Genomic DNA, 57070 nt, shown 5'->3' on the forward strand with positions numbered 1-57070 from the left:
GCCAGCCTGGCCGCGCAGTGGTCGAGGATCGCCACGGCGAGCTCCGGGCCCGGGATCCGGCCCGCGGCCGGTTCGACCACGGCCTTGACCTCCTCGCCCCAGTCGCCGTGCGGGATGCCGAAGGCCGCGGCGTCGGCGACCGCGGGGTGGGTGAGGAGTGCGGCCTCGATCTCGGCGGGGTAGATGTTGACGCCGCCCGAGATGATCATGTCGATCTTGCGGTCGCGGAGGAAGAGGTAGCCGTCGTCGTCGAGCACGCCCAGGTCGCCGACGGTGAAGAAGTCGCCGATGCGGTTCTTCCGCGTCTTGGCCTCGTCCTTGTGGTAACTGAAGCCGCCGGTCGACATCTTCATGTAGACGGTGCCGAGTTCGCCGGGCGGCAGCCGGTTGCCGTCCTCGTCGAAGATCGCGAGTTCGCTGATGGGCCACGCCTTGCCGACCGTGCCGGGCTTCTTGAGCCAGTCCTCGGCGGTGGCGAAGGCACCGCCGCCCTCGCTGGCCGCGTAGTACTCCTCGACGCAGTTGCCCCACCACTCGATCATCGCCCGCTTGACGTGGTCGGGGCAGGGCGCGGCGCCGTGGATGGCGTGCCGCATCGACGAGACGTCGTACCCCGCCCGTACCTCCTCCGGCAGGGCGAGGAGCCGGTGGAACTGGGTGGGGACCATGTGCGTGTGCGTGCAGGCGTACGTGTCGATCAGCCTCAGCATCTCCTGCGGCGACCATTTGTCCATCAGCACCAGCCGGTGGCCGATGTGCAGGGACGCGCCCGCGAACTGCAGCACGGCGGTGTGGTAGAGCGGCGAGCAGACGAGATGGACGTTGTCGTCGAAGGGCCTGATGCCGAAGATGCCGAGGAAGCCGCCGAGGTAGGTCTCCTCGGGGAGCTTGCCGGGCAGCGGGCGGCGGATGCCGCGCGGCCGGCCGGTGGTGCCGGACGTGTAGTTCATGACCCAGCCGAGGGTGCGCTCGCCGGGCACCGAATCGGGCTGCCCGTCGAGGAGTTCGGCGTACGGGCGGAAGCCGTCGATCCCGCCGACGGCGTAGCGGTGGCTCGCGGGCAGCTTCGCCTCGTCGGCGGCGGAGGTGGCAGCGGCGGCGAAGCGTTCGTGCGCGATGAGGACCTCGGCGCCGGAGTCGGCGACGATCCAGGCGATCTCGCGGCCGACGAGGTGGTGGTTGACGGGGACGAGATAGAACCCGGCCTGGGACGCGGCGAGATACGCGGTGAAGAACTCGACGCCGTTGGGGAGGACGACGGCGAAGGCGTCACCCCGCTCGAGGCCCGCCGCGCGCAGCCCGTGGACGAGCCGGTTGACGTCGGCGTGCAGCCGGCCGGCGGTCCACTCCTCGCCGTCGGGGGCGATCAGGACCGTGCGGTCGGGGTCGGCCGTCGCCTGCGCCCAGAAGCCGTTGGGCTGTCCACCGTCGGGCTGTCCACTGGTCGGCTGTCCGCTGCTCGGCCGTCCGCTCACGACTGGTTCCTTCCGGCGATGCGGTTCAGGCGGTCCATGGCACGTTCGAAGCCGCTGGTGAGGTCGTCGAAGACCTGCTGGACGCTGCGTTCGGCGTTCATGCGTCCGACGATCTGGCCGACCGGTGTGCCGAGCAGCGGTTCGATCTCGTGCTTCTGGATCCGGGAGACGGCCTCGGCGACGAGCAGGCCCTGGAGGGGCATCGGCAGGGTGCCGGGGCCGTTCGGGTCGTCCCAGGCGTCGGTCCACTCGGTGCGCAGTTGGCGGGCCGGTTTGCCGGTCAGGGCGCGGGACCGGACGGTGTCGCCGGAGCCGGCGGCGAGCAGCTTCGCGGTGAGGGCGCGCGAGTGGAGGTCGGCCTCGGTCGTGGTGAGCCAGACCGAGCCGAGCCAGACTCCCTGGGCTCCGAGGGCGAGTCCGGCGGCGATCTGCTCGCCGCTGCCGATGCCTCCGGCGGCGAGTACCGGCAGGGGCGCGACGGCGTCGACAGCCTCGGGGGTGAGCACCATGGAGGCGATCTCGCCGGTGTGGCCGCCCGCCTCGTAGCCCTGCGCGACGACGATGTCGATGCCCGCCTCGGCATGGCGGCGTGCGTGCTTGGCGCTGCCGGCGAGGGCGGCGACGAGGATGCCGTGGTCGTGGGCGCGCTGGACGACGTCGCGGGGCGGGGAGCCGAGGGCGTTGGCGAGGAGCTTGATCGGGTAGTCGAAGGCGACGTCGAGCTGGCCGCGGGCGACCTGCTCCATCCAGCCGGTGATCCGCCAGCCCGCCGCCTCGCCGTCGGGGAGTGCCGGTACGCCGTGCTTGGCGAGGGTCTCCTCGACGAACCGGCGGTGTCCTTCGGGGATCATCGCCTCGACATCGGCCTCCGTGACGCCTTCGACCTTCTTGGCGGGCATGACTACGTCCAGGCCGTACGGCTTTCCGTCGGTGTGCTCCTGCATCCAGTCGAGGTCGCGGGCGAGGTCGTCGGGTGCGGTGTAGCGGACCGCGCCGAGGACGCCGAAGCCGCCCGCTCTGGTGATGGCGGCGGCGACCGCGGGGAACGGCGTGAAGCCGAAGATGGCGTGCTCGACTCCCAGTTTCTTGCTCAGCTCCGTCTCCATGGGCGGCAGGATGCCGCAGCGGAACGGCCGAGGGAAGAGATTTTCTGATGCAGTGTCAGATTTCTGTCGGGTCTTGACGCCTCTTCACCTTGGTAAGAAAGTTTCACGTGTTGTGCAATTCCCGAAGGATTCTTTCAGGGAGGGTGAGGTATGACGGATGCCTCGGCGGGCAGAGGGATCAGCCGTCGCCGGCTCGGCGGCGGGGTGCTGGCACTGGGAGGTGCGCTGGTGATCGGACCGCTTCCGGTCGGCGCCGCAGCGGCGGCCCCGGGTCCGGGATCCCGCCATGGACGTACGACGCTGCGGCGCGGCTCTCCCGAGCGGGCGGGGCTCATCGCCGCGCACCTCGACAAGCTGGTCGCGGACGCCGAGAAGTACCTCTCCCCCTCCCCCAAGCACCCCTGGTACGCCGGCGCCGTACTGCTCGCGGGCCGTGGCGGGACGGTGGCCCTGCACCGTCCCATCGGCATGGCGCTGCGGTACGCGGCGTACGACCAGGCGACCGACACGGGCCTCGAGTTCCCGGCCGAGCAGCAGATCCCGATGGCCGAGGACACCGTCTTCGATCTCGCCTCGGTGTCCAAGCTGTTCACGTCGATCCTGGCCGTCCAGCAGATCGAGCGGGGCGCGCTGGAGCTGGAGGAGAGGGTCGCCGCGTATCTGCCGGAGTTCGGGGCGGCGGGCAAGCAGGACATCACCGTACGGCAGCTGCTCACGCACACGTCGGGGTTCCGGGCGTGGATACCGCTGTACAAGGAGCCGACGCGGGAGGGGCAGCTGCGCCTGCTGTGGAACGAGGCGCCGGCGAACCCGCCCGGCACCAAGTACCTGTACTCCGACCTCAATCTGATCTCGCTGCAGCTGATCCTGGAGAAGATCACCGGGCTCGGTCTGGACCGGCTGCTCCACGACGGGATCACGGCCCCGCTCGGGATGGATCGCACGCGCTTCAATCCGCCGCCCTCGTGGAAGCCGAAGATCGCCGCGACCGAGGACGCGCGACTGCCGTGGTCCGGGCTGGAGAGAGGCCTCGTGTGGGGCGAGGTGCACGACGAGAACGCGTACGGGTTCGGCGGGGTCGCGGGACACGCCGGGGTGTTCTCGTGCGCCTGGGACCTGGCCGTGCTGGCACGGACGCTGCTCAACGGCGGGGCGTACGGGCGGGCCAGGATCCTGTCCGACGAGTCGGTGGAACTGATGTTCACCGACTTCAACACCGCGTTCCCCGGTGACGAGCACGGCCTCGGCTTCGAGCTCTACCAGCACTGGTACATGGGCGCGATGGCCACTCCGCGCACGGCGGGGCACACCGGATTCACCGGCACGAGCCTCGTGCTCGACCCGTCGACCGACTCGTTCCTCGTCGTCCTCGGCAACTCCGTGCACCCGGTGCGCAGCTGGCGCTCCGGCAGCGCGCCGAGGGTCGCCGCGGCGACCAACATGGCGCGTGCCGTCGCCGTGCGCCCGGAGCGGGGGCGCACGGCCTGGTTCTCCGGGATGGCGGGCGCCACGACCGCGACGCTCGCTCTGCCCGAGATCACCCCGGAGAGCGACCGCGCGGGTCTGTGCTGCTCGCTGTGGTGGGACACCGAGCCCGGCTCGGACAAGGTGTTCCTGGAGGCCTCGTCGGATGCGGGCGCCACGTGGCAGCCGGTGCCCTTCACGACCGTGCGCAAGGGGCAGCAGTCCGAGCTCCATCCGGCGGGTTCGGCCACCGGCTGGTCCGGGCGCGCGTGGCACCGCCTCGACGCGTCCCTGGTCGCCTGGCGCGGCCGGCCGGTCCGGCTGCGGTGGCGGTACACGACGGACCAGCTCTACGTGGGGCGGGGGGTGTACGTGGACGGCCTGCGCGTCGAGGACGGCACCCGGGTCCTCTTCGACGAGCGGCGCCCTGGCGATGCGGGGCGGATCGAGGCGGTGGGGTGGACGGCCTCCGCGGACTGACGGGGGCCGGACCGGCTTCGCCGGGCCGCGCAGGTGCGTGACGACAGGACGACGCGACAAGCCCCGGACGACACGGCAGACATCGTCCGGGGCGGTGTGGTGTCACGCGACGCGGCGGTTCACGTCTCCGTGGCGACGGATGATGTCGGCGTAGTGCCGTCCGCTGCCCTTGACCGTGCGCTTCTGGGTGCCGTAGTCGACATGGACGAGTCCGAACCGCTTGTCGTAGCCGTACGCCCACTCGAAGTTGTCGAGCAGCGACCATGCGAAGTACCCGGCGAGCGGCGCTCCCCGGCGTACGGCGCGGGCACAGGCGGCCAGGTGCTGGTCCAGATAGGCGGTGCGCTCCGGGTCGTGCACCTGGCCGTCGGCGCCGACGACATCGGGGTGGGCCGAGCCGTTCTCGGTGACGTACAGCTCGCGTGCCCCGTACTCGTCGGTGAGGCGGACCAGCAGGCTCTCCAGGCCGCCGGCGTCGATCTCCCAGTCCATGCCGGTCCGGGGGACGCCGGGGCGGCGCACCTGTCGCACGAACGGCGGCGGGCCGGCGGGATCGGCGGTCACGGTCATCGGGAAGTAGTAGTTGAGGCCGAGCCAGTCCAGCGGCTGGGCGATGGTGCCGGCATCCCCCGGGCGCTCGGGGAGTCCGACTCCGTACACCTCGAGCATGTCGGCGGGGAAACCGCGTCCGTGGACGGGGTCGAGCCACCAGCGGTTGGTGTGACCGTCCATGCGGCGCGCCGCCTCGACGTCGGCATCGGAACCGCCGGCCGGCTCGACGGTGCTGAGGTTGTTGACGATGCCCACGCGCGCGCCGGGGGACGCGGCGCGGATGGCCTCGGTGGCGAGCCCGTGGCCGAGGAGCAGATGGTACGAGGCGGGGACGGCGGCCCGGATGTCGGTCAGGCCGGGGGCCATTCTGCCTTCCAGGTGGCCGATCCAGGCGGAGCAGAGCGGCTCGTTGAGCGTGCACCACTGGGTGATGCGGTCGCCGAGCGCTCCGGCGACGACGGACGCGTAGGCGGCGAAGTGCTCGGCGGTGTCGCGGGCGGGCCAGCCGCCGCGGTCCTGCAGCACCTGGGGCAGGTCCCAGTGGTAGAGGGTGGCGTGCGGGGTGATGCCGGCGTCGAGCAGGCCGTCGGTGAGACGCTCGTAGAAGTCGAGTCCCGCGGGGTTGGCCGGCCCGTCGCCGCCGGGGACGACACGCGGCCAGGCGATCGAGAACCGGTAGTCCGTGACGCCCAGTTCCTTCATGAGGGCGATGTCCTCGGGCCAGCGGTGGTAGTGGTCGCAGGCGACGTCGCCGTGGTCACCGTTGTCGACGGCGCCGGGAGTGTGCGAGAACGTGTCCCAGATGGAGGGGGTGCGGCCGTCCTCCGTGACGGCTCCTTCGATCTGGTACGCCGACGTGGCGACGCCCCAGGCGAAGTCGTCGGGCAGGGATCCGGGTTCGTTCGGGTCGGACACGGAGTTCCTCTCGGGTGTGGTCGTCCGGGGTGGGGTTGGGGTCACTTGACGGCTCCGGCGGTGAAACCGGCCACGAGATAGCGCTGGAGCAGCAGGAATCCGGCGACGACGGGCACGCTGACGACGAGGGACGCGGCCATGACCTGGTTCCAGTAGACGTCGAAGAGCGTCGAGTAGCCCTGCAGCCCGACGGCGAGGGTGCGGGTGGTGTCGTTCGTCATCACGGACGCGAAGAGCACTTCGCCCCAGGCCGTCATGAACGCGTAGATGGCGACGGCGACGATCCCCGGGGTGGCTGCGGGCACGACGACCCGGAACAGCGCGCGCAGCGGTCCGCACCCGTCGACCAGCGCCGCTTCGTCGAGTTCGCGCGGCACGGAGTCGAAGTAGCCGATCAGCATCCAGATGGAGAACGGCAGCGAGAACGTGAGGTAGGTGAGGATCAGGCCGCCGCGCGATCCGTACAGCGCCACTCCCGTCGTGTTGCCGATGTTGACGAAGATCAGGAACAGCGGCAGCAGGAAGAGGATGCCGGGGAACATCTGGGTCGACAGGACGGTCACGGTGAACGCGCGCTTGCCGCGGAAGCGGTAACGGCTGACCGCGTACGCCGCGAAGACGGCGACGACGACCGAGCAGACGGTCGCGGCGCCCGCCACGATGAGCGAGTTCACGAAGTAACGTGCGAGCGGGACCGTCTGCCAGATGTCGATGTAGGGACGGATCGTCAGCGTGCTCGGCAGCCAGCGGAACTCGCCCGAGACGTCCTGGAGCGGCTTGAGCGAGCTGCTCACCATGACGTACACGGGCAACAGCACGAAGACCGTGAGCAGGCCGAGGAAGACCGCCCTGATCCACTGGAAGGAGCGGGGCGGTGCGGTCGGTGAACGACGGGCCGCGGCCCGGGGGTCAGCCATCTGCGGTCCTCCTTCCGCGCGAGGTGGCGAGGAGATAGATCCCGGTGACGAGCAGCAGGAACAGCAGCAGCAGGACGGACATGGCCGAACCGGTGCCGAAGTTCCAGGTGACGAAGGACGACTGGTAGATGTGGATCGAGATCAGGTCCGCCGCTTCGGGTGCCGCGCGGCCGAAGAGCACGTACGGCGTGTTGAAGTCGTTGAACGTCCACAGGAACAGCACGAGGACGAGGACCTGGTTGACGGAGCGCAGCGAGGGCAGGGTGATCCGGCGGATCTGCTGGATCATCCCGGCACCGTCGATCGCCGCCGCCTCGTACAGCTCCCGGGGGACGGCCTGGAGGGCGGCGGTGACGATGAGGAACGCGAACGGCCAGCTCTTCCAGACGGCGACGATCACCAGTGCCGTGAAGCTGTTGTCGCCGATCAGCCAGAAGGGCCGGTCGCCGCTGAGGCCGAGTTGGTCGTGCAGGACGTGGTTCACCATGCCGTTGTCGCGCTGGAACATGAACGCCCAGGTGATCACGGCGGCGTAGACCGGCAGGGCGTACGGGGTGAGGAAGAGCGCGCGCAGCAGGCCCCGGCCCCGGAAGCGGTCCTGCATGCAGATCGCGGCAGCGGTGCCGAGCAGCCAGCACAGCCCGACGGTGAGCACGGTGAACAGGCATGTGACGAGGAAGGAGTGCAGCAGTGCCTGGCCGGCGGGTCCGTCGACGTCGACGGAGAGCCGGTAGTTGTCGAGGCCGGCCCAGGGGGCGGCGCTCCAGTCGCGGATGTGGAACTGGGTCAGTTCGCGGAAGCTCATCACGATGCCGATGACCATCGGCACGAGGTGGATGAGGAGTTCCAGGGCGAGCGCGGGCAGCAGCAGGAGGTACGGGAGGCCGATGCGGCGCAGCCGGCCCGGCGGGCGGGGCGGTCGCCGCGCGGCTGTGCCCGCGCCGGGCCGCGGTGTGCTGCGGCCCGGCGGCGCCTGGCCGCGGACGGGGTCCTTGGCGGCGGTCGTCACGTTCGTCGTCCCCCCGCGCTCACCGCGGCATCTGCTGCTGGGCCTTGGCCAGGGCGGCCTTGACGGACTCGTCCGTCACGGGTCGGCCGGCTGCCGCGTCGGCGAAGAGGGACTTGATGGCCGTACCGACCGCTGTCTCGAACTGCGACTCGGCGGGGACCTGCGGCAGGGGCGTCGCGCTCTTGGCGAGGGTGTCGCGCAGCACGGCGAGGTCGGGTGCGGCGAACGCGGCGTCCTGCTGGGCGGCCTTGACGGGCGGGATGGAGCCGTACGTCTTGTTGAGGAGCGTGTTCTCCTCGTCGCTCGTCATGAACTCCACGAACTTGACCGCGCCGTCGAGGTTCTTGCTGTTCTTGAAGACCGCCATGTTGATGCCGGCGACCATGGAGTTGGTCTGCGCCCCGGTGCCCGGGACGCCGGAGGGCACGGGCACCGGGGCGACGCCCCACTCGTCCGGGTTCATGCCGTGGGCCTTGAAGGAGGTGGCCGCGCTCTGCCACAGCACCATCGCCGTCTTGTCCTTGGCGAAGTCCTGGAGGGACTGGTTCTGGGCGTACTCGGCGTTGCCGGGCGCGACGATCTTGTCCTTGGCCATGAAGTCGACGTACTGCTTCAGGGCGGCGACGTTCTCGGGCGTGTCGAAGGTCGGTTTGCCCGCGTCGTCGAAGAAGGCGCCGCCGTGCTGCTGCGAGAGCACGAACGCCTGGTGGATGTTGTTGGAGAGGTTGCCGCCCTCGGCGCCGAGGGCCCACTTCCCGTCCTTGGAGATCCTCTTCCCGGCGGCGACGAGCTCGTCCCAGGTGGCGGGCGGCTTCTCGATGCCGGCCTCCTGGAACATCTGCTTGTTGTAGTAGAGCGCGTACGCCATCGAGTACAGCGGGACGGCGGCCGGGTCCTGGCCGGGTGCGCCGGCCGAGCCGAGCGCGGAGGCGACGAAGCGGTCCTTGCCCCCGATCTTGTCGAAGTGGGCCTCGTCCCACGGCAGCAGCGCGCCGGTGGCCTGGAGCGAGGCGGACCAGGTGTTGCCGATGTTCAGCACGTCGGGGCCCTGACCGGACGTGGTGGCGGCGAGGATGCGGTTCAGGAGGTCGGACCAGGGGACGACTTCGAGCGTGACCTTGATGCCGGTCCTCTCCTCGAACTTCTTCAGTTCGGGTCCGAGGATCTTCTTGTCCGCCTCGATGTCCGGGCCCTGGTTGGAGGCCCAGTAGGTGAGGGTCTTCGGTGAGCTGTTGCCACCGGCGTCGGGATCGGTCCCGCCCCCGCAGCCCGTGACGGCGGCGAGTGCGGTGACCGTGGCGAGGGCTGCTGCGGCTCGGAATCTGCGCATGGCAGGATCGCCCCTTCCAAGGGGTCCGGATGATGGTTGTGTTCAGTCCCTGAACAACCTCACGGCTTATTTCAGGACGTGAGTTAAGACCTGAGAGAAGGGTGCGTCAAGATGTGCCGCAGGGGTAGGTTCCGCACCGGAAGGGAGACACATGGCTGAGCCCACCAAGCGGACCGTGCGCGACCTGCGGCGCGCCAGCCGCAGCGCCGTATTGCAACGGTTGTATTTCGACGGGCCGTTGAGCCGCCAGGAGCTCGGACGGTCGACCGGACTGAGTTCAGGGTCCGTCAGCAATGTCGTCGGCGAACTCATCGGCGAGGGGCTGCTCGAGGAGGCCGGGATCGTCGAATCCGACGGCGGCCGCCCCCGCACCCTGCTGCGCGTCGCCCCGGACGGCGGCCGGCTGATCGGCGTGGACGTCGGGGAGACCCGGGTCAGGGTCGAACTGTTCGACCTGGCACTGACCGAACTCGCCCGCGCCGACCTGCCGTTGTCGCCACGCCACTACGACGTCGAGCGCGTCGTGAACCACATCCGCGACGGAATGGCCGCCGTCCTCTCGGGCGCCGACGTACCCCCGGACCGGCTGCTCGGCGTCGGCGTCGGCGTCCCCGGCATCGTGGACCGCGCCTCCCCCGCGGGCGCTGTCGTGCACGGCCAGACCATCGGCTGGAAGGCCGTACCGCTGGAGGAGTTGCTCCGCTCGCGCGCCGAACCGCTCGGCGGGGCCCGGTACTTCATCGACAACGGTGCCCGCACCCTCGGGCAGGCCGAGATGTGGTTCGGCGGCGGACGGGGCGCGCGGGACGCCGTGGTCGTGCTGCTCGGATCCGGCGTCGGCGCCTGCATCGTCAGCGACGGCAGGCTGTACGGAGGCGCGCACAGCAGCGCCGCCGAGTGGGGGCACAGCACCATCGCGCTGCGCGGCCGCGGCTGCCGGTGCGGCGCACGGGGCTGCCTCGAGGCATACGTCGGCGCCGAGGCGGTGCTGGAGCGCTGGCGCGAGGCGGGCGGTCCCGTCACCGACGACACCGGCGAGGAGTCCGGGATCGCCGCGCTGATCGCCGCCGCGTACCCGCCGGGCGGTGCGGACCCCGACCCGGTCGCGCATGGACTGCTCGACGAGACGGCCGAGTACCTCGGTGCCGGCCTCTCGGACCTCATCAACCTCTGCGCCCCCGAACGCATCCTGATCGGCGGCTGGGCGGGACTCCAGCTCGGACCCCATCTGCTGCCCGCCGTACGGGAGTACGCCACCTCCTACGCGCTGCGCCACCCGGCCGGACACGCCACGATCGAGCTGGGCCGGCTCGGTCCGGACGCGGTCACGGTCGGCGCGGCGACGCTACCGCTGGCCGCCTTCTTCGCGACCGGCGGAACCCGGCCGGCCACGCCGGAGGAACCGCTCGCGCAGGAGAGCGCGGCGCCCGCCGCGCGCACCGGCAGACGGCTGGCGGCGGCACGCAGGTCCCACGGCGTGGCCGCCGCGGACTGATCTGCGAGCGATGCCGTCGGGCCGGCCTTCCGACAGTCGCCTGCAGGTGTCGGCGGCCCGCCCGGTCCACCGCGGGCGCACGCATGCGGGTTCCTTTCAGCGACCCAGCACCGCCATCGCCGCGTTGTGGCCCGGGATGCCGCTCACGCCGCCGCCGCGCACGGCGCCCGCGCCGCAGAGCAGCACGTTCGGGTGGGCGGTCTCGACGCCCCAGCGGCCCGTCGAGTCGTCCGCGTAGGGGAAGGCCAGGTCGCGGTGGAAGATGTGCCCGCCGGGAAGCCGGAGGTCGCGCTCCAGGTCCAGCGGGGTCTTCGCCTCGATGCAGGGCTGTCCGGCCTCGTCGAGGGCCAGGCAGTCCGCGATCGGCTCGTCCAGGTGGGCGTCGAGTTCGGCGAGGGTGGCCTTGAGGAGGGCGTCGCGGGTCGCGTCGGGGGCGTCGGTGAAGAGACGGGCCGGGGTGTGCAGGCCGAAGAGGGTCAGGGTCTGGTAGCCCTGGGCGGCGAGCTCCGGGGCGAGGATGGACGGATCGGTCAGCGAGTGGCAGTAGATCTCCGACGGCGGCGCCTCGGGGAGACGTCCGGCGGCGGCCTGGGCGTACGCGGTCGCCAGCTGGCCGTATCCCTCGGCGATGTGAAAGGTGCCGGAGAACGCCTGACGCGGGTCGACGGCGCGGTCACGCAGCCGGGGCAGGCGGCGCAGCAGCATGTTGACCTTGAGCTGGGCGCCTTCCGCCGGGGCCGGGGGCTCCTCGCCGAGCAGCGTGGACAGGGCCTGCGGTGAGGCGTTCACGAGAACCTTCCGCGCGGCGACCGTGCCCTCCCCGTCCTCCGTCCGGAACACGACCTCCGCGGCATCGCCGTCCGTGTCGATCCGGATGGCCTCGTGACCGGTCACGATCTCCGCGCCCGCGGCGCGCGCCGCGTCGGCGAGCGCGTCGGTCAGCGCACCCATGCCGCCGACGGGCACGTCCCAGTCGCCGGTGCCGCCGCCGACGACGTGGTAGAGGAAACAGCGGTTCTGCACCAGTGAGGGGTCATGGGCATCGGCGAAGGTCCCGATCAGCGCGTCGGTCAGGACCACTCCGCGGACCAGGTCGTCGTCGAAGTTCTCCTCGACGGCGACCCCGATCGGCTCCTCGAACAGCATCCGCCAGGTCTCCTCGTCACCGACCCCGGCCCGCAGCTCCTCACGCGTCGGCAGCGGCCCCGTCAGCGTCGGGAAGACCCGCTCGGCGGCCTGCCGGGTCCGCTCGTAGAACCGCAGCCAGGACGCGTACTCCCGGTCCGACCCGGTGAGCCGCTCGAACGACTCACGGGTACGGTCCGTCCCGCCGCCCACCAGCAGACCGGTGGGCCGCCCGCCCCGCACGGTCGGCGTGTACGAGGAGACGGTCCGCTTCCGTACGGCGAAACGCAGCCCGAGATCGCGGACGATCGTGTCGGGCAGGAGGGAGACGAGGTACGAGTACCGGGAGAGTCGGGCGTCGACCCCGGCGAACGGGCGGGTGGAGACGGCCGCTCCCCCGGTGTTCCCGAGACGCTCAAGGACGAGGACGGAACGCCCCGCCCTGGCGAGATAGGCGGCGGCGACGAGTCCGTTGTGGCCACCGCCCACGATGACGGCGTCGTACACGGGTCGGGAGAACGCTTCGGCTGCTGGCATGCCTCTTCGTAGCACGCGATCACCGCGCGGGCCAGGGGCGACGGCGAAGACCGCTCGTCAGACGTCCAGCACGGCCGTGACATCGCCGGAGGCGATCGCCGCCCTCAGTGCCGCGTGGTCGGCGACGGTCCGGTCCGCGTAGGCCGCCGCGAAGTCGGCCATGGCCCGGTCGAACGCGCCGGACCCGCCGAGGTACGTGGCGATGGCGATCCGCTCCCCTGTCCGGGCGTGGGCCCGCGCCAGGGCCCAGCCGCACAGTCCGGCGTAGTCGCTCAGCACGATCGGGGACATGTCGGCGACTTCCGCCGAGCCCTTCATGTCGCGCAGCTGCCGCCAGTAGAAGTGACGGCCGCCCGGGCCGCTCACCCAGCCCAGGAAGATGTCGCTCGCCGCCTGCAGCAGCTTCTGTCCCGCGACGACCCGCTGGCCCTGGTGCTTGTACGCCGACGCCGGCAGATGGGGTTCGAGAACGGACCGCTGGGCCTCCTTGATCTGCAGGAACAGCGGGTCCCGGTCGTCCCGGCCGATCAGCAGCGCGATGAAGCAGCGCGTGCCGACGCTGCCGACACCGACGACCTTGCGGGCCGCTTCGACGAACCGGAAGCGGTCCAGCAGCACCCGCCGCTCCTCCGGCAGGGTGGAGCGGTAGTCGCTGAGGATCTTCCGCACAGCCGCGGCGTCGGGCAGGTCGAGCGCTTCCAGCAGCGGCGGGTCGTAGACCATGCGCCGGCGCCCGTCGACCGTCTCGGTCAGCTTCTCCAGGGCGTGCAGACTGGTACGGCGGCGGGCCTTGGCGATCTGGGCCTCGAAGTGCGCACGCCGGAGTCTCCGGACGAGCGGGAGGATGTCCTCGACACCGATCCGTTCGTACCAGACATCGAGCTCGCCGAGACCCGCGAGGCGCCGCATCGTCGTCCTGTACGACGCCGCCGCGGACAGGGCGGCCCGCCAGGCCTTCCCCTCGGAATGGCCGTTGTCGAGGGAGGCGACGGCGACACTGGCGACCAGCCGCTTCACATCCCATTCGAACGGACCCGGCAGGGTCTCGTCGAAGTCGTTGAGGTCGAAGACGAGTTCACGGTCCGGCGCGGCGTGGGCCCCGAAGTTGAGAAGGTGGGCGTCGCCGCAGAGCTGAACCGTGAGACCGGTGTGCGGCAGTGCGGCGAGATCGGCAGCCATCACGGCGGGTGCGCCGCGCAGATACGGGAACGGGGACATCGCCATCCGGCCGTAGCGAATCGGCACGAGCTCCGGGACACGGGTCCTGCCCTGCTCCTCGAGGATCTGCAGCGGATCGGGACGATCCGCGGCAGGGATCCAGCGCCCGTGCGCGGACCGGGGCACCTGCTTGCGTGCGGCACGACCGCGCCGCGCCTGTTCGGCCGGGTCCGTCATGCTGCCCAGTCTGCGGGCGGGAGGGCACCGGGCGCGGCGGAGCGGAGCCGTTCGAGTGACGACGGCACACGCGTGGCAGAGGGCCACTCGATCCCGGTGCGGTCAGTGGCCTCGGCTCCCGCGCTGCTGGCGGAGCGCTGCCACGCGGCGGTACAGCTCGACCGCCTCGGCGCCCCGCCCGAGCTGTTCCAGGCAGTGTGCCTCGTCGTTGCGGCTGGCCAGCGCGTCGGGGTGGTCGGCGCCGAGAACCCGTTCACGGGCCTCGGCGACCGTTCGGTAGACGGCGAGGGCGTCCGCCCAGCGGCCCAGCCAGCCCAGCCCGACGGCCACCTCACGACGGCTGACGAGAGTGTCGGGGTGGTCGGGACCGAGGACACGCTCCCGCATCGCGCAGACCTCCCGGGCCTCGGCCAGTGCCTCCTCCCAGCGGGCGAGCCGCCCGAGGTTGACGCCGAGGCCGTGCCGGGCGCGCAAGGTCTCGGGATCCGCGGGGCCGTGGACCCGGGTGCGGTCGTCGACCAGGGCCCGGTACAGCTCCAGGGCCTCGGCGCTGCGGCCGAGACGGCCCAGGCTGATGCCGACCTCGTAGCGCGCCGAGAGCGTGTCGGGGTGGTCCGGCCCGAGAACCTCCGCCCGGGCGGCCGCGACCTCCCGGTACGTCTGCAGAGCCTCCGCCCAGCGGCCCAGCTGACCCAGCGCGTAGGCGACCTCGTAGCGGGTGACGAGCGTGTCCGGGTGCCCGGCACCGAGGACGCGCTCACGTGCCGCAGCAACCTCGTACGCCATCCGGTACGAGTCCTCGAGGCGGCCGAGCCGGCTCAGGTTGAACGCGAGGTTGTGCCGGCAGCGCAGTGTGTCGGGATGGTCCGGCCCCACCGTGCGCTCGCGGGACGCCAGCACGGCCGCGTACACCTGGTGCGCCTCGAAGTGGCGGCCGAGCTGGCCGAGCACGTACGCCGTCTCCTGGCGGGCGGCCAGCGTCTCCGGATGGTCCGGGCCCAGCGTCCCCTCGCGGCCGTCGGCGACGCGGGTGAACTCGCGCAGCGCGTCCGCCGTGCGCCCCGTCCTGCTGAGGGTGAAGCCGACCTCGTAGCGGCTGGCGAGCGTGTCCGGGTGGTCGGGCCCGAGCGCGTGCTCGCGCTCGGCGGCGACCGACCGGTGCACCTCGCCCGCCTCCTCCCAGCGGCCGAGCCGGCCGAGGCTCAGGCCCGCATTGTGGCGGCTCGCGAGGACGGCGAGCAGCTCGGGCGGCGGAGTGGGACGCTCCGGCCGCGGCAGCTGCACGGGCACGGGTCCGCGCAGAGCCACGCCGGTGGTCCACTCGCCGGTGAGGCCCGCGGTGTAGTCGGGCGGGGTGGGGCGGAGCGCGGAGCCGCCGGTCGCCTTGTGGCCGGTGGTCATGCCGTGGGTCCACGACGGCAGCCGCCGCTCTGGCGCGGACGCCGACTGCTGCTGCTCGGGGCCAGGCGCCACGGGCTGCGCCCGGCCGGGCACGGACCGGGCCGCGGTGATGCGCCGGCGCAGCTCCTTGGCGTCGGACGGGCGGCCCTCGGGCATCTTGGCGAGCAGGTCGAGGACGATCCGGTCGAGGAACGGGGGCAGTTCGCCGCGGTGCTTGCGCGGCGGCACGGGCGGCGTGTCGCGGTGCCCGACGAGCACGGCCCAGGCGTCCTCGAGGTCGAACGGAGGGACGCCGGTGGCGATTTCGTACAGCACACAGCCCAGCGAGTAGAGGTCGCTGCGGTGGTCGACATGACCGCCGCCGATCTGCTCGGGCGACATGTAGTGCGGGGTGCCCATGGCGATGCCCGTGCCGGTGAGCCGCGAGGTGAAGCCGATGTCGTGGCCGAGGCGGGCGATGCCGAAGTCGCAGATCTTCACCGTGCCGTCGGTGAGCCGCATGATGTTGGCCGGCTTCAAGTCCCGGTGGACGATGCCCCGTTCATGGGTGTACGCGAGGGCGTCGGTGACCTGCTCCGCGATGTCGACGATGTCGGGCACCGACAGCGGATGCTGCCGGTTGTCCTCCAGCAGCTGGCTGAGGTTGCGGCCCTCCAGCAGCTCCATCACCAGATACAGGACGCCCTCGTACTCGCCGAAGTCATGCACGACGGTGACCCCGCGGTGCTGCAGCGCGGCGGCGACCCGCGCCTCCCTGCGGAAGCGCTCCCGCAGCACACCGGTGAAGGACCGGTCGTGCTGCTGCCCCAAGGGCTTGAGGCACTTGACCGCGACACGTCGGCCGAGCGACTCGTCGCGAGCCTGCCACACCTCGCCCATGCCCCCGCGCCCGATCACATCGAGCAGCCGGTACCGGCCGTGGATCAGCCTGGTGTCCGCCATCGCGTGCTGTCGCCCCCGTCGCTTCGCCGCGGCCTCCCCGGCCCGTCCAGTGTGACTCCTCCACCCCGCAAACGGGGCGGCTTCTCGCTGTGCCGAATGGCTCCGCGACGGACCAGCCCGGCCCGTGGAACGTTGAGAGCACCCACCGTGTCAGCGTGCGCGGCGTGGCCGCAGTTGACACAGAGGAACTTCTCCTGTGTGGGCCGGTTCTCCTTGGCGGTGTGCCCGCATGCGGGGCAGCGCCGGGAAGTGTTGCGGGGATCCACCGCAATCACCTCCCGTCCGGCGCACTCTGCCTCGGCGTTCAGTATCGCAAGGAACACCCCCCATCCGGCATCGTTGATCGACTTGTTCAGCCCAGCCTTTGCACCCGCCCCGTTCGGTAGGAAGCTGCCCGGCTTGTCGGCGTTCGGTTGAGGCTCAGGAGCCTTGCTCATGGTGCGGATGTCGAGGTCCTCGTGCGCGATGAAGTCGTGTTCGCGTACCAGGTCAAGAGCGGTCTTGTGCACGTGGTCAAGCCGTTGACGACGTTCCCGCAATGCGCCGTTGCAGAGCGAGCAGTGATCGCGCAGCTTCTCGCCGAGCGCAACTGTCTGGCGCACGGTGGGCCGCATCAGGAACTTGTACGCACGAATCATCCAGCCCACCCCCTCGGTTCAGGACAACCCCGGAACATAGCATTGCCCACTTCGCCGCCGACTGCGGTGGATCACCGCTCCAGGTCGTGAAGGTCTGCACCGTCCCATCCTGACCCTGCGGCGCTCGAAGTCGCGGAATCAGGATGGGAATCCCTCCCCGGGCATGGATTCCCCCTGAAGAGGAGGGATAGCCGCCTGTCTGCGGAGTTTGTACGGTGCGGGTCTGCTGCCGGGCCCGAGTCGCGCCATTGCCTTCAAGATGTGACCTGGCGGCAGCTGCCAGCGCACCCGGGAGGGGATGGCGCGCAGTGCGTTCCCGGTGGCGAGGAGCTGGTGGGTGACCCGGTCGGGCGGCGGCGCGGGTCTGCCGTAGAGCTCATGGGCGTAAGGGGGCAGGGCGTGGTACGCGAGTGCCGCAACGCGCCGCCAGAGGAGTTCACGCGCCGGGACGAGGAGGGTGTGGACGGGCGGGCGGCGCAGAAAGTCGTCGACGGTGCGGGCGTCGGCCCCGGCGGCGAGTTCGGGCCGTACGGTCTTGAAGTAGGCGGCGAGTTCGCCGGTGGATGCGGGCACGCCGGCCGGGTCCAGGCCGACGAGGCGGGCGCTGACGCGGTGCTCGTCGAGATAGCGGTCGGCCTGGGCGTCGCTGAGCGGGAAGCCGGAGCGGCGTGCCACGCCCAGATACGAGTCGATCTCGGCGCAGTGGACCCACAGCAGCAGGTCGGGTTCGTCCACGCCCAGGAGCCGGTGGATCTTCCGGACGCGGGCTCCGGCCCGTTCGGCGGCGTCGGTGGTGCCGTAGGTGATGGTGCCGACGAAATTGGCGGTGCGCATGAGGCGACCCCAGGCGTCCCTGCGGAAGTCACTGTTGATCATGACTCCGTGGACGGCGCGCGGGTGGAGGGCCTGGAGGTAGAGCGCGCGGACGCCGGCGACCCACATCATGGGGTCGCCGTGCATCTGCCAGGTGACCGAGTCGGGGCCGAAGAGGCCCGGGTCCGCGTCGCCGCTCATGCTTCGACGGTAGCGCCGTACGCGGTCGACGCCGCGCCCGCGGCATGTAGGTCCGGCCGCGGCGAGGGACGACTCATGCGATCTCGACGAGGAGGTCGCCGCCTTCCACCTGCTGAATCCGGTTGATGGCCAAGCGGGTGACCCGCCCGGCCTGCGGGGCGGTGATCGTGGCCTCCATCTTCATCGCCTCGATGGTCGCCACCGTGGCACCGGCCTCCACCTCGCCACCCTCGGCGACCGCCAGCGTCACGACGCCGGCGAACGGCGCCGCAACGTGGCCGGGGTTGGAGCGGTCGGCCTTCTCGGTCACCGGTACCTCGGAGGCCGCCGCTTTGTCGCGCACCTGGATGGGCCGCAGCTGGCCGTTCAGGGTGGACATCACGGTGCGCATGCCTCGTTCGTCGGCCTCACCGACGGCCTGCAACTCGATGAGGAGACGCACGCCGGGCTCGAGGTCGACGCCGTACTCCTTCGCCTGCCGCAGCCCGTAGAAGAAGTCCTTGCTGTCCAGCACGCTGGTGTCGCCGTACGCCTGGCGGTGGGTGTCGAAGTCGCGCGTCGGGCCGGGGAACAGCAGCCGGTTGAGCGTGGCCCGCCGGTTCTTCTCGAGCCCTGCGCGGTCCTCGGCCGTCAGCTCCTGCACCGGCTTGGCCTCGGCGCGGCCCTCCAGCGCCTTGCTGCGGAACGGCTCCGGCCAGCCGCCGGGCGGGGTGCCGAGCTCGCCGCGCAGGAAGCCGATGACGGAGTCGGGGATGTCGAACCTGTCGGGAGTGGCCTCGAACTCCTCCGGCGCCACCCCGGCACCGACCAGGTGCAGGGCCAGGTCGCCGACCACCTTGGACGACGGAGTGACTTTCACCAGCCGGCCGAGGATCCGGTCGGCGGCGGCGTACATCGCCTCGATCTCCTCGAAGCGGTCCCCCAGGCCGAGGGCGACTGCCTGAGTGCGCAGGTTGGACAGCTGTCCGCCGGGGATCTCGTGGTGGTAGACGCGTCCGGTCGGTGAGGCCAGGCCGGCCTCGAACGGTGCGTAGATCCTGCGGACGCTCTCCCAGTAGGGCTCCAGCTCGCCGACGGCCTGGAGGTCCAGGCCCGTGGGGCGCCGGGAGTGGTCGGTCGCGGCCACGATCGCCGACAGCGACGGCTGCGAGGTCGTACCCGCCATGGACGCGACCGCGCCGTCCACGGCGTCCGCGCCGGCCTGGATCGCGGCGAGGTAAGTGGCGAGCTGGCCGCCCGCGGTGTCGTGGGTGTGCAGGTGCACCGGCAGGTCGAACTCGCGACGCAGTGCCGACACGAGCGTGGCCGCGGCCGGGGCGCGCAGCAGACCGGCCATGTCCTTGACGGCCAGGACATGGGCACCGGCGTCCACGATCTGCTCGGCCAGGCGGAGGTAGTAGTCCAGCGTGTACAGCCGCTCCGAGGGGTCGGACAGGTCGGAGGTGTAGCACAGGGCGACCTCCGCGACGGCCGAACCGGTCTCCCGTACGGCGTCGATGGCGGGCCGCATCTGGCCCACGTCGTTGAGCGCGTCGAAGATCCGGAAGACGTCGATGCCGGTGGCGGCGGCCTCGTGGACGAAGGCGTCGGAAACCTGGGTCGGGTACGGCGTGTAGCCCACGGTGTTACGGCCGCGCAGCAGCATCTGGAGGCAGATATTGGGAACGGCCTCGCGGAGTGCCGCCAGGCGCTCCCAGGGGTCCTCGGCGAGGAAGCGCAGGGCGACGTCGTAGGTGGCGCCGCCCCAGCACTCCAGCGACAGCAGCTGGGGCAGAGTCCGCGCCACCGTCGGGGCGATGGCCAGCAGGTCCTTGGTGCGGACCCGGGTGGCGAGCAGCGACTGGTGGGCGTCGCGGAAGGTGGTGTCGGTGACCGCGATGGTCGGCGATTCGCGCAGCCATCGGGCGAAGCCTTGCGGGCCGAGTTCGACGAGTCGCTGCCGGGAGCCCGCGGGCGGCTCGCCGGCCGGAAGCGGTGGCAGCTTGGTGACCGGGTCGATCAGCTCGGGCCGCTCGCCATGGGGCTTGTTGACCGTGACGTCGGCGAGGTAGGTGAGGAGCTTGGTGCCGCGGTCGGCGGAGTGGCGTGCGGTGAGCAGGTGGGGCCGCTGTTCGATGAACGATGTCGTGACGCGCCCGGACCGGAAGTCCGGGTCGTCCAGGACGGCCTGCAGGAACGGGATGTTCGTGGCCACGCCGCGGATGCGGAACTCGGCCACGGCCCGCCGGGCGCGGCCGATGGCTGCCTTGAAGTCCCGGCCCCGGCACGTGAGCTTGACCAGCATCGAGTCGAAGTGGGCACTGATCTCCGTACCCGCGTGGGTGGTGCCGCCGTCCAGGCGGATGCCGGAGCCTCCCGGCGAGCGGTAGGCGCTGATCCTGCCGGTGTCCGGGCGGAAGCCGTTGGCCGGGTCCTCGGTGGTGATGCGGCACTGCAGCGCGGCGCCGCGCAGAGTGACGGTCTCCTGCGACAGCCCGAGATCGGCCAGTGTCTCGCCGGCCGCGATGCGCAGCTGGGACTGGACCAGGTCGACGTCGGTGACCTCCTCCGTCACCGTGTGCTCGACCTGGATGCGCGGGTTCATCTCGATGAAGACATGGTTGCCCTCGCGGTCGAGCAGGAACTCCACGGTGCCCGCGTTGCGGTAGCCGATCTCGCGGGCGAACCGCACCGCATCGGCACAGATCCGGTCCCGCAGCGCCGGATCGAGGTTCGGGGCGGGTGCCAGCTCGATCACCTTCTGGTGGCGGCGCTGGAGCGAGCAGTCCCGCTCGAACAGGTGGATGACGTTGCCATCCCCGTCGGCGAGGATCTGTACCTCGATGTGGCGCGGATCGACGACGGCCTTCTCCAGGAACACGGTGGGATCGCCGAAAGCGGACGCCGCTTCGCGGGAGGCCGCCTCGATGGACTCGCGCAGGGCGGCCGGGTCCTCGACGCGGCGCATACCGCGTCCTCCTCCACCGGCGACCGCTTTGACGAACACGGGAAAGCCGATGTCCTCGGCGGCACGGACGAGTTCGTCGACGTCGGTGGAGGGGTCGGAGGAGCCGAGCACCGGCACTCCGGCCGTGCGGGCGGCGGCCACCGCGCGGGCCTTGTTCCCGGTCAGCTCGAGGGTTTCGGCGTTCGGCCCCACGAAGGTGATGCCCGCCTCCTCGCAGGCGCGGGCCAGTTCCGGGTTCTCGGACAGGAATCCGTAGCCTGGGTAGACGGCGTCCGCGCCTGCCCGGCGCGCGGCACGAACGATCTCCTCGACGGAGAGGTAGGCCCGGACGGGGTGCCCCGGCTCGCCGATCTCGTAGGCCTCGTCGGCCTTCAGCCGGTGCAGCGAGTTGCGGTCCTCGTACGGGAAGACGGCGACTGTGCGCGCGCCCAGTTCGTAGCCGGCGCGGAACGCGCGAATCGCAATCTCGCCGCGGTTGGCGACCAGCACCTTGCGGAACATTCTGGATCCCTTCGACCTGGCGGCGACGAACCCCATGGTGTCAGCCAGCCCACGCCGTACCCGGCGGTAACGTCAAGAGTCCAGAGGCGATCAGCCGGCCGATGCTGCGTGGCGTCGATCACGTCATACGGCCCGATGTCGGCGCGCTCTGTCTCCGGCACCCTTGGGATCCGGACGAGCGCCACGCCGCCGCCAGGGCAGCGTCCAGATCTGGGTCGTGACGACGTGGAAGACGACGCCCCAGAACACCATCACCGCGGCGACGATGCCGAGGCCGACGAGGTTGGTCTTCGCCGCCGGTTCGTCCGGTGACCGCCGCAGCCACCGCTTGAGCAGCGGGTCCATGTAGTAGGGCATGTGAATCCTGGTGCCCACTATCCACGGTATGTGACAACTGGCGTCGGTGGTCACAGACGGTCATCGCCGTACCCGCGGCATTCCGAGCCCGATCCAGGAGATGATCTCGCGCTGGATCTCGTTGTTGCCGCCGCCGAAGGTGAAGATCACGGCGGAGCGGTAGCCGCGCTCCAGCTCGCCGTGGAGGACGGCGCCGGCCGAGCCCTCCTTGAGCGGGCCGGCGGCGCCGACCACCTCCATCAGCCAGGCATAGGCGTCGCGGCGCGCCTCGGAGCCGTACACCTTGACGGCGGACGCGTCCTGCGGGGTGAGGCTGCCTGCCTGGACGGCGTTCACCATCTGCCAGTTGAGCAGCTTCATCGCGTCGAGCCTCGTGTGGGTGCGGGCGAGGCGGCCGCGGACCCAGCCGAGGTCGATGACGCGGCGGCCGTCGGCGAGCTTGGTCCCGGACGCCCATCGCTGGACGTTGTGGAGGGCGCGGATGGCCATGGTGCCGTGGGCGGCGAGGGTGACGCGCTCGTGGTTGAGCTGGTTGGTGATCAGCCGCCAGCCCTTGTTCTCCTCGCCGACGCGGCGGGAGACGGGGACGCGGATGTTCTCGTAGTAGCTGGCGGTGGTGTCGTGGGATGCGAGGGTGTTGATCAGGGTGCAGGAGTAGCCGGGGTCGGCGGTCGGCACGAGGAGCATGGTGATGCCCTTGTGCGGCGGGGCTTCCGGGTCGGTGCGGACGGCGAGCCACACCCAATCGGCGGTGTCCCCGTTGGTCGTCCAGATCTTCTGGCCGTTGACGACGTACTCGTCCCCGTCGCGCACGGCCCGCGTCTTGAGCGCGGCGAGGTCGGTGCCCGCGTCGGGCTCGCTGTAGCCGATCGCGAAGTCGATCTCGCCGGAGAGGATTTTCGGCAGGAAGTAGGCCTTCTGCTCGTCGGTGCCGTACTGCATGATCGTCGGCCCGACGGTGTTGAGCGCCATCAGGGGCAGCGGTACGCCTGCCTGGGCGGCCTCGTCGAAGAAGATGAACTGCTCCATCGGGGTGAGTCCGCGGCCGCCGTATTCCTTCGGCCAGCCGACGCCGAGCCAGCCGTCGGTGCCGAGCCGGCGGATCGTCTCGCGGTAGAAGCGCTTCTGGGCGGCGGGGTCGGCGTAGCGGGCGTAGGCGTTGTCGGGTACGAGCCCGTCGAAGTACGCACGCAGCTCGGCGCGCAACTGCTGCTGCTCAGGCGTGTATTCGAGGTGCACGGCCCCTCCAGGCTCTCGCGGTCTCGCGGTCCGGCGCTTGCTCGCTTCGGTCGCGGCGTTCGTAGCGGTCCCGCGTACGTTGCGGTCCCGCGTACGTTGCGGTCGCTGCGGTCGAGGCGGCGCGGACACAGTAGAACGTGTTGCAGTAATTCGGAAGGGTGCGGACCCGGGCCGGGAGCGGCCGCTCGTCGCCGCGGACGGCGTGACGGAGGGCGTCGGGGGCCTGTGGGGCCGTGTCGGTGGCGTGCAGGTGGCGTGTCGGCGAGAGCTGGAAGGGTCGAGGTTCCCTGTCCCTGTCCCTTTGAGGCCCCATGGATCACGCCCTTCCGCTCCGCTTCATCCAGGTCACCGGCGTCCACCGGCTCACCCCGCGCATGGCGCGGATCACCTTCGGCGGACCGGATCTCCCCCGGTTCACCCTCGACGCGCCCGATCAGCAGGTGAAGCTGTACTTCCCGCGCGCCGGGCAGCGGGTGCCGCGGCTGCCCGAGCCGGGCGCCGACAGCGACGTGATGCGCTGGTACGCGGCGTACGGCGCGATCCCGGAGGCCGAACGTCCGTGGATGCGGAGCTACACGCTCCGGGCGTGCGACGCGCTGCACGGCACGATCGACATCGACTTCGCCCTGCACGGCGACCCGGGACCCGCGACACGGTGGGCGCAGTCCGCCCGGCCCGGGGACACGCTCGGCATGTTCGGCCCCTCGGCGTACTTCGCCCGGCCCATGGAGCTCGGGGCTGCGGAATGGGTGCTGCTCGCCGGTGACGAGGCGGCACTGCCCGCGATCGGCACGGTCCTGGAGTGGCTGCCGGCGGGCACCCGCGCCCTCGTGTACGCGGAGGTCGCCGACGCGGCGGAGGAGCAGCGCTTCGAGACGGAGAGCGCGGTGACCGTGCACTGGCTGCACCGGAACGGGCGCCCGGCGGGACCGGGCGGGCCGCTGGTCGACGCGGTACGCGCCGCCGCGTTCCCGTCCGGCCAGGTGTACGCGTGGCTCGGCGGCGAGGCGAGCGTCGTCCGCGCGCTGCGGCGCCATCTGGTCGGCGAACGCGGTGTCGACAAGCGCGCGATCGACTTCGCCGGCTACCGGCGGCTGAGTCTCACCCAGGACGACGCGCCCACCGAGGCGGACCTCGCCGAGGCTCGTGAACGCCTCGCGCAGGCGCGGGACGCCGGGTGAGCCCGGGGTGGGCCGACCGGTGCCGCGACGGCGTCCGGCGTGTCCGTCCTCAAACTCCCCTTACGCCCTGCGGCGTGGGGGCGACCCCCCGGACGGGCTGGGTGTGCGGGGCTGCCCCCGTGCCGGGTCGGTTGCCGTGCGAGTCCGCTCCGGGGGATCGCTTCCGACGGCATGCTGTGTCTTTCCGAGGAACACGCCCGGCCCGTCTTTCCCGGAAACACGCCCGGCCCCCGCACGGCGCGCGCCACCCCGTCCCCCAGTCATCGCCCACCCCGCGCACCACAATTCCCGCTTGGGTGTCCCGAACACGACCCCCTGCGCACCCCCGGGTGTGCGTACCCGTGAGGGCTGACCCCGGTGCGTACGCGCTCCCGGTCAGACCAGGGCCGCGGCCTCCTCGATCGTGAGGCCGTCCCCCTCCCCGTACGCTCGCGCGTAGTCGGACGGGGTGAGCGCCGCGCGCACCTCCGTCTCCGCGCGGCGCCGAAGCGCCTCCTCCGCAGCGGGCCGGAGCGGGCGGAAGTCCGAGAAGCCCCCGCCCGGCGCGGCGGCGCGGTGGGCGTCGTAGGCGCCGAGGAGCCGGGCGGCGTCCTCGGCGTGTCCGAGGTGGGCGCCGGCCCAGGCGGCGACGGGGAACTGGTCGACGATCATCTCGGGGGCCACCAGGTACGCCAGGCTCGCCAGCTCGCGGACGGCGTGACGGATGTGGTCCCGTGCGGGCCCGTACGCGCCGTCGAGGCAGTCAAGCCAGGCGTGCATCCCGGCCACCGTGCCGGTGAACAGCGGGGGCGTACCCACGGGGAACTCCTGTGCGGTGAGCCGCAGTTGCGCACGAGCCGCGTCCGTGCGCCCGGTGCCGCCGTAGTGCCGCGCGAGCATCAGACCGGCCGTGCTGACCGCCTGTCCGGCGTGGGCCCTCGACTCCTCCACCGCCTCCTGCAGCATCTCCTCGGCTGCCTCGTCACCGGCTTCCAGCCGTACGGACGCGAGGCGGGCTCTGAACATCGGCACCTGGGCGTGCGCGCCGAGCCGGGCGGACGTCTTCATGGCCCGTTCGAAGTCCCGCGCTGCCTTCTCGGACGCGCCGCGGCTCTCGTGCGCCTCACCGCGTGCGGCCAGCGACTCCGCGACACCCCACAGATCACCGGCGTGCTCGAACACGGTGAGGGCCTCGTCCGCGTCGCCGGGGCCGTCGTCGAGGAGCTTCGCCCGCATGAGGAGGGCGAGGCCCAGATCCCAGCCGTCGTATCCCTGCACGCGGCAGGCGTGCACCAGGGCGTCGACACTCTCGCGGAGCCCGGTGAACTCGCCCGTCATCAGCCGCACGAAGTACCACATGGACCCGGGCTGACGGCAGTTCTGCGGCAGGCCGGGGCCGTAAGCGGCAACGATCCCGGGCAGGTCCGGTCCCTCGTCTCCGGCCGCGATCATGAGCAGCCGAACGCCTCTGCGCGCTTCCCACAGCTGCTCCTCGTCCCAGGGCGGCGGCGTGTCCGTGCACCGCTCGGGCAGCGGCACGGCGTGTCGCACCGGGGCCGCGAACGGGTCGGGCCCGAGCGCGGCGACGGTGGCGGCCCAGTGGCGCGCGTCCGCCTGATGATTGCGCAGCTGCCAGAACCAGCTCATCGACAGCGTGAGGCAGAGGGCGTCCTGCTCGTCGCGGCGCGCGGTAGCGGTGCGCAGAGCGGCCCGCACGTTGTCGTGCTCGGTCTCGAAGCGCTCCAGCCACTCCGCCTGGTCCGGGCCCCGCAGCAGGGGTTCGCCGGTCCGTGCGAGTTCCCGGTACGCGACGAGGTGGCGGCGTTCGACGGCGTCGCGCTCACCGGACTCGTCGAGGCGGCGCGCCGCGTACGCGGCGATGGTGTCGAGGAGCCGGTACCGCATCCGTCCGGCCGTTCCGTCGGGCCGGGCGACGACGAGTGACTTGTCGACGAGGGAGGCGAGTACGTCCGCGTCCCCGCACACCGCATCGGCCTGCTCGGGGGCGCAGCCGCCGAAGAAGACGGAGAGGCGGCACAGCGCGGTGCGTTCGGGCGCGTCGAGCAGGTCCCAGGACCAGTCGACGACGGCCCGCAGGGTCTGCTGCCGGGGCAGCGCGGTCCTGCTGGTCCTGCCGCCGGTGCTGAGCAGCCGGAAGCGGTCGTCCAGGCGGTCGGCGATCTGGCGCGGCGAGAGGGCCCGCAGGCGGGCGGCGGCGAGCTCGATGGCGAGCGGCAGCCCGTCGAGGCGGCGGCAGATCTCGGCGCAGGCCTCCGGGTCCTCGTCCGTGCGGAAGCCGGCGCGGGCCGCCGCGCCGCGCTCGGCGAGCAGCCACAGGGCTCCGTCCCGGGGCAGCGGTTCCACGGCCCGTACGGTCTCCCCCGGCACGCCCAGGGGTTCGCGGCTCGTGGTCAGCACGGACACGCCGGGGCAGCTGGTGAGCACGGCCTCCACGAGTTCGGCGGCGGCACCGACGACGTGTTCGCAGTTGTCGAGGACGAGCAGCATCCGCCGTGCCCCGCACACCTCCACGAGCTGGGCGAGCGGCCCCGGCGCGGGGCCCTGCGGCTGGGCCGCCCCTCGTACGTGGGGCTCGCGCGCCCCGAGCGCCGTCAGCACGGCCTCCGCCACGTTCGCACCGTCCCGTACGGGGGCGAGCTCGACCACCCATGTGCCGTCGGCGGCGCCGGGTGCCGCGTCGGCCGTCTCCAGTGCCAGCCGCGTCTTCCCGACCCCGCCGGTCCCGACGAGCGTCACGAGGCGGCAGGTGGCCAACTGGTCGCGGAGCGCGCCGAGTTCCCGGCCGCGGCCCACGAAGGAGGTGAGGCGGCTGCGCAGGTTGCCGTGGCGGGGCGACGTGGTGTGCGCCGCGGTGGAGGCAGCCGGACGGAGCAAATCCTGGTACAGCGCGCGCAGTTCCGGGCCCGGATCCGTACCCAGGTGCTCGGCCAGGGCGGCGCGGACCTGCTCGTACGCCTGGAGGGCCTCGGCGGGGCGGCCGGCGGCGCGGAGGGCTCGGACGTGCAGGGCGTGGAGGGCTTCGTCGAGCGGGTGCGCGGCCGTGAGTTCGGCGAGGCCCGCGAGGGCGGCCTCCGGGTGGCCGAGGGCGACGTCGGCGGCCAGGCGTGCTCTGCGCGCCTCGGCGTGGCGGCGTTCGGCACGGACGGCCACGGGGTCGCCGACACGGATCGGGAGATCCGCGAGAGCGGGGCCGCGCCACAGGGCCAGGGCCTCGTCGAGGAGGGAGGCGGCACGCGCGGGGTCGTCCGCGCGCAGCGCCTGTGTGCCCTGCTCGGTCAGCCGCTCGAAGCCGTACAGATCGATCGTGTCCGGCTCGGCCGCGAGCCGGTAGCCGCCGGGTACCGAGGTGACCGCGTCGCGGCCCAGCGTGCGCCGCAGCCGGCCGATCAGGGCCTGGAGCGCGGCGGCGGCGTCCGCAGGCTGCTCGCCGTCGGCCCACACCTCGTCGACGAGTTCGCCGGCCCGCAGCGGTCGCCCGCCGACGGCCGCCAGTACGGTCAGCAGCGCGCGCAGCCGGGCGCCGCTGAGCGGCACCTCGCTCCCGTCGGGGCGGAGCACCTGCGTGGCGCCGAGGATGCGGTAGCGGTAGGTCACCCGGCCATTCTCCCGCCGGGCCCGAAACGCTGCGGTGCCGGACGCTGCGGGCCGACGCTGCGGGGCCGGACGACATGCCGATGGCCCTGCTTGTGGGGTCCCGGGCCATGTCCGCACCGCGGGCGCCGCCTCTACCGTCCGGCCCCATGAACTCACTGAGAGCCACATCACAGCGTCTTCGCAGCCGGCTGCTGGCCCTGCTCGCCGCGCTCGCCTTCCTCCCCGTGTTACCGCTTCCGTCGGCCGCCGCCGCCCCGGTCGTCCAGGAAGTCACCGGCTTCGGCTCCAATCCCGGTGCCCTGCGCATGTTCCGTTACGTCCCCGACGGCCTGCCCGCCGGCCGCCCCGTCGTCGTGGTGCTGCACGGCTGCACCCAGAACGCCGCCGGCTACGGCACCGGCAGCGGCTGGACGGATCTCGCCGACCGCTGGGGCTTCTCGCTCGTCCTGCCGCAGCAGACGTCCGCCAACAACGCGAGCTCGTGCTTCAACTGGTTCCAGGCGGGCGACATCGCCCGCGGCCAGGGCGAGGCCGCCTCCATCGCCCAGATGGCCGACCGCCAGCTCGCGGACGTATCCGGCGACCCGGCGCGCGTGTACGTCACCGGGCTGTCGGCCGGTGGCGGCATGACCGCGGTGATGATGGCCGCGTACCCGGAGAAGTTCGCTGCGGCCGGGGTCGTCGCGGGGCTGCCGTACGGCTGCGCGCAGGCGGCCGGTTCCCCGTACGTGTGCATGTACGTCGGCGCGACGCAGACGCCCCGCCAATGGGGCGACCGGGTGCGGGCGGCCCGGCCGGGGTACACCGGTCCGTGGCCCGCGCTGACGGTCGTGCACGGGACGGCGGACTACACCGTGAAGCCGGTCAACATGGACGATCTGATGCGCCAGTGGACGGACGTCCACGGCGCCGACCAGACCGCCGACACGAGCGACACCGTCGCCGGGTACCCGCACCGGGTGTACCGGGACCCGTCAGGGAAGACGGTCGTGGAGACGTACGCCATCACCGGCATGGGTCACGGTCAGCCGGTCGATCCGGGCGCCGCGGCGACCCAGTGCGGCACGGCCGGGGCGTACGCGCTGGATGTGAATCTGTGCGCGGCCTACCGGCTCGGCCATGGCTGGGGCCTCGGCTGAGCCGCTGATCTCGATGTCCGGAATCCGCCGGTCCCGATGACCGGCACGACGGACCCTGGGGTGGAACGTACGGATGAGAGAGGACTGACGGACCGATGACGGTCTCCCCCACCAGGATCCAGAAGCGCGCTGCCGGAGCCGACTGGGCGGCTGTCGCCGCGGAGCTCGACGCCCACGGCTGTGCGGGCACGCCGAGGCTGCTGACATCCGCGGAGTGCCGCGGCATTGCCGGGCTGTACGACGACGAGGAACGGTTCCGCACCACCGTCGACATGGCCCGGCACCGCTTCGGCTCCGGCGAGTACCGCTACCTCACCCATGAACTGCCGGATGTGGTGAGGGAGTTGCGAGAGGCGCTCTACCCGCGACTGCTGCCCGTGGCCCGCGACTGGGCCGAGCGGCTCGGTCGTCCGGCTCCGTGGCCCGACAGCCTGGCGCAATGGCTGGCGCAGTGCCACGAGGCCGGACAGGACCGGTCGGCGCAGATTCTGCTCGGATACGGGAAGGGCGACTGGAACGCCCTGCACCGCGACGTGTTCGGCGACATGGTCTTCCCGCTCCAGGTCGTGATCGGCCTGGACGCCTACGGCACGGACTACACGGGCGGCGAGTTCCTGCTGGTCGAGCAGCGGCCGCGGGCACAGTCGCGGGGTACGTCCACACCGCTCCGGCAGGGCCACGGACTCGTCTTCACCACCCGCGACCGGCCCGTGCGCTCGGCCCGCGGCTGGTCGGCGGGGGCGGTGCGGCACGGAGTGAGCGTGGTGCGCTCGGGTCGCCGCCATGCACTCGGCCTGGTCTTCCACGACGCCTCCTGAGCGCCGGTCGGGCGGTCAGGCGGCCGGCCCGGTCAGCCGTCCGGGCAACCACGGTCGCCCGGACGGGACAGCCGGCGTGGCGGCCCTGGCGGGCTTCGCCGACCGTGCGCATCTCACCCGCACGGCCCGCCGGCTGACGGCTCGCACCAACGGGTGCCCGGCCACGCTGCGTCCGGGTGCTCAGAACCCCCGAAGGGCCCGCTGAGGCCCGCCTCGGCGAAGGAGGCGGCTGCGGGGGACGAGGGCGGGCCGGGTGGTGAAGGCGGTCGAGCGGCTCGCCGACCGAGCCGTCGGAGCGAACACGGCGCTCAGGGCCTGATGCTGTGGTTCAGGCGGAACAGGTTGCCGGGGTCGTGGCGCCGCTTGAGCTGTGTCAGCCGGTCGTGGTTCTGGCGGTAGTCGGTCCGTACGCGGTCCTGGCCCTGGTCGTCGTGGTCCATGAAGTTGACGTAGCCGCCGGCCAGGGGGTGGGGCCGGAGCGCGGCGGCGAAGGCGCGGGTCCAGTCGATCGTCGCCTCGCACTCGGTGCGGCTGAGGAGCGTGGGGCTGAGCGCGGTGGAGAAGTCGGCGTCGCGGTGGGCGAACGCGGTCGCCTCGGGGGCGACCCGGTGGCAGGCGCCGTCGATGGGGAAGACGACCGTGGCGCTCTGGATGGTGGGGGTCATGGCGCCGTACTCGACGTACGCGTCGATGGCTCCGTCCGGGAGTCCGTGGCTGAAGGTGCCCTTCCAGTAGTGGAAGAGGCCGACGGGGAGGAGTTCGTCGAACAGGGTGTTGATCACGGGGTGCGGGATGCGCGCGACGTGCTGCCTGAGGACCGGGCCGAGGCCGGCGAGCCGGGCGCGGACGAGATCTCGACCTGGGCGGGCAAGCAGCCGGCATCGGCCGAGCCGGCCGGGATCCATGCCCTCCGCGGAGCCGTGGACGCGTGCGGTGATGGCGTGGGGCACGGCGGGCCCCTCTTCGTCCGGTCATGTCGCTCGGTGATGTCGCCGGTGATGCCGGTGATGCCGGTGATCCCGGATTCGGCGTCACGCCCGGGTTCGGGACCGGGAGGGCCGGGGCGTCCCCGGTGCCAGGGCCGTTCGGCCCATGCGCGGAAGGTCGGCGAGCGACGAGCGTGGGCGGTGTACGGACGGGAGGAACCGCCATGGAACCCCGGACGCGGATCGCGCTCATCGGCCTCGGCAACGACTTCAGGCACGACGACGGGGTGGGCCTGGCGGTCGTCGACGCCTTGCGGACACGCGCGGCCCACCGGCCGCTGCCACGCGGCACGGCGCTCAGTACCTGCGACGGAGACCCGGGCCGGCTCATCGCTCTGTGGCACGAAGCGGATCTGGCCGTCGTCGTGGAGTCCGCGCACGCGTACCCGGATCAGCCGGGCAGGGTGGTCCGGCTGGAACAGGACGGCCGGCAGCTCGCGGGTCCCTCGCGGACCCACTCGCACGGACATGTGCTCGCCGAGGGCATCGAGCTCTCCCGGATCTTCGGACGCCTGCCCGGACGGCTCGTCGTGTACGCCGTCCAGGGAGTCGACTCCTCGCTGGGCAGCGGACTCTCGCCGACGATCGCCGCCGAGGTCGCGCGGGTGGCCGAGCGCATCGAGGACGAGGTCGCCCTGCACCGGTGCGCGGTCGCGCACGACCGGCAACCCGCGATGCACGCCCTGTGAGCGGCGCGGCGCACCAGGACCACCCCCGCTCCCCGAGAGGTTGATCATGACCGACACGTCGCAGGCGCCACCGCAGGCTCACGCCCTCCTCGCGGACGGCACGACCGTGCGCATCCGCACGGTCCTGCCCGGGGATCGTCCGCGGGTGCTGCGGCTGTACGAGGGGATGTCCCCGGAGAACCTGCGGCTGCGGTTCCTCACCATGAACCGCGACAACGCCCGGCACGATGCCGACCGGATGTGCGCCCCCGCCGCTTCCCACCGCCGGGCGCTGCTGGCCGAATCGGGCGACGAGGTCGTGGGGCTGGGCGAGTACGAGCGGCTCGCCAGGGGCACCGAGGCGGACGTGGGTCTGGCCGTGTCGGACGGCTGGCACCACCGAGGGGTCGGCACGCTGCTGCTGGAGCACCTCGTGTCCCTGGCGCGGTCCGACGGGATCACCGCGTTCAGCGCCGACACGCTGTCGGAGAACCACGAGGTGCTGAAGGTCTTCGGCGACCTCGGGCTCGGCGTCTCACGCCACTTCGAGGGGCCCGAGATGCGCTGCACGGTCCGGCTCACCGAGGACGAGACCTGTCTGTCCGCGGTGGAGGTCCGGGGCCGGATCGCCGACGTGGCGAGCCTCGGCCCACTGCTGCGGCCCCGGTCGGTCGTGGTGATCGGCCCTGGGCAGCGGCCGGGGTCCGTCGGACGCGCGATCCTGCGCAATCTCCGGGGCGGAAGATTCACCGGCCGGCTGTTCGCGGTGCACCCCCGGGCGCCGGGCGGTCTGGGCGTGCCCACGTATCCGCATGTCCAGGCACTGCCCGAGGCACCCGATCTCGCGGTGCTCGCCGTGCCGCCCTCTGCTCTGCCCATCCTCGCCGAGGAGTGCGGTCGGCGCGGAATCCGTGGCCTGCTGGTCGTGTCCTCGGAACTCAACGCGAGCCAGGCGCAGGCGCTGCGGTCGGCGTGCCGCTGGTACGGGATGCGGCTCGTCGGCCCCAACTGCCTCGGGATCGCCAATACGGAGGACGGTGAGCGCCTCGACGCGACGTTCGCCGCCGACCGTCCCCGGCCCGGAACCGCCGGAATCGCGGTGCAGTCCGAGGGCATCGGCATCGCGCTCCTCGGCGGGCTGTCCCGGCTCGGCATCGGCGTGTCCACCTTCGTCTCGCTCGGCGACACGTACGACGTGAGCGGCAACGAAATGCTGCAGTGGTGGGAGTCCGACGGCCGGACCGACATGGCACTCCTGCATCTCGAATCCTTCGGCAATCCGCGGGCGTTCTCCCGCACGGCCCGCCGCGTCACCCGCCGGATGCCCGTTCTCACCGTGGACGCGGGGCGCACGGCCGCGGGCCGGCGAGCCGCCGCCTCGCACACCGCGGCCGCTGCCACCGCGACCATGACGCGTGGGGCTCTCTTCCGCCAGGCGGGCATCACCGCTGCACGCAGCGTCGCCGAACTCGTGGAAACGGCCGCCCTGATGCACTCCCAGCCGCTTCCGGAAGGCCGGCGGGTGGCGATCGTCAGCAATGCCGGCGGCACGGGCGTGCTGGCCGCCGACGCCTGCGCCGAAGCCGGCCTCGACGTACGGCCGCTTGCCCCGGAGCCGGCCGCGGAGCTGCTCGCGGCGCTCCCCCACGGCGCGAGTGCCACCAACCCGGTCGACACCACCGCCGCCGTGTCCGAGGACCAACTGAGCGCGTGTCTGCGGATCCTGGCGGCGGCCGACGTCGACGCGGTACTGATGGCGCTCGTGCCCACCGCCGTCGCCGTGGCCACCGGCGACGACCTCACCCGGGCCGTCACCCGGGCGCGTCACGGCCGCACCGTCGCCGCGGTCCTCCCCGACCAGGAGGCATCCGTCCGTCTGCTCCCCGCGTTCAGCGGCTCGATCCCCGCCTACGCCGATCCTCAGGCCGCCGCGCGAGCCCTGGCGCATGCCGTCGCGCGCACCGAGTGGCTCGGCCGTCCCGCCGGGAGCGTTCCGCGGCTCGACGGCGCCGACACCGAGCGCGCCGCCGGGATCGTCGCGGCGTATCTGGCGGAACATCCCGGGGGCGGGTGGCCGGACCCGCCGACCTGTGCGGCGCTGCTGGACTGCTACGGAATCGACCAGCTCCCCTGGGCCTGGACGAGGACCGAGGACGAGGCCGCACACGCGGCCGAGCGCCTGTCCGCAGGGGACGGGTCGGTGGTCCTCAAGGCCTACCGGCCCGGGCTGGTGCACAAGAGCGCGGAGGACGCCGTCCGACTGAGCCTGCGCGACGAGGCGGAGGTGCGGGCCGCCTACCGGGACTTCGCCGGACGCTGGGACGGGCAACTGTCGGGCGTGCTCGTCCAGCCGATGGCGGAGCGCGGTGTGGAACTGTTCGCGGGCGTCGTGCAGGACGAGGTCTTCGGGCCGCTGGTCCTGTTCGGGCTGGGTGGTACGGCGACCGACCTGCTCGCCGATCACGCCGCCCGGCTCGCCCCGCTCACGGGGCAGGACGTCCAGGAGCTGATCACCGCGCCCCGCTGTGCGCCGCTGCTCCTCGGCCACGGCGGGACCGGGCCCGTGGACCGGGAGGGACTCGAACACCTGCTGCTGCGGCTCTCCCGGCTCGCCGGTGACATCCCGCAGCTCGCCGAGGCCGACCTCAACCCCGTGCTCGCCGGTGCGGCCGGTGTCTCCGTCGTCGACGCCCGGCTCCGGCTGGTACCCCGGCAGTCCGTGGACCCCTGTCTGCGCCGGCTCCGCTGAAGGAAGGACAGGCCGTGAAGCACGACATGGTCGGTTCCGTGATGACGAGTGAGGTCGTCCGGGCCACGTACGAGACCCCGTTCACGGAGGTCTCCCAGCTGCTGAAGCAGTACCGGATCAGCGGCCTTCCCGTGGTCGACGACGACGAGCAGGTGCTCGGGATGGTCTCCGAGACCGACCTGACAATCCCTCGCTCCGCGGACGACGGCCCGGAGTCCGCCCACCGGTTCCACTGGTCCTCCCTCATCGGAAGGGCGCGGGCCCGGGAGCCCGAGGCGCCCGCCCGCAACGCGGGTCAGCTGATGGCCCACCCGGCCATCACCGTCCACGCCGAGCAGTCGATCGCCCAGGCCGCACGGACCATGGCCGAGCGACGTGTCGAACGGCTTCCCGTGGTGGACGAGGAGGACCGTCTCGTCGGCATCGTCACCCGGCGCGATCTGCTCCAGGTCTTTCTGCGGCCGGACGCCGAGATCCGCGGGGAGGTGATCGACGAGGTTCTGGTCCGCGCGCTCCGGCTCGCTCCCGAGACCGTGGGCGTCGAGGTGCGCGACGGGGTCGTGACCCTGTCCGGTCAGCTCGAACGCCGCTGCGAGATGCCCATGGTCCTGCGCATGACCCGCCAGGTCGACGGAGTGACCGACGTCGTCGATCGCCTTTCCTTCGGTGCCGAGGACGCGCATCCCCAGCGCTCGGTCCCGGGCTCGGCGGACATGCCCGGCGACCGGCCGCCCGGACTCTGACGAAGGGTGTGGATCCGGATGGCGCGTACGGCCCTTGTGGCATACGGCACCAGGAACGGCTCCACGGCGGAGATCGCCCGGTTCATCGGTTCCGTGCTGCGCGACGAAGGGATGCGGGTCGACGTGCGGCCCGCGGCCGAGGTCGGGGACGTCGGCCCGTACGACGTCGTCGTGCTCGGCGGCGCGCTCTATACGGGGCGCTGGCACCGGGACGCGCGGCACTTCGCCCGCCGTCATCGCCACGCCCTCGCCGAGCGGCGGGTGTGGCTGTTCAGCAGCGGCCCGCTGGACCCGTCCGCATCGGAACGGGAGATCCCGCCGGTACCGGGTGCCCGTCGGGCGGAGCGCCGGCTGGGGGCTGAGGAGCATGTCACGTTCGGTGGCCGGCTGCAGGAGGGTGCGCGGGGGCGCATCGCCCGGATGATCCTCGAGCAGGGCCGCGGCGGGGACTTCCGCGACTTCCATCGGATCGCCGAGTGGGCCGAGCGGATCGCCGCCGACCTGGTGGCGATCGAACCGGAACGGTGGTGATCCCATGCCTCACCGGCTGCGATCGTACGGCCGTCGGCGCGACAATCCGCTCCGCCGCAGGTCGGATGCCGTCGAGAGGTGGACCGCGCTCGCTCTCGGGACCGTGCTGATCGTCGGTGCACCTGCGGCGGGGCTGGCCGTGGGCTGGTCGGTGCATCACGAGGGACGGACGACCGCGGCGGAGCAGGCATCGGGCCGCGAACGCGTACGGGCCGTGCTCCTCCAGGACGCGCCACTGCCGGTCCCCGGGGCCGAAGGGGCCGTGGAGGTGGAGACATACCCGGTCCCCGTCCGCTGGACCGCTCCGGAAGGCGGCGTGCGCGAGGGCGTCGCGCCGGTGTCCGCAGGCTCGAGGCGCGGAGAGCGCGCCGATGTCTGGCTGGACGGGCGAGGCCGTGTGACCGCTGCTCCCAAGTCGGACGCGGACATCTGGCTGGAGAGCTTCGCCGCCGGCTCTGTGGCGGCGGCCCTCAGCGCGCTCGGCGTCGCCGGGATACGGACGGCGGTACGCCGGACGGCCGACAGGCACCGGATGGCCGAGTGGGAGCGGGAGTGGACCCGCACCGAACCGGAGTGGAGCCGCCGCGGGGTCTGACGGGCCCGGCGCGCCGGGCGGTCCGTGCCGGGGGCCACTCGGCCCCTGGCACGGCGGGCGAGCGAGCGTCGAGCCCGGAACAGGTCGAGTGTCGAGCCCGGAACAGCGTGGCAACCGTGGAGGAGCAGGCCATGCCGACTCCCCTCACACACCGTGAGCCACGTCATGGCGCACACCGCTGTCGCCGTGGGGCGCGAAGCCGGCCACAAGGAGATCGTCACGCTGATGGAGCAGTGGAAGGCCAGCGCCCTGCCCGTCGTGGAGGGCGAAGGCCGCGTGATCGGCGTGGTCCCTGATCCCGATCCGCCGGCCGAGGAGGAGCACCGCCGCGACGACCTGACCCGGCCCGACCGGCCGCTGTCCGATGCCCCCGAGGCGGGGCCGTCACCGCCGGTGAGCCGGTGTCGGCCCCTGCCGTCACGGTCCACGCGAGCGCCACCATCGCCGAGGCCGCCCGGGCCATGGCGCGCAGGCGGGTGAACCGGCTGCCCGCCGTCGACGGCGTCGGCATGCTGGACGGCGTCGTCAACCGCAGCGAGCTGCGGAAGGTCGTTCCTGCGCCCCGACGAGGAGATCGCCGACGAGATCCGACGCAGCGTCATCGAGAAGCTGCCGCCCGCCGCGCGGACGGAAGTCTCCGTCAGCGACGGTGCGGCGACCCCGGGGGCAGCCCGCGCCGGCAGCGGGATCAGGGCCCGGTCCCGGAGGTCGTGCCGGCGATTCGTGGTGGACGTTCGGCTGAATCCGAGCCGCTCCCCTGCGCGCGAACCCTGACCGTGCGCGGATGATGGGGGCCGTTCGGCCCTGTTGCGCCGTACGCCCGGGGCGACATGATCAAGAGGGATCACCAGACCTGCAAGAGGCTCACATGTCCGAGGCACCGGTCTTCTCGGCGGAGGCGCCCATCCGGGTGTTCCTCCTCGACGACCACGAGGTCGTCCGGCGTGGCCTGCACGACCTGCTCGACGGCGAACCCGACATCGAGGTGGTGGGCGAAGCCGGGACGGCCGAGCAGGCCCTGACCCGGGGTCCGGCGCTGCGCCCCCATGTCGCGGTTCTCGACGTCCGGCTCCCCGACGGGGACGGCATCACCGTCTGCCGCGACCTGCGCTCACGCATGCCGGATCTCGCCTGCCTCATGCTGACGTCCTTCGACGACGAGGACGCTCTGCTGGACGCGATCATGGCCGGAGCAGCCGGATACGTGCTCAAGCAGATCAAGGGCTCGGACCTGGTCTCCGCCGTACGCACCGTCGCGACGGGGCAGTCGATGCTCGATCCCGCCACGACCGCACGTCTGATGCATTCGCTGCGCGACCCCGAAGCCGCCGCTCCGGCCGAGGACGAACGGCTCGCCGTCCTCACGGACCGGGAACGGGCCGTACTCGATCTGATCGGCGAGGGACTGACCAATCGTCAGATCGGCAAGAAGCTCTACCTGTCGGAGAAGACCGTCAAGAACCACATCTCGCGGCTGCTGTCGAAGCTCGGTGTGGAGCGCCGTGTCCAGGCCGCCGTCATCGCGGCGCAGTTCCACGAGCACGAGCAACCGCATCACTGACAGACGGTCACCCAGGACGCGCCGGACCCGCGGTGAGTCCGGTTCTCACCGATGTCCTCCTCTCACTGCCTTCCGGGCAGCGGTACCCGCCACACCAGTCGCGTACCGCCGCAGGCCCCCGGCGCCACGCCCAGCCCGCCGCCCAGCGACTCGGCGCGTTCCGCCAGATTGCGCAGCCCGCTTCGCCTGCCGTCGGGCGCGATGCCGACACCGTCGTCGGTCACGGACACGGTGAGCGTCCCGGCGTTCGCGACGATCGAGACCTCGGCCCTGGAGGCCCTGGCGTGGCGGGCCACGTTGGCGAGGGCCTCGCCGAGCACGGCGATGACCTCGTCGGCGATCGGGCGCGTCACGTCGGTGTCGATCAGGCCCTCCATGCTCAGCGCCGGGGCGAAGCCGAGCGTCCGGGTGGCCTCCTCGACGCACCGTACGGCTCGGACTCTGAGTGCGGGTGGGGCAGTGGGCGCCTCGTGTTCGCGGAGCCCGAAGATGGTCGAGCGAATGATCTTGATGGTGGCGTCGAGGTCGTCGATGGCGCGCCCCAGGCGCTCGGAGGCCTCGGGGTGCTGCACGAAACGCTGGGCGCTCTGGAGCGTCATACCGGTCGCGAACAGCCGCTGAATCGCAAGGTCGTGCAGGTCCCGGGCGATCCGGTCATGATCGGCGAGGAGAATCATCTGCTCGGCGTCCCGTCGCCGGTCGGCCAGTTCGAGGGCGAGGGCGGCCTGGCCGGTGAAACCGGACAGGGGGGCGGTCTCCGTATCGGTGAAGGCGGGGCGGCCGACACCGCGGGCGAGCATCAGCACGCCGCGCAGACTCTCCTTGTCGCCCACCAGGACGGCCACCGCGGGTCCGCAGTCCTTCCAGCGACCCGGCTGGAAGGTGACGCGGGGGTCGTTGGCCACGTCAGGGGTGGCGATCAGGCCGTCCTCGCTGTGCAGCGCGACGGTGGCGAGCGTGCCCTTGCCCCTCGGCAGCGCCACGCCCCGGTGTCGCTCGGCACCCTCGCCGAGGGCGAGGGCGGCGCGCAGGTCTCCGCCCCGCTCGACCAGGTAGACGACGCCCAGCTCGGCCCCCGTGATCCGGCGCGCGCTGCCCAGCATCATCTCCAGCACGTGGGCCTCGGAGGAGCCGGAGAGCAGAGCGCTGCTGAACTCCGCACTGGCGGCGAGCCATTGCTCCCTGAGGCGGACCTCCTCGTAGAGCCGCGCGTTCTCGATCGCGACGCCCGCCGCGACGGCCAGCGTCGAGAGCACCGACTCGTCCTCGGCGTCGAATTCGGCCCCACCGCGCTTCTCCGTCAGATAGAGGTTCCCGAACACGTCGTCCCGCACGCGGATGGGAACACCGAGGAACGAGTGCATCGGCGGATGGTGTTCGGGGAAACCGGACGAGGCCGCGTGCGCGCACAGCTCCGGCAGACGCAGCGGATGGGGGTGCCTGATCAGTTCCCCGAGCAGCCCGTGTCCGGACGGCAGATCGCCGATCTGTTTGCGGAGCTGGTCGCTGATGCCCACCGGCAGGAACTGGGACAGCCTCTTGTCCTCGCCGATCACCCCGAGCGCACCGTACTCGGCGTCCACGAGGACGACGGCGGCCTCCACGATCTCGCGGAGCACCTGCGCCAGGTCGAGTCCCCGGCCGACGGAGATGACGGCCTCCAGCAGCCCGTTGAGTCGGTCCCTGGTGCCGCGGACCTCGTCAATGCGCACCTGGAGCTCTTCGAGGAGCTCGTCGAGCCGCAGCCGGGGAGCCTGGCCCGCGCCGCTCGGGACGTCCCCGCCCATGGCTCCTCCGCGGGTGTCGGCGATCACGATGCGCTTCGCGCAATCTCACGGTAGCTCGACGCAAGCCCTCGCGCCGGGCGCGCCTGCTACTGCCCGTGTCCGGTGAGTTCTCTCCTGTGCCGCTGGTCCGGAGCAGCGGAGATGGTGCGATCAGCCCCGTTCCGGGGCCGTTCGGCTCTGCGGTGTCCCGGAGGCGGCGGAGGCCCTGATGACCGATCCCGCGATCACGGCACGGTCGGCGTGGAACATCGTCGAGACGGCCGGAACGGTGGACCGCACCAAGGTGAAGCGGCTTCCGGTGGTCGGCGAGACGGGAAAGCTCGTCGGCATCGTCAGCCGAAGCGACCTGCTGCGGCCCTTCCTGCGCCGGGACGAGGCCATCGGCGACGAGATCGGCAGGGACGCAGTGGGCCGGGCACCGGGGGGCTCCCGCATCGGTGCGGGTCGTCGTGAGCGCGGGCGTGGTGCCCCCGACCGGCAAAGCAGAGGAGCGGGGCGGGGACATCCCCGTCATCGAGCGCTTGTGCCGCTCCAACGACGCCGTGGTGCCGTGGTCGCCGTGGTCGCGGTGGTCGCGGCGGTCGCGGCGGTCGCCGTGCACCAGGTGATCGGCGGCTACGCGTTCGACAGGCTCGGCCGGCGGACGTCGAGCCGCCGCGGGGAGCGCCGGAAGCCCGTGCGGAAACACCGGCCAGGACGGGTTCCGCACGACAAACGGCGGAAAGGGCCCATCCGCTTCTCGCGGATCCTGATTGCACGGTGCACGGTCGCCGACCGCTTCTCCGCGTCCTCTGCAGAGACCCTTTCCGTCACTTCCATGGAAGCACCCGACGCGGGACACCACCAGGGCCCAACAGTCCCCGGCCGGCCTTGCTCGGCCCTGCGCGGCAGCGCCACGGCCGAACCGGTCGTCTCCCGGCGGGCCGGCGGAACCGACGGCCGAGGTGGGCCGGCGTGTCGAGCGCTCCGCCCTCGGCGGGCCGGCCGGACGTGCCAGGGCGCAGGTCGCCGCGTGACGGCAGGTCCGGGCCCTGTCGGTCCCGGTACCCGGCCCTTTCGGCCCTCGAACGGGCCGCCCCGACCGGCGCATGGTGGTCCTGGGACCGCAACGACAGGAGTGGCCGGGATGAAGCACAGCAAGGTCGGGAACCTGATGGTGGGCGAGGTCGTCTCGGTCGTCCCGTCGACGCCGTTCAAGGAGGTCGCCAAGCAGCTCGCAGAACACGACATCAGCGGCCTGCCCGTGCTGGACGAGGACGACAGGGTGCTCGGCGTCGTTTCCGAGAGCGATCTCCTGGTGCGGCAGGCATCGGCCGGGTCCGCCGGGCGGGAACGCCGGTATCACGCGCACGGTGCCGGTCCCGTCCCCGACAGCGACAAACGCGACGCCCTCACCGCCGCAGAGCTGATGACCGGGCCCGCCGTCACCGTGCATGCCGACGACACGGTCGCGGAGGCCGCCAGGACCATGCTCCGCCGCAGTGTCGAGCGCCTGCCCGTGGTCGACGAGGAGGACCGCCTCGTGGGCATCGTCACCCGGCGCGACCTGCTCCAGGTGTTTCTGCGCCCCGACCCGGAGATCCGCCGCCGGGTGATCGCAGAGGTCCTCGTGGACACCCTGGGTCTCGCGCCCGATGCCGTCGGCGTTCATGTCGTCGACGGCGTGGTCACATTGGAGGGGCTGCTGGAGAAGCGCAGTGAGATCCCCGTCCTGCTGCGCCTGACGGAGCAGCTGGACGGCGTGGTGTCGGTGACCGACCGCCTCACCGCGCGTGTCGAGGACTCCCGGCCGGTACCGAGCGAGCGGTCCGCTGACGGGGTTCTCCGGTGAGCGAGGCGATCGTCCGGATGGACCGGTGGGGCCCGGGGCCGGGGTCCGCGGGCCGTGTGCGGGCTGCTGCGTACGGCCGCGTGGGCGAGAATCGGTAGAGGGGCCGTTCGGCGCCGCCGAAGGCCCCTCGGCCCCTGCCGCCGCCCTCTCCCGGCCGCGATGCTGGAGGCGTCACCGCACCCGCGGCCCCAAGGAGGTCCGCACCATGACGAGCCACGTGACCGTCGGCGTGGACGGGTCGCCCGAAGGCCTGGCCGCAGCCGAGTGGGCCGCCGACGAGGCTCTGCTGCGCAAGGTGCCCTTGTGCCTCGTCAACTCCGACGAGTGGCCCATGTCGGCGGCCGTTCCGGTCGCCGGCCCGACCGAGCAGCTCCGCTGGGTCGACAGGATGCTCGACGAGGCGGCCGACGATCTGCGGCGACGCCGGCCCACGCTGGAGATCACCACTCGGCGGCTGTGCGGGAGGCCCGCGGCCGCCCTGTCCGTCGAGGCGGGCCGGGCGGACATGCTGGTGCTCGGCTTCCGCGGGCTGAGCGGGTTCGCGGGCTTTCTCATCGGCTCGGTCGGCGTGGCCACGATCAGTGCCACCGAGCAGCCGGTCGTGCTCGTCCGAGCACCACGGCAGCCGGACGAGCCGCCGCCCGTCCACACCGGCCCCTACCGCGACCTGGTCGTCGGCGTCGACATCCACCAGTCCTGCGACAAGCTCCTGGCCTTCGCCTTCGACGAGGCCGCGCGGCGGGACTGCGCCCTGCAGGCTGTGTACGCCTGGAAGGTCGCGCCTCTTCTCCGGTACGCCCCGAACGCGGACCCCGGAATCGAGCGGGAGATGGCGCGGCAGTTCGCGGGTGCGCTCGGCGACCTGCTGGCGCCCTGGCGGGAGAGGTTCCCGTCGGTGAAGGCCGTCGAGAGAACACTCATCGGCGCGCCCGCGCAGCAGCTGGTGGAGTCCGCCGCCGACGCGGATCTGGTCGTCGTCGGCCGGCGCATCCGCAGAACTCCCCTGGGTGCGCACATCGGCCCCGTGGCCCACGGGGTGATGCACCACTGCGCCGCACCGATCGCGGTCGTGGCCCATGACTGACCGCTTCGTCCGGCAGGAGATTTCCGTGCCTTCACCACCACCCGACACCGCAGCAGTGTCCGTCCTCGTGGAGGACGCCACGTCGGCCCCCTCGATGCACAACGCCCAGCCCTGGGCGTTCCGGTTCGTGCGCGACAGCGGCCTGTTGCAGGTGCACGGCGATCCCGAGCGTGCCATGCCGAGGACGGACCCGGAGCACCGTGCCCTCCATCTGGGTTGCGGCGCCGCGCTGTTCAACCTGCGCGTGGCGGCCGCGCACGCGGGCAGGGAACCCCTCACCACGCTGCTCCCCGACCCCGCCGACGCCTGGCTGCTCGCCGAGGTGAGTCTTGCCGGACCCGTGCGCCCCGACGACGATCTCGCCGTCCTCCACCCCGCCATCCGCAGACGGCACACCAGCAGGCTCCCCTTCACGGACGAGGAGATCCCCGACGGCATCCTGGCCGGGCTGTGCGGCGCCGCGCTCCTGGAGGGCGCCCATCTGTACATACCCGACGCCTGGCATGTGCGGTCGGTGCTGGACCTGGTCCACGACGCGGAGGGCCGCGAGGCGATGGACGCGGCCGCGCGCGCCGAGACGGACCGCTGGACGCACACGGACACCGGGGAGGGCGCGCCCCGCCCGGAGGGGATCCCCGCCTATGCGTTCGGCCCCCGGCAGCATGACGTCACCGCGCCCGTGCGGGACTTCGCCGGCCGGCGGCCGGTTCCGGACCGCGACTCCGCCACCTTCGAGAAGCTGCCCCGTCTCGCCCTGCTGGGCACGGCGACCGACACTCCCGTGGACTGGCTGCGGGCCGGCCAGGCCATGGAGCGGGTCCTGCTCCAGGCCACTGCGGACGGGCTGGTCACGTCCCTGACGTCGCAGGCCCTCGAATGGCCCGAACTGCGGTGGGCCGTGCGCGATCCGGGATCGGCGATGGGCCACGTGCAGATGGTGATCCGCCTCGGATACGGTCCCACGGGCCCTGCGACCCCACGCCGGCCGGTGGGTGAGGTCCTCGACATCGTGTGACACGTCTCCCCGCGCCTGTCATGACGGTCCCGCGGACTCGGACACCGCCGTCGGTCTCGGACACCGCCGTCGTGCGGCGGATGCGGCAGCAGACGCACACGGACTTTCAGCGACCCGAAGCGGTCCAGAGCGGTTCCACCTTCTCCCACTCGTGCTCCCACTGCGCGAGCGTCCTGTTCTGCAGAACGCGCAGGCGCAGCGACACGAGGCCGGAGGCCGCGAGGGAGAGGCCGCCGCCGACGACCAGGCCCGCAGCGGCCGCACTCACGGCGACATCCCGGTCGGAGCGGGGCGGCGAGGCCCGGTCGCCGGCGTCGTCCACCCAGATCTTGACGGTGGTACCTGCCGGGGTGCCGGACGGTACGTGGAGCATGCCCGTGTGCTGACGGGACGGCGGGAAACGCCAGACCACGCGGGCCGTGGCCTCCGAGCCCGCTTCACTCCGGGTCTCGCCCGGGTCCCGTTCGGCCGCGGTCACGGTCGTCGCACCGATGTGATGCCGGTGCGGTGCTTCGACGCCGGCCTCGCTGCGTATCGTCTCCCACGTGGCCACTCCGGCGGCAGAGCCGACGGCCAGCGCGAGCGGCAGGGACACGACGAGGGCGAGGACCGCTCTGCTGCGTGACCGGTCGGCCCGGCGGGTGAGCGGGCTGGGATCGCGGCCCGCCGCACGCCGCAGATGCCGCCGCAGGGTGGTGCGGTGCGGGTTCTCCTCGGACTGCGAGGGGGTCGGGGACATGGGGACCTCCGGCGCGCGAGGCTCCGCTTCACGGGGCCGTGGTGAGTTCCGATCCGATCCGGTGGGCCCAGTGCTGGATGCGTTCGGGATTCCGGAAGTCGCGGCCTTCGCCTCGGCGTACGAGGTACCGCGCGATCCAGCCGGGCGTGGTGGCGGTGACGCTGCCGCCGAAGGTGACGTGCTCGCGGGCGTGCAATCACCTTGGCGGCACCGGGCACCGGGCACCGGGCACAGGCGGAACGTCGCCCTGCTCGGCCGTGCTGTCCACGGGGCCGCTGCTGAAGAGCCGGCCGGGCCGCTCACGCAGGGCTTCCGCGTTGCGCTCGGCGCAGCGCCGGGCGTCGCGGTGCCAGTGTCGCGCGTGGAGCGAGCTGCCGAGCATCACGGCGTCGTAGCCGCTGACATCCCTGACGTAGCGGGCCGGGAGCACGGCCGTCTCGTAGCCGTCGTCACCCACGGCCCGGCCGATCTCGTCGGCGATGCCGACGGTGGCACCGTGTGTGCTGCCATGTGCTACGAGCACGCGCTTGGTGGTCATGACGCGTCCTTTCCTTGCGTCCCCGGCGCTGCCCTGCACGGGACCGGTCCGCCTCGGATCCCTCCACGGGGAGGCCGTTCTCTGTCACCGTCCCTCCTCGGCCCGGCCGGTGTCTTGGGGCGTTCAGTCCCGTTGTGGGGCCGTTCGGCCCGTCCCCGCCGGCCGGTACCGGTGCCGCTGCGCTCGGTCCGGCGGCTGCCCCGCTGCCTGGATCGTCAGCGGTCACCGTCAGGTTGTCCCGGCGGGCGGGGCCGCCGCTTGGGCCGGACGGGCCTTCGGCAGGCCCTGTCGGTCCCTTCGGGCGGCGCGACCACGAACGCCTCCTTGCCGGAGGGCGGCTCTTTCCAGGGTCACGCCGCGCTGCGGCGTCGCCACCGGCAGCGCCGGTACCGGCCTCCGACCTGGGCCGTTCGGTCCTGTCGGGTGGGCCCACCAGGCCCTGTCCGCCCGCCGGGTCACCGCCGGAGGTGAAGACCCACACGTGACCGTCATGCGGGGCGCTCGGCACCTCGTCGGCGCCGCTTCCGCGCGTCGGAGAGGAAAGCCGTCATGGCCGGCAGCCCGTACACCGTGAACGACCTCATGACCAGGACTGTCGTCGCCGTGGCTCCGGATGCGCAGTTCAAGGAGACGTGACGCGGCCGACCGGCTCCTGAGAAGAGCCGTGCTGTCGGCGCCGGACGCCGGCTCGCGGACCCACCGGCAGGCCCAGCGCCCGAGCACCTTTCAGCGCGTCATTCCGCGTCGTCCCCGGCGCCCTTCACGACCTCCGGGCGGACGATCACGACCGGACAGGGCGCGTGCTGTGCGACCTGCTGGCTCACCGAGCCGAGCAGCATGCGGGTGAACCCGCCCCGGCCGCGGCAGCCGACCACCAACAGCTCGGCTCCTTCAGCGGCGTTCAGCAGCACCTCGGCCGGGTTGCCCCGCACCAGACGCTCGTGCACCCGGGTCTCACCGGTGTCGCCGAGCACCTCGCGTACCTCGCGTACGAGACCTTCCTGGGCGGCCTCCGCGTCGAAATCGGCGTCCACCGCGGGAGCCGACCACCCGTGAGCCCCCGGCAGCTCGTACGCCGCCACCGCGTCGACCGTCGCCCCGATCAGAGCGGCGTGCCGGACGGCCCAGCGCAGCGCCCCGTAGGACGAGGGCGAGCCGTCGACGCCCACGACGACGCGCGGAGCCGGTTCGCTCGTGCCCATGCTGTTCCACCTCTCTCACAGACCCCGTCTTCCACGCTGCGCGTCTCGTGGGTGTTCCGCCAGGCAAGGGCCGCCGTGAGGAGCACGTCCAGGAGCGGACGGGGGCGCCCCTCAGCCCTCCCAGGTCCAGTCGGCGACGTCCGGCATGTCGACGCCGTGCTCCCGGATCCACGCATGGTGCCGGGTCCGGGCGTCGGCCATCCTCTGGCGCACGGCCACCGCCCGGACGCCCAGACCGGGGACGCGGTCGATGACGTCCATCACCAGGCGGTAGCGGTCCAGGTCGTTGCGGACGACCATGTCGAACGGCGTCGTGGTCGTTCCGAACTCCTTGTAGCCGCGCACGTGCAGGTTCGGGTGCCCGGTGCGGCGGTAGGCGAGGCGGTGCACCAGCCAGGGGTAGCCGTGGTAGGCGAAGATCACGGGCCTGTCGCGGGTGAAGAGGGAGTCGTACTCGGAGTCCGGCATCCCGTGCGGGTGCTCCTCCTGGGGCAGCAGCCGGGTCATGTCGACGACGTTGACGACGCGGACGGCGAGGTCCGGGAGGTGCTTGCGCAACAGTCCGGCAGCGGCCAGGACCTCCTGCGTCGGCACGTCCCCTGCGCAGGCCAGTACGGCGTCGGGGGCGCTCCCCGCGGTCTCGGTCCCGGCCCACTCCCATGCGCCGGCGCCGCGAGCGCAGTGAGTGCGGGCCTCGTCGAGGGTGAGCCAGTCGAAACAGGGCTGTTTGCCGGCCACGATCACGTTCACGTAGTCCCGGCTGCGCAGCGCGTGGTCGGCCACGCAGAGCAGGGTGTTGGCGTCCGGTGGCAGATAGACGCGCACCACTTCGGGGCTCTTGTTGAGGACGTGGTCGACGAAGCCGGGGTCCTGGTGCGAGAAGCCGTTGTGGTCCTGGCGCCAGACGTGTGAGGTGAGCAGATAGTTGAGGGAGGCGACCGGGGCCCGCCACGACAGCTGCCGCGAGGTCCTGAGCCATTTGATGTGCTGGTTGACCATCGAGTCGACGATGTGGACGAAGGCCTCGTAACAGGAGAACAGTCCGTGCCGTCCGGTGAGCAGGTATCCCTCCAGCCAGCCCTGGCAGCAGTGCTCGGAGAGGATCTCCATGACCCGGCCGTCACGGCTCAGATGCTCGTCGGTCGGGACGACTTCGGCCTGCCACGCCTTTCCCGTTGCGTCGAAGACGGCCTGCAGCCGGTTGGAGGCGGTCTCGTCCGGCCCGACCAGGCGGAAGTTCCGGTGCTCTGCGGAGTCCCGCATGATCTGGGCGATGAGGTCGCCGAGCACGCGGGTGGGCTCGTGCAGCGTCGCTCCCGGCCTGTCGACGGGCACGGCGAAACGCTCCAGCGGCGCGACGGGCAGCTCGCGCAGGAGAAGGCCGCCGTTGGCGTGCGGGGTGGCACCGAGCCTGCGGTCTCCTTCCGGGACGCAGGCGAGCACGTGGGGGCGGGGCCCGCCCGCCTCGTCGAAGAGTTCCTCCGGACGGTACGACCGCAGCCACGCCTCGAGTTGGGCGAGATGCCGGGGGTTGTCACGGACGCCTGCCAGCGGGACCTGGTGGGCCCGCCAGGTGCCCTCGACGGGTTGGCCGTCGACGCGTGCGGGTCCGGTCCAGCCCTTGGGGGTGCGCAGGACGATCAGGGGCCATCGCGGCCGGTCGGTGATCTTTCCGGCACGGGCGGTCCGCTGGATGTCGGCGATGCGGTCCACTGCCCGGTCCATCGCGGCGGCCATGGCCCGGTGCACGTCCATGGGGTCGTCCCCGGTGACGTGCAGGGGCTCGTGGCCGTAGCCGCGCAGCAGATCGTCGAGTTCGTTCTGCGGCAGCCGGGCCGGCACGGTCGGGTTCGCGATCTTGTAGCCGTTGAGGTGCAGGATCGGCAGTACCGCCCCGTCGTGAACGGGGTCGAGGAACTTGTTGGAGTGCCAGGAGGCGGCCAGCGGCCCGGTTTCCGCCTCTCCGTCGCCGATCACACAGGCGACCAGCAGCCCGGGATTGTCCAGGGCGGCCCCGTAGGCGTGTGCGAGGGCGTAGCCCAGCTCACCGCCTTCATGGATGGAGCCGGGTGTCTCGGGGGCGACATGGCTGGGCACCCCGCCGGGGAACGAGAACTGGCGGAAGAGCCGGTTCATGCCGGCCTCGTCGCGGCTCACGTCCGGGTACGTCTCGCTGTAGCTTCCCTCCAGCCAGGAGTTGGCCAGCACGGCGGGCCCGCCGTGGCCGGGGCCCCAGACGCACAGGGCCTGCAGGTCACGTGCCTTGATCACACGGTTGAGATGGGTGTGGACGAAATTGAGTCCGGGTGACGTGCCCCAGTGCCCGAGGAGGCGCGGTTTGATGTGCTCCGGTCGCAACGGCTCGGTCAGCAGCGCGTTGCCCATCAGATAGATCTGCCCTGCGGCCAGGAAGTTCGCCGCCCGCCAGTGCGCGTCCAGGTCGCGCAGTTCCTTCCGGCTCAAAGCTGTCCGGCCGTGACGCTTGACCGTTCCCATCAGACCCTCCGTAACGTCGTTGCATGGCAGACAAGAAACACACCGGGAGGCAGGCGGCGATGTCGCGCTCGTTGTACGAGCGGGAGCTGCTGCGCCTGCAGACGGAGCTGGTGAAGCTGCAGGAGTGGGTGCGTGCCGAAGGCGCCCGTCTGGTCGTGGTGTTCGAAGGGCGGGACGCGGCCGGCAAGGGCGGCACGATCAAACGGGTCACCGAACACCTCAATCCCAGGGTCGCGCGGATCGTCGCCCTTCCCGCGCCCACCGAGCGTGAACGCACGCAGTGGTACTTCCAGCGCTACACGGAGCACCTTCCCGCCGCAGGGGAGATCGTCCTGTTCGACCGGAGCTGGTACAACCGCGCGGGTGTCGAACGCGTCATGGGTTTCTGCACCAAGGAGGAGCACCAGCGCTTCCTGCACCAGTGTCCGATCTTCGAGCGACTGCTGGTCGAGGACGGCATCCTGCTGCGCAAGTACTGGTTCTCGGTGAGCGACGCGGTCCAGGAGGAGAGGTTCCGCCGGCGGCTGGCCGACCCCACCCGCCGCTGGAAGATCTCCGCGATGGACCTCGAGTCGCTCACCCGATGGGAGGCGTACTCCCGGGCGAAGGACGACATGTTCGTCCACACCGACATCCCGGAGGCCCCCTGGTACGTCGTCGAGAGCGACGACAAGCGGAGGGCGCGGCTGAACATGATCGCGCATCTGCTGTCGACGGTTCCCTACGAGGCGGTCCGGCTGCCGGCGATCGAATTGCCGGCACGGCCGCCGGGCACCGGGTACCAGCGGCCTCCCAGGGATCTGCAGTCCTACGTTCCCGACCATGCGGCACGCCTGATCGAGCAGGCGGAGTAGTCGCGGACGGAGCGGTCGCGGGCCTCACTCCCCCAGGGCACGACAGCGACGGGAAACGCCCTCCGTGCCCCGGTCCGGCGCTCGGCCGGGGCCGTGGGGAGCCGCGACCGGGCTCCGATGGGGACCGCACGGCCCCCTGCGGCCGGCGCTCAGCCGACGCTGCCGGGCGCATCCGCCGTCGGCGGCAGATGCGCGCCGCGCAGGGTCTCGATGTCGCCGTAGGCCGCGATCATCAGGCGGCGCCCGAGGTCCTGGACGGCGCGGCTCGCGGCCAGTTCGTCGCCGATCTCCGGAACATCCGTGTCGTCGGGCCTGCACCGCGCGACTCCGTGGCCGGTGAGCACCGTGGTTCCGGTGTCCAGGTCCACGCGTGCCTTGGTGGTCCCGTCCTCCTCGAACAGATACAGCCGGATCTTCCACTCCGCCGTTCGTGTCATGACGCCCGCTCCCTCCGCGCGCCGCAGGCTCACTGCGGCACCTGCATCGTTCCGCTGCCGTGGGGTGCGTAGAGATCCAGAAGCCGGATCCGGGTGGTCTGCAGCCGGTGTGCGACCACGTCGAGAACGCGCCGCGTGAGGGCCAGGCCGAGCGCGGGCTCCGCCTCGCACAGTGCCCGCACCGCCCGGGCATCGAACTCATGGGCCCGGACCAGGCTGAAGGCCTCGGCGCCCAGCCGCCAGGTGTACGGAGGGACCAGCCACGACCATCCGAGCAGATCACCGTGGCCCAGCGTGTCGACCGTGGCGGCTCGGCTGCCGCGGGCCTGGAGGTCGAGGGTGGCCGCGCCGGTACGGATGATCCAGAACCGGTCCGCGGGGTCGCCCTCGTCGAAGAGCCGTGTGCCTGCCGGGATCGAGACCTCGTGGGAGCACGCCATCAGGCGGTCGCACTCGTCCGACGGAAAGCCATGGAGAAATGTGCTGGTCATGGACTGTCCTCCCAAGGGCCGGGACCGGGCGGCGAGTCCGCGGGGCCGCCGGCCGTTCTCGCTCCTCCAGCCTGCGCCCGCGGCGCACCGCCGGCATGGGCCGTTCGGCTCGGCCCGCGGGCCCGAACGGGTCTGCGATCGCTCGCGGGCGGGCTCCGGGCCACCGGTGCCGTGGTCGTTGCGCACGCGGCTCTCCGCGCTGTGGGGCTCCGCGACGCACGTACCCGATGGGCGCGCCCCGCGGCGCCCTGCCGCGCCGCACCGGGCAGCGGCGGCGCCGGCCCGGGGCTCACACGCGGGCCGCGGCCCTCAGGTCGCGGTCGAAGGCACGGATGTCCTCGTCGGTCAGCGAGGTGCGGGTGTGTGCGATCGCCTGGAGGTAGTCGTCGGTGACCCGGGCGGAATCCTCGGCCTGCTGCGGGTCCGCCGCCAGGTGCCGCTCGAAGGCGCTCTGCGCGGCGGTGCGTGCCGCGTACTCGATGTCGGCGGGCGTGAACCGGCCACTGGCCTCGACGAGGGCCTCCAGATCGATCGCCGGCAGGCGGTCGGGCCCGATGTAGCGGGTCCAGATCGCGCGGCGGGCATCGGCGTCCGGCGGGCCGACCGGGATGAGGTAGTCGAACCGGCCCGGCCGCAGGAAGGCCGGGTCCAGGCTGCGGACCGCGTTGGTCGCGCAGATGAGCAGTCGTCGTTCTCTGCGCCGGAACTGCGGGATGAGCTTGAGGAGCTCGTTGGTCACGCGGTGGGCCAGCGAGGTCGGGTCTCGCCGCTCGGAGGCGATCTCCTCCGCCTCGTCGAAGAAGAGCACCACCTGCTGCAGGTGGTCGACCCGTGCGAACAGCTGCCGCAGACCGGCGGCGACCCCGTGCGCCTCGGCGGCGAGCTGATACGGGACCACCTCGATGAAGGGCCAGCGCAGCCGGGAGGCCACCGCCCGCGCGAAGGTGGTCTTGCCGGTGCCCGGCGGCCCGAACAGCACGACGGCCCGGGGCGGCGCGAGCTGGAAGCGTTCCGCGGCCTGCGGATGTTCCAACGGCAGCACGAGCCGCCGCTCGATGAGGCTCTTCTCCGCGTCCATCCCCGCGATGTGGTCCCACAGCCCTGCCTCCGGCACCGCGCCGCCGAGCTGATCCAGAAGGGTGGCCTCCGCCGAGTCCGCGGACAGCACCTTCTCGAAATAGCTCAGATCGGGCCGGCCGGTGTATCCCGAGTTCTCGAAGGCGCGTTCACCGGCCTCCCCCCGCGGCAGCAGCGCCCCGATACGGCGCACTCCCCCACGGGCCAGACGTTCTTCGAGGGCGGCGAGCAGGGCCGACCCGATGCCGTGGTTCCGCCACTGCCGGGCGATGGCGAGCCGCAGCACCCAGGCCCGCTCCTGCGCCGTCGAGGACACCGCGGCACCGACGATCTCGTCCCCCACCGCGGCGACGACCGCGGGTGTGTCCATGCGGACGGCGCCGACGACCTCCGCGAGCGTCACGGCCGGGTCCGCCGTGGTGTCCCGGGCCTCTTCCCAGATGCGCACCACCTGGTCGAGATCGCCGTCCTCCAGATCCCGGACCCGCCACGGAGCCATCGGCCTCACCTCACCGAGTCATTTTCTCCCGATACGCGCCGTGCGACCCGTCGGGGCTGCCGACCGTCCCCATTCCCGCCCGGGACCTCACCGCTCCAGACATGCCTCGCCGACCGCGAGCGCCGCGGCCATGATGCTCAGCTGTGGATTGACCTCGGGACAGCCGGGCAGCACCGAGGCGTCCGCGACGAGCACTCCGTGCACCCCCCGCAGCCGTCCCACGGCATCGGCCGGGAACCGCTCGGGGTCGACGCCCGCGGCGACCGTGCCGGTGGGGTGGTAGGCGGAGAGGTGCAGATGCCGGGGACCGACGCGGGCCAGGATGTCGTCCAGTGCGGCGAGGGTGCGGACGCGCGGGGCCGCGGGGATGCCGGTGAGGACCTCCTCGGCGCCGGCGGCGAACAGCAGCTCGCCCATGGCGCGCACGGCCCGCATCAGACGGCCGGCGTCACGGCGGTCCAGGTCGTAGCGGAGCAGTGTGCGGTCGCGGCCGAGCACGCGGCCCGACGGACGGTCGGCGATCATGGCGCCGAGGGTGGCGAGCCGCTCGGCGTCCTCCAGTTCGCGCCGCAGCTCGCTGCCGAGGCCGGGCAGGACGAACGAGCCCATGCCGGGTGGGGTCGCGGTGGCCTCGATCAGCACGCCGCCGTCGTGGTGCTCCTCCACGCCCACGCTCTGCAGGACGCCCTCCCAGGCGGTGACCGGCTCGGGGAAGCGCCCGGCGACGCTGGTGGCCGGATGGACGCTGAGGTTCCGTCCGAGGCGCGGGTGTCCGCCGAGGCCCGAGCGGCGCAGCAGGGGCGGTGACTGCAGGGCGCCCGCGGCGACGACGACCAGCGGGGCGAGGATCTCGAACTCGCCGCCGCCCTCGCGTCGTACGCGTACGCCCGCGGCCCGTGGACCTCCCGGGCGGTCGCCGTCCACCATGATGCGCCGCACCTGCGCGCCGGTGACGATCCGGGCGCCCGCGGCGCAGGCGTCGGGCAGCACGGAGAGCTGCACGCTCTGTTTCGCGCCGGTCGGGCAGCCCACGACGCACTGGCAGGAGCCCTTGCAGCCGGGCGCGTTGCGGCGCAGGGGTGCGGCCCGCCAGCCGAGGCGTTCGGCTCCGGCGAGGGCGATCCGGCCGTTGTTGCCGAGGACGTCGAGGGGCTGGGGGGCCACGCGCAGGGTGCGCTCGGCCTCGTCGAGGTACGGGCCGAAGCGGTCGGCGAGCGCGAAGCCGAAGTCCTTCGACCAGCGCGCGAGGACATGGTCCGGAGTGCGGTAGCAGGTCCCGGAGTTGACGACGGTGGTGCCGCCGACGGCCCGGCCCACGGGCAGCAGCAGCGGCGGACTTCCCAGGGCGACGGTGGCGCCGCCGTCGCGGTACAGCTCGGCGAACCGGTCGAGCGGGGTGCGCCGGCCGAACGACTCGGTGGAGTGGTGCTGCCCTTCCTCCAGGACGACGACACGCAGTCCGGCGCGCGCCAGCGTACGTGCGGCCATGGCCCCGCCCGCGCCGGAGCCGATGACGACGGCGTCCGCGGTGGAGCGTGCGGGCCAGGCATCGGCGGGGGTGCAGTCGAGCGGAGGGTCTCTTCGCGCCAACGAGGGTTTCCGGAGCCCCTGTTGGAGCATCCGCTCGGTTCCGGCGGCGAGCAGGACGGGCACTTTGAGCACGTCGAGCAGGGGCAGGAGCGCGGGGCGCGCGCCGAGCCCGCCCAGCACGGCCTCACGCTCGGGGCCGGTGAGTGCGGCGAGCCTGCGGCCGGTGCGGGCCACGGCGTACGCGTCGATGGCGCGGGCCGCGGCCCGTACGCCTGCCCGGGCGGGGTACGGCATCGAGTCGAGGACCGCGTCCAGCCTGCCGGGCACGCGTGCGGGCCAGTCGCCGGTGCCGCCGGCCGTGCCGTCGTCGGCGATGAGGGCGGCCACCAGTCCACCGAGGCTCATCGGGTGCCCACCTCCGCGTGTGCCGTGCCGTCCAGGGCCCACTTCGCCTCGGTACGCCAGCCGCCCGGCCACCACCAGCGCTCCAGCAGCACCAGCGCGTCCGCGCTCTCGCTGTTGCGGCAGACCGCCTGCGCACCGTCCGGGTCGGTGTAGTCGAGGGCCAGCGTGCGCGCCTCCGGCTGGGTGACCTCGACCCGGATGCGGCGCAGTCCCGCTCGCCCGGTCACCGTCCACACGGGCAGCCCGATGGCGGCGCGGAAGCGACCGAGCCCCGCCCAGCCGAGGGCCGTGCGCTCCGCCCGGCGCGGCCAGGTGCGGCCGCCGCGACGCAGGCGCAGGAAGACCAGCGGCGGCAGGCGTCGCAGGCCGGGGCGCATGGAAACCGCTGCGACGATCTCCAGGACGTCTCCGCCGCCCAGGTCCGCGTGCAGCCAGGCCCAGCGGCGGGCGTTGCCGTGGCCGTAGATCCGGGCAGAGGCTCCGGGCGCGGCGGCGAGCGTCAGCAGCGTGTCGTCGTACGTGAACGTCCCGTCGTACGAGGCGCGCGCGGCCGGCAGGATCTGGGCGGCCGGCAGCAGGGGGCGGCGCCAGGACCAGCGGGGGAAGGTGAACAGCGGTGTGTCCGCCGGCCGTTCGGCGAGGTCCCAGCGCAGGGCGCCGGCCGAGCCGGTGAGCCGGCCGGGTACGGCCGACACCCCGTCCGCGGCAAAGCCCGCCTCGTCTCCGGTCCACTTGGCGGGGCCGAAGCGGGCGTGCCGTACGGGTGCGTCCCTCGGAAACACCGCGGCCCAGCCGTGCGCGTAGGGCTCGGATCCGTCGGCGGGCGCGGTGAGTTCGTGGTGGAGCCAGAGACCGGTGCCGGTCGCCGGGTCGGTGAGCGTGGTGTACCAGACCTCGGTGCGGTGCGCTTCACCGTTCCAGCGGGGCGCCATCAGTGAGTCCGGGTCGTCGTGGCGCGGGAAGCGGAAGCTCGCCAGGAAGGGCAGCAGCTGCGCCGCGAGGGGGAAGCGCAGGGTGCCTGTGCCGACCTGGACCCCGTCCTCGTAGAGCGTGTACGGCAGCACGGTCATCGACGCGAGGGGCCTGAGCGGGGTCACGGACTTCCAGCCGTCGAGGGTGAGGCGGCGGCCGCCGGCGGCGAAGGAGATGCGGTAGCGGATGCGCCGTCTGGCCAGCGGCGAGATCTCCAACTCACCCTGGGCGTGGGCATCGTCGGCCCAGCCCGCGATGCGTATCCGGCCGGTGGTCCGCGCCTCGGTCGTGCCGAGAGGGCGCATCACACGGTCCGCACAGACGCGCAGATCGAGGCGGACCCGGCGGGTCCGGTCCTCGCCGTCGAGGCGTACCGTGCCGAGCATGGTCTCGCTGAACGAGGTGCCTCGCGTACCCGTACGCGTACCCGTAGCCGGGCCCGTGCCCTTGCCCTTGCCCTTGCCCGTACTGTCGCTCCTGCTCATGCGAGTCCCTCCAGCATGATCCGCTCGGTCGCCGTCAGATACGCCTCGGCCGCGCGCCGCGCGCCGCTCTCGTCACCGGCCGCCACCGCGTCGACCACCGGCTCCAGCCGCCCGTACGCGACGTCGGCGTCGAGGAAGGGGCCGACGAGCGCGGCTCGCACCGGCAGATAGGCGTTGAAAAGGGTGTTGGTGAGCAGGACGTAGACCCGGTTGCCGGTGGCGCGGGCCAGCGCCCGGTGCACCTCGATGTCGGCGAGCTGCACGGCGTCCCCGCCCTCGGCCCGGCGCACCGCGTCCAGCAGGGTCCGCAGCTCGCCGCGGTGCCCGTGAGTCGCCCGGGCGGCGGCCCGTTCGGCGATCAACGCGCCGACGCTGCGCCGCACTTCGAAGATCTCGCCGATCCAGTCGGGGCTGTGGCGCACGAGCATGGGCAGCAGATCGGCCCCGCCGAGCCGTGCGTAGTCGCGCACCCGCGTGCCGACGCCGTGCCGGGTCTCCAGCAGTCCGGCCTGGACGAGCCGGCCGAAGGCGTGCTTGAGGGTGGTCCTGGTGACACCGTAGCCGTCGGCCAGTTGACGCTCCGGCGGCAGATAGCTGCCCGCCGGGTGACGCCCGGCGAGGATGTCCTCACGCAGCCGGCTCTCCAGGACATCGACGATGGTCTCGCGGGGCAGTGCCTCCACGCCGTTCCTCCCCAATGGCTCAGTGGATGAGCCACTCAACCAATAGGGGTTTACGAAGTCAATGGCCTGACAGGGCGCGTCACATAGGTCTTCAGCGCAAGATGCACCTGCAACGCCTGGTCGCCGTGCCGCCACTGCTTCCCGACCAGCGCCGAGATCCGGTCGATGCGCTGGTAGAGCGTGTTGACGTGGACGTACAGGGCGGCGGCGGTACGCGACAGACTGCCGTCGCAGGCGAAGTACTCCAGCGCCGTACGGACCAGTTCGCTGCCGCGCGCCGCGTCGTGCTCCACGAGCGGCCCGATCGTCCGGGCCACGAATCGGTCCAGCTCGCGGCGGTCCGCCTGACCGAGGAGGATGCCGTGGATGCCCAACTCGTCGCGGCAGGCGCCCTCTCCCGCCCGGTCGAGAGCGAGCAGCACGTCCAGGCAGCGGGCGGCGTCGCGGTGCGCCTCGACCACGGCCGCCGCGCCCGGCACGGCCGCCTCCGCGCCCACGGTCACCCTGCACCCGCCGCTCCCGGCGGTCAGGACGTCGGCGAGGGTACGGGCGGCCCTGCCCGGGTCGTCGGCGCCGGGCAGGACGACGACGGTGTTGCCTCCGTACTCGCCCGCGATCCCGCCCAGGCGCCCGGCGTGAGCGCTCGCCAGTTCCGTGATCCGGCGTCTGCGGTCGGGGTCCTCGCCACGCGCCGCCAGCACGATGTGCGCGTCCTCCAGGTCGAGACCGACCAGAGCGGCCCGACGGCGCAGCCCGTCGGGGTCGCGGTGCGGCGCGCCCAGCAGGTCGTCGAGGATCTCGCCGCGCAGCCGCTGCTCGGCCTCGGCGACCGACCGCTCTCCGAGCAGCATCAACGCGGCCGACTGGGCGGCCCGTTCGAGGGCGTGGACATCGGTGGCGTCGAGTCCGCCGCGCACGAAGAAGAGCGTGCCCAGGTGTTCGCCGACCGCGACGATGGGGGTGACGCACGTGCCGCCGCGGGTCACGGAGGTCCGCCGGGCGCGCACCTCGCTCAACTCCCGCTTCCACGACGCCGGTTCGGGCGGCTCCTCGCCTGCGGCCGCCAACGGGCGGTCGTGCGCGTCGACGACCAGGACACTGCCGCGCAGCACCTCGGCGAGGGCTTGCGCGAGCCCGGCGGCACCGCCGCCCTCCAGGGCGACGGCGGTCAGCCGCTCGTGGACGGCGGCGGCCTTGCGCACCTCCTCGAAGAGTGTGGCGTTCTCGATGGCCAGCGCGGCATGGTTGGCCAGCGAGATGAGCAGCTCGACCTCCTCGGGCGAGAACGGCCGTACGCGCCGGTTGGCGACGAACAGCACGCCGTACACCTGGTCGCCGAACTTCAGCGGCACGCCCTGGATGGCCACCAGTCCCTCGGCGGCGATGACTCCGTCCACGTAGTCGGAGTGGGCGAAGCGCTCGTCGTTGGGGTAGTCGGCCGTGTGGTAGGGCTGGGCGGTCTCGGCGACGAGCCCGCCGAGACCGGTGCCGACCGCGAGCCGGCCGTTCTTGAACGGATCGGTCGTGATGCCGTCGGTGAC

General features: G+C 72.4%; 45 protein-coding genes and 2 pseudogenes (2 of these 47 running past the window's edge). 18 read left to right on the forward strand and 29 right to left on the reverse strand.

What is annotated here, in order from left to right; all coding sequences use genetic code 11:
* On the reverse strand, positions 1-1475 hold the 5' portion of the coding sequence (locus ACWCP0_RS19830; protein WP_451080092.1) for an acyl-CoA synthetase. 121 nt of this gene lie to the left of the window's left edge; only the first 1475 of its 1596 coding nucleotides appear in the window; the start codon lies at positions 1473-1475; its stop codon lies beyond the left edge, outside the window.
* Positions 1472-2581: an NAD(P)H-dependent flavin oxidoreductase gene (locus ACWCP0_RS19835; protein ID WP_451080093.1), complete on the reverse strand. Its 1110-nt coding sequence runs from the start codon at positions 2579-2581 to the stop codon at positions 1472-1474. Before ACWCP0_RS19835 ends, ACWCP0_RS19830 begins: the two co-directional genes overlap by 4 nt.
* Positions 2582-2731: 150 nt before the next feature.
* Here ACWCP0_RS19835 and ACWCP0_RS19840 point away from each other — a divergent pair, with 150 nt between their 5' ends.
* Positions 2732-4525, forward strand: coding sequence for a serine hydrolase (locus ACWCP0_RS19840; protein ID WP_451080094.1), 1794 nt, complete (start codon positions 2732-2734; stop codon positions 4523-4525).
* A 102-nt stretch (positions 4526-4627) separates the two neighbouring features.
* On the opposite strand, the gene ACWCP0_RS19845 is transcribed toward ACWCP0_RS19840, so the two are convergent.
* Genes ACWCP0_RS19845 through ACWCP0_RS19860 form a run of 4 tightly spaced genes read right to left on the reverse strand, consistent with a single transcriptional unit; the run spans position 4628 to position 9248 of the window.
* Positions 4628-5992, reverse strand: coding sequence for a GH1 family beta-glucosidase (locus ACWCP0_RS19845; protein ID WP_451080095.1), 1365 nt, complete (start codon positions 5990-5992; stop codon positions 4628-4630).
* 41 nt (positions 5993-6033) lie between these two features.
* Positions 6034-6909, reverse strand: a complete 876-nt coding sequence (locus ACWCP0_RS19850) for a carbohydrate ABC transporter permease (protein WP_451080096.1) — start codon at positions 6907-6909, stop codon at positions 6034-6036.
* On the reverse strand, positions 6902-7918 hold the full coding sequence (locus tag ACWCP0_RS19855; RefSeq protein ID WP_451080097.1) for a carbohydrate ABC transporter permease: 1017 nt from the start codon (positions 7916-7918) through the stop codon (positions 6902-6904). Before ACWCP0_RS19855 ends, ACWCP0_RS19850 begins: the two co-directional genes overlap by 8 nt.
* Before the next feature lie 19 nt (positions 7919-7937).
* Positions 7938-9248: an ABC transporter substrate-binding protein gene (locus ACWCP0_RS19860; RefSeq protein ID WP_451080098.1), complete on the reverse strand. Its 1311-nt coding sequence runs from the start codon at positions 9246-9248 to the stop codon at positions 7938-7940.
* A gap of 151 nt (positions 9249-9399) precedes the next feature.
* Between ACWCP0_RS19860 and ACWCP0_RS19865 the strand changes: the two genes are divergently transcribed.
* A complete protein-coding gene (locus ACWCP0_RS19865; RefSeq protein WP_451080099.1) occupies positions 9400-10743 on the forward strand; it encodes an ROK family protein in 1344 nt (447 codons plus the stop codon).
* Between the two features lie 96 nt (positions 10744-10839).
* Here ACWCP0_RS19865 and ACWCP0_RS19870 read toward each other — a convergent pair whose 3' ends face one another.
* The 8 genes and pseudogenes from ACWCP0_RS19870 to ACWCP0_RS19905 form a co-directional block, all read right to left on the reverse strand.
* A complete protein-coding gene (locus tag ACWCP0_RS19870; protein ID WP_451080100.1) occupies positions 10840-12405 on the reverse strand; it encodes a phytoene desaturase family protein in 1566 nt (521 codons plus the stop codon).
* 57 nt (positions 12406-12462) lie between these two features.
* Positions 12463-13800, reverse strand: a complete 1338-nt coding sequence (locus ACWCP0_RS19875) for a DUF2252 domain-containing protein (protein WP_451080101.1) — start codon at positions 13798-13800, stop codon at positions 12463-12465.
* A 102-nt stretch (positions 13801-13902) separates the two neighbouring features.
* The gene (locus tag ACWCP0_RS19880) at positions 13903-16143 is read right to left on the reverse strand and encodes a tetratricopeptide repeat protein (RefSeq protein WP_451080102.1); all 2241 of its coding nucleotides are present in this window, start codon (positions 16141-16143) and stop codon (positions 13903-13905) included.
* A gap of 104 nt (positions 16144-16247) precedes the next feature.
* Positions 16248-16673: pseudogene (locus ACWCP0_RS19885) on the reverse strand (RNA-guided endonuclease InsQ/TnpB family protein); the annotation flags it as partial.
* A 246-nt stretch (positions 16674-16919) separates the two neighbouring features.
* Complete coding sequence (locus tag ACWCP0_RS19890; RefSeq protein WP_451080103.1) at positions 16920-17795, reverse strand: oxygenase MpaB family protein; 876 nt, start codon at positions 17793-17795, stop codon at positions 16920-16922.
* A gap of 73 nt (positions 17796-17868) precedes the next feature.
* A complete protein-coding gene (locus ACWCP0_RS19895; RefSeq protein WP_451080104.1) occupies positions 17869-21243 on the reverse strand; it encodes a pyruvate carboxylase in 3375 nt (1124 codons plus the stop codon).
* A 123-nt stretch (positions 21244-21366) separates the two neighbouring features.
* Positions 21367-21600 carry a hypothetical protein gene (locus tag ACWCP0_RS19900; RefSeq protein WP_451080105.1) on the reverse strand — a complete coding sequence of 78 codons (234 nt, stop codon included), beginning with the start codon at positions 21598-21600 and terminating at the stop codon, positions 21367-21369.
* Positions 21601-21660: 60 nt separating this feature from the next.
* The gene (locus ACWCP0_RS19905; RefSeq protein ID WP_451080106.1) at positions 21661-22839 is read right to left on the reverse strand and encodes an acyl-CoA dehydrogenase family protein; all 1179 of its coding nucleotides are present in this window, start codon (positions 22837-22839) and stop codon (positions 21661-21663) included.
* A 311-nt stretch (positions 22840-23150) separates the two neighbouring features.
* Between ACWCP0_RS19905 and ACWCP0_RS19910 the strand changes: the two genes are divergently transcribed.
* On the forward strand, positions 23151-24020 hold the full coding sequence (locus ACWCP0_RS19910; RefSeq protein ID WP_451080107.1) for a siderophore-interacting protein: 870 nt from the start codon (positions 23151-23153) through the stop codon (positions 24018-24020).
* A 375-nt stretch (positions 24021-24395) separates the two neighbouring features.
* Here ACWCP0_RS19910 and ACWCP0_RS19915 read toward each other — a convergent pair whose 3' ends face one another.
* Positions 24396-27614, reverse strand: coding sequence for a BTAD domain-containing putative transcriptional regulator (locus ACWCP0_RS19915; protein WP_451080108.1), 3219 nt, complete (start codon positions 27612-27614; stop codon positions 24396-24398).
* 146 nt (positions 27615-27760) lie between these two features.
* Between ACWCP0_RS19915 and ACWCP0_RS19920 the strand changes: the two genes are divergently transcribed.
* Positions 27761-28753, forward strand: coding sequence for an extracellular catalytic domain type 1 short-chain-length polyhydroxyalkanoate depolymerase (locus ACWCP0_RS19920; protein WP_451080109.1), 993 nt, complete (start codon positions 27761-27763; stop codon positions 28751-28753).
* Between the two features lie 95 nt (positions 28754-28848).
* Positions 28849-29571 carry a 2OG-Fe(II) oxygenase gene (locus ACWCP0_RS19925; protein ID WP_451080110.1) on the forward strand — a complete coding sequence of 241 codons (723 nt, stop codon included), beginning with the start codon at positions 28849-28851 and terminating at the stop codon, positions 29569-29571.
* A 308-nt stretch (positions 29572-29879) separates the two neighbouring features.
* Here the strand turns inward: ACWCP0_RS19925 and ACWCP0_RS19930 are convergent, their stop codons facing one another.
* A complete protein-coding gene (locus tag ACWCP0_RS19930) occupies positions 29880-30521 on the reverse strand; it encodes a BBE domain-containing protein (protein ID WP_451080111.1) in 642 nt (213 codons plus the stop codon).
* 200 nt (positions 30522-30721) lie between these two features.
* Here ACWCP0_RS19930 and ACWCP0_RS19935 point away from each other — a divergent pair, with 200 nt between their 5' ends.
* From ACWCP0_RS19935 to ACWCP0_RS19970, 8 genes are all read left to right on the forward strand, one after another.
* Positions 30722-31246 (forward strand): hydrogenase maturation protease, encoded by a 525-nt coding sequence (locus tag ACWCP0_RS19935; RefSeq protein WP_451080112.1) that lies wholly within the window; start codon positions 30722-30724, stop codon positions 31244-31246.
* 46 nt (positions 31247-31292) lie between these two features.
* Positions 31293-33974 carry a bifunctional acetate--CoA ligase family protein/GNAT family N-acetyltransferase gene (locus ACWCP0_RS19940; protein ID WP_451080113.1) on the forward strand — a complete coding sequence of 894 codons (2682 nt, stop codon included), beginning with the start codon at positions 31293-31295 and terminating at the stop codon, positions 33972-33974.
* A gap of 14 nt (positions 33975-33988) precedes the next feature.
* Positions 33989-34717 carry a CBS domain-containing protein gene (locus ACWCP0_RS19945; RefSeq protein ID WP_451080114.1) on the forward strand — a complete coding sequence of 243 codons (729 nt, stop codon included), beginning with the start codon at positions 33989-33991 and terminating at the stop codon, positions 34715-34717.
* A gap of 18 nt (positions 34718-34735) precedes the next feature.
* Positions 34736-35248, forward strand: coding sequence for a flavodoxin domain-containing protein (locus ACWCP0_RS19950; RefSeq protein ID WP_451080115.1), 513 nt, complete (start codon positions 34736-34738; stop codon positions 35246-35248).
* 4 nt (positions 35249-35252) lie between these two features.
* The gene (locus tag ACWCP0_RS19955) at positions 35253-35843 is read left to right on the forward strand and encodes an Rv1733c family protein (protein ID WP_451080116.1); all 591 of its coding nucleotides are present in this window, start codon (positions 35253-35255) and stop codon (positions 35841-35843) included.
* Positions 35844-35996: 153 nt separating this feature from the next.
* Entirely contained in the window at positions 35997-36323 is a 327-nt protein-coding gene (locus tag ACWCP0_RS19960) for a CBS domain-containing protein (RefSeq protein WP_451080117.1), read from the forward strand.
* Complete coding sequence (locus ACWCP0_RS19965; RefSeq protein WP_451080152.1) at positions 36305-36631, forward strand: hypothetical protein; 327 nt, start codon at positions 36305-36307, stop codon at positions 36629-36631. The genes ACWCP0_RS19960 and ACWCP0_RS19965 overlap by 19 nt, the downstream gene beginning before the upstream one ends.
* Positions 36632-36711: 80 nt before the next feature.
* Positions 36712-37404 carry a response regulator gene (locus tag ACWCP0_RS19970; RefSeq protein ID WP_451080118.1) on the forward strand — a complete coding sequence of 231 codons (693 nt, stop codon included), beginning with the start codon at positions 36712-36714 and terminating at the stop codon, positions 37402-37404.
* A 62-nt stretch (positions 37405-37466) separates the two neighbouring features.
* On the opposite strand, the gene ACWCP0_RS19975 is transcribed toward ACWCP0_RS19970, so the two are convergent.
* Positions 37467-39191 (reverse strand): GAF domain-containing protein, encoded by a 1725-nt coding sequence (locus ACWCP0_RS19975; protein WP_451080153.1) that lies wholly within the window; start codon positions 39189-39191, stop codon positions 37467-37469.
* 208 nt (positions 39192-39399) lie between these two features.
* On the opposite strand from ACWCP0_RS19975, the pseudogene ACWCP0_RS19980 reads away from it, so the two are divergent.
* The 4 genes and pseudogenes from ACWCP0_RS19980 to ACWCP0_RS19995 form a co-directional block, all read left to right on the forward strand.
* Positions 39400-39486 (forward strand): annotated as a pseudogene (locus tag ACWCP0_RS19980) (CBS domain-containing protein); the annotation flags it as partial.
* Between the two features lie 831 nt (positions 39487-40317).
* Positions 40318-41022, forward strand: coding sequence for a CBS domain-containing protein (locus ACWCP0_RS19985; RefSeq protein ID WP_451080154.1), 705 nt, complete (start codon positions 40318-40320; stop codon positions 41020-41022).
* Between the two features lie 205 nt (positions 41023-41227).
* A complete protein-coding gene (locus ACWCP0_RS19990) occupies positions 41228-42106 on the forward strand; it encodes a universal stress protein (RefSeq protein WP_451080119.1) in 879 nt (292 codons plus the stop codon).
* A 25-nt stretch (positions 42107-42131) separates the two neighbouring features.
* Positions 42132-43121, forward strand: coding sequence for an Acg family FMN-binding oxidoreductase (locus tag ACWCP0_RS19995; RefSeq protein ID WP_451080120.1), 990 nt, complete (start codon positions 42132-42134; stop codon positions 43119-43121).
* A 106-nt stretch (positions 43122-43227) separates the two neighbouring features.
* Here the strand turns inward: ACWCP0_RS19995 and ACWCP0_RS20000 are convergent, their stop codons facing one another.
* The 5 genes from ACWCP0_RS20000 to ACWCP0_RS20020 all read right to left on the reverse strand — a co-directional run bounded on the left by ACWCP0_RS20000 (position 43228) and on the right by ACWCP0_RS20020 (position 48096).
* Entirely contained in the window at positions 43228-43860 is a 633-nt protein-coding gene (locus tag ACWCP0_RS20000; protein WP_451080121.1) for an Rv1733c family protein, read from the reverse strand.
* Between the two features lie 28 nt (positions 43861-43888).
* Complete coding sequence (locus ACWCP0_RS20005) at positions 43889-44056, reverse strand: hypothetical protein (RefSeq protein WP_451080122.1); 168 nt, start codon at positions 44054-44056, stop codon at positions 43889-43891.
* Complete coding sequence (locus ACWCP0_RS20010; protein ID WP_451080123.1) at positions 44057-44398, reverse strand: flavodoxin domain-containing protein; 342 nt, start codon at positions 44396-44398, stop codon at positions 44057-44059.
* 734 nt (positions 44399-45132) lie between these two features.
* Positions 45133-45600, reverse strand: coding sequence for a universal stress protein (locus ACWCP0_RS20015; RefSeq protein WP_451080124.1), 468 nt, complete (start codon positions 45598-45600; stop codon positions 45133-45135).
* 111 nt (positions 45601-45711) lie between these two features.
* Positions 45712-48096 carry a phosphoketolase family protein gene (locus ACWCP0_RS20020; protein ID WP_451080125.1) on the reverse strand — a complete coding sequence of 795 codons (2385 nt, stop codon included), beginning with the start codon at positions 48094-48096 and terminating at the stop codon, positions 45712-45714.
* A 23-nt stretch (positions 48097-48119) separates the two neighbouring features.
* Here ACWCP0_RS20020 and ppk2 point away from each other — a divergent pair, with 23 nt between their 5' ends.
* Positions 48120-48950: a polyphosphate kinase 2 gene (gene ppk2, locus ACWCP0_RS20025; protein ID WP_451080126.1), complete on the forward strand. Its 831-nt coding sequence runs from the start codon at positions 48120-48122 to the stop codon at positions 48948-48950.
* Between the two features lie 149 nt (positions 48951-49099).
* Here the strand turns inward: ppk2 and ACWCP0_RS20030 are convergent, their stop codons facing one another.
* The 7 genes from ACWCP0_RS20030 to ACWCP0_RS20060 all read right to left on the reverse strand — a co-directional run.
* Positions 49100-49387, reverse strand: coding sequence for a DUF1876 domain-containing protein (locus ACWCP0_RS20030; protein ID WP_451080127.1), 288 nt, complete (start codon positions 49385-49387; stop codon positions 49100-49102).
* Between the two features lie 29 nt (positions 49388-49416).
* Positions 49417-49878, reverse strand: a complete 462-nt coding sequence (locus ACWCP0_RS20035) for a cyclic nucleotide-binding domain-containing protein (protein WP_451080128.1) — start codon at positions 49876-49878, stop codon at positions 49417-49419.
* A 289-nt stretch (positions 49879-50167) separates the two neighbouring features.
* On the reverse strand, positions 50168-51454 hold the full coding sequence (locus tag ACWCP0_RS20040) for an ATP-binding protein (protein ID WP_451080129.1): 1287 nt from the start codon (positions 51452-51454) through the stop codon (positions 50168-50170).
* An 87-nt stretch (positions 51455-51541) separates the two neighbouring features.
* Positions 51542-53389, reverse strand: coding sequence for an FAD-dependent oxidoreductase (locus ACWCP0_RS20045; RefSeq protein WP_451080130.1), 1848 nt, complete (start codon positions 53387-53389; stop codon positions 51542-51544).
* A complete protein-coding gene (locus tag ACWCP0_RS20050) occupies positions 53386-54846 on the reverse strand; it encodes a hypothetical protein (protein WP_451080131.1) in 1461 nt (486 codons plus the stop codon). The genes ACWCP0_RS20045 and ACWCP0_RS20050 overlap by 4 nt, the downstream gene beginning before the upstream one ends.
* Positions 54843-55529, reverse strand: coding sequence for a FadR/GntR family transcriptional regulator (locus tag ACWCP0_RS20055; RefSeq protein WP_451080132.1), 687 nt, complete (start codon positions 55527-55529; stop codon positions 54843-54845). Before ACWCP0_RS20055 ends, ACWCP0_RS20050 begins: the two co-directional genes overlap by 4 nt.
* Before the next feature lie 50 nt (positions 55530-55579).
* Positions 55580-57070, reverse strand: partial view of a helix-turn-helix domain-containing protein gene (locus ACWCP0_RS20060; RefSeq protein WP_451080133.1) — the 3' portion only. 315 nt of this gene lie beyond the right edge of the window; 1491 of the gene's 1806 nt are visible here — the last part of the coding sequence; its start codon lies off the right edge, out of view — the gene reads right to left on this strand; it ends in the stop codon at positions 55580-55582.

It is taken from the genome of Streptomyces sp. NPDC001970 (genome assembly GCF_053594115.1).

What these genes read in the sequence shown, in the direction of transcription:
- ACWCP0_RS19935 (WP_451080112.1), top strand. Translation starts at nt 30,722, where the DNA reads ATGGAACCCCGGACGCGGATCGCGCTCATCGGCCTCGGCAACGACTTC.
- ACWCP0_RS20045 (WP_451080130.1), bottom strand. Translation starts at nt 53,389, where the DNA reads ATGAGCCTCGGTGGACTGGTGGCCGCCCTCATCGCCGACGACGGCACG.
- ACWCP0_RS20035 (WP_451080128.1), bottom strand. Translation starts at nt 49,878, where the DNA reads ATGACCAGCACATTTCTCCATGGCTTTCCGTCGGACGAGTGCGACCGC.
- ACWCP0_RS19965 (WP_451080152.1), top strand. Translation starts at nt 36,305, where the DNA reads ATGGCGCGCAGGCGGGTGAACCGGCTGCCCGCCGTCGACGGCGTCGGC.
- ACWCP0_RS20040 (WP_451080129.1), bottom strand. Translation starts at nt 51,454, where the DNA reads ATGGCTCCGTGGCGGGTCCGGGATCTGGAGGACGGCGATCTCGACCAG.
- ACWCP0_RS19955 (WP_451080116.1), top strand. Translation starts at nt 35,253, where the DNA reads ATGCCTCACCGGCTGCGATCGTACGGCCGTCGGCGCGACAATCCGCTC.
- ACWCP0_RS19835 (WP_451080093.1), bottom strand. Translation starts at nt 2,581, where the DNA reads ATGGAGACGGAGCTGAGCAAGAAACTGGGAGTCGAGCACGCCATCTTC.
- ACWCP0_RS19950 (WP_451080115.1), top strand. Translation starts at nt 34,736, where the DNA reads ATGGCGCGTACGGCCCTTGTGGCATACGGCACCAGGAACGGCTCCACG.
- ACWCP0_RS19880 (WP_451080102.1), bottom strand. Translation starts at nt 16,143, where the DNA reads ATGGCGGACACCAGGCTGATCCACGGCCGGTACCGGCTGCTCGATGTG.
- ACWCP0_RS20000 (WP_451080121.1), bottom strand. Translation starts at nt 43,860, where the DNA reads ATGTCCCCGACCCCCTCGCAGTCCGAGGAGAACCCGCACCGCACCACC.
- ppk2 (WP_451080126.1), top strand. Translation starts at nt 48,120, where the DNA reads ATGGCAGACAAGAAACACACCGGGAGGCAGGCGGCGATGTCGCGCTCG.
- ACWCP0_RS19975 (WP_451080153.1), bottom strand. Translation starts at nt 39,191, where the DNA reads ATGGGCGGGGACGTCCCGAGCGGCGCGGGCCAGGCTCCCCGGCTGCGG.
- ACWCP0_RS19925 (WP_451080110.1), top strand. Translation starts at nt 28,849, where the DNA reads ATGACGGTCTCCCCCACCAGGATCCAGAAGCGCGCTGCCGGAGCCGAC.
- ACWCP0_RS19900 (WP_451080105.1), bottom strand. Translation starts at nt 21,600, where the DNA reads ATGCCCTACTACATGGACCCGCTGCTCAAGCGGTGGCTGCGGCGGTCA.
- ACWCP0_RS20050 (WP_451080131.1), bottom strand. Translation starts at nt 54,846, where the DNA reads ATGAGCAGGAGCGACAGTACGGGCAAGGGCAAGGGCAAGGGCACGGGC.
- ACWCP0_RS19970 (WP_451080118.1), top strand. Translation starts at nt 36,712, where the DNA reads ATGTCCGAGGCACCGGTCTTCTCGGCGGAGGCGCCCATCCGGGTGTTC.
- ACWCP0_RS20010 (WP_451080123.1), bottom strand. Translation starts at nt 44,398, where the DNA reads ATGACCACCAAGCGCGTGCTCGTAGCACATGGCAGCACACACGGTGCC.
- ACWCP0_RS19910 (WP_451080107.1), top strand. Translation starts at nt 23,151, where the DNA reads ATGGATCACGCCCTTCCGCTCCGCTTCATCCAGGTCACCGGCGTCCAC.
- ACWCP0_RS19920 (WP_451080109.1), top strand. Translation starts at nt 27,761, where the DNA reads ATGAACTCACTGAGAGCCACATCACAGCGTCTTCGCAGCCGGCTGCTG.
- ACWCP0_RS19890 (WP_451080103.1), bottom strand. Translation starts at nt 17,795, where the DNA reads ATGAGCGGCGACGCGGACCCGGGCCTCTTCGGCCCCGACTCGGTCACC.
- ACWCP0_RS19875 (WP_451080101.1), bottom strand. Translation starts at nt 13,800, where the DNA reads ATGACGGACCCGGCCGAACAGGCGCGGCGCGGTCGTGCCGCACGCAAG.
- ACWCP0_RS19840 (WP_451080094.1), top strand. Translation starts at nt 2,732, where the DNA reads ATGACGGATGCCTCGGCGGGCAGAGGGATCAGCCGTCGCCGGCTCGGC.
- ACWCP0_RS19940 (WP_451080113.1), top strand. Translation starts at nt 31,293, where the DNA reads ATGACCGACACGTCGCAGGCGCCACCGCAGGCTCACGCCCTCCTCGCG.
- ACWCP0_RS19870 (WP_451080100.1), bottom strand. Translation starts at nt 12,405, where the DNA reads ATGCCAGCAGCCGAAGCGTTCTCCCGACCCGTGTACGACGCCGTCATC.
- ACWCP0_RS19990 (WP_451080119.1), top strand. Translation starts at nt 41,228, where the DNA reads ATGACGAGCCACGTGACCGTCGGCGTGGACGGGTCGCCCGAAGGCCTG.
- ACWCP0_RS20015 (WP_451080124.1), bottom strand. Translation starts at nt 45,600, where the DNA reads ATGGGCACGAGCGAACCGGCTCCGCGCGTCGTCGTGGGCGTCGACGGC.
- ACWCP0_RS19850 (WP_451080096.1), bottom strand. Translation starts at nt 6,909, where the DNA reads ATGGCTGACCCCCGGGCCGCGGCCCGTCGTTCACCGACCGCACCGCCC.
- ACWCP0_RS19895 (WP_451080104.1), bottom strand. Translation starts at nt 21,243, where the DNA reads ATGTTCCGCAAGGTGCTGGTCGCCAACCGCGGCGAGATTGCGATTCGC.
- ACWCP0_RS19865 (WP_451080099.1), top strand. Translation starts at nt 9,400, where the DNA reads ATGGCTGAGCCCACCAAGCGGACCGTGCGCGACCTGCGGCGCGCCAGC.
- ACWCP0_RS19985 (WP_451080154.1), top strand. Translation starts at nt 40,318, where the DNA reads ATGAAGCACAGCAAGGTCGGGAACCTGATGGTGGGCGAGGTCGTCTCG.
- ACWCP0_RS20030 (WP_451080127.1), bottom strand. Translation starts at nt 49,387, where the DNA reads ATGACACGAACGGCGGAGTGGAAGATCCGGCTGTATCTGTTCGAGGAG.
- ACWCP0_RS20020 (WP_451080125.1), bottom strand. Translation starts at nt 48,096, where the DNA reads ATGGGAACGGTCAAGCGTCACGGCCGGACAGCTTTGAGCCGGAAGGAA.
- ACWCP0_RS19860 (WP_451080098.1), bottom strand. Translation starts at nt 9,248, where the DNA reads ATGCGCAGATTCCGAGCCGCAGCAGCCCTCGCCACGGTCACCGCACTC.